We start from the raw sequence: 54,651 nt of genomic DNA, 5'->3' as shown, positions 1-54,651 counted from the left end.
GATCTAACTAAAAGGTGTCTACAAAATCGGGGGCTATTCAGTATTCAGCTCAATTTTTGAGTTTTGTTGGGTGCATTTTAATACGATAAAAGATATAAATACTGGAAGAATCATCTATACAGTCATGTTTACAAAGTGTGATCAGGGTCACTTTGAAACTGTAAATAAGATGCGAAAATGATTAAAAATGTGAAATATACCCTATAATTAAATCTTATTAATATAAATTTACGATTATTTAAAATAGTATGAACTGTGTCAAATAATTAATGCTTAATATGAATAGGGATCCAGAAATAGGCATATATATGAATAAATTAATGGTTTCGGTGTTCATATAAGATATTGAAAGTAAATATAAAAAATATTTTTTGGCAGGTGGTTTTTATTCCGATGAATGACTTTGATTTTTAACTTTGAATTATCTTTAATGTATTTAATTCGATTGTTATTAATAGCCAAAGGTGATTTATGAAAAATGTTAATTTTTTTGCGATGACATTAGGCTGCCTATTATTTACTGGCTGTATGAGCACAACGAATATGGGGACAGCTGCAGCTGAGCGTAAACAGTTTATGATGATTCCTGAAAAAATGTGGAATGCTCAATCTGAACGTTCTTATAAGCGTTTTGTAAATCAGGCGAAGGATAAACAGGTTTTAGTGATTGATAACAAATTGAATAATGTTTTAGAAAATTTGCGTTCTGAAGCAGATGTTTTTCGTACTGGCTCTAAAAACTGGAATTGGGAAATCAAGGGAAATTTGAATGGTGAGCTGAATGCCCATGCTTTGCCTGGCGGAAAAATTATTGTCAATACAGGTTTATATTGGGGGTTAAAGCTTAATCCCGATGAGCTGGCATTTGTGATAGCACATGAAATGGCACACTCTTTGCGTGATCATAATCGCGAAAAGGCTTCTATTTTGCTGGCCAGTAATGTTGCATTGCTGACTGCTACAGCTGGTGTTGGCGGTTTAGCATCTGCAGCTGCAAGTGCTGCCAGTCAAACTGCCATGCTGCCTCAAGGCTGGAATATTGAAGTTGAAGCGGATTTGATTGGTTTGGATATTATGGCTCGAGCAGGCTATAACCCCGAAGCCGCGATTGTTTTCTGGAATAAATTTCAAGCTGAAAGCAACCGCCGTAAAGCATTTGATGTTAAGCCTCTTATGAGTGACGATGTATTTGCCAAACGTATGGCAAATATTGAAAAGCATTTGCCAATGATGCAGCAGAAATATGAGCAGGCTTTAGCAAATAAAGTAACAGCAGACCTTTATACGACACAAAATATTGTGAAAAACTGATTGTTTTTATTACATCAAATTCACCAGTTTAGGATGCTTTGAAAGGTATCCTTTTTTTATTTGACGATGGATAACTTATTTATCAGTTGTGAGGTTTTGTATAAATTATAATCAAGCATGAGCTGGTTAATTCATGGTAAAATGCTCGGCTTTCGTATTTGATCTATTTTCTGATCTTCCACTTGCCAGCCGAGAATTGCTAGCCATGTCTACTGCTTATACTATGCAAACAGCGCCTACAGCGTTGTTTGATTACGACAAATATTGGGCGTCATGCTTTGAGCCTGCGCCATTTTTGCCGATGTCACGTGCAGAAATGGATCAGCTCGGCTGGGACAGCTGTGACTTTATTTTAGTTTGCGGCGATGCATATATCGATCATCCTTCTTTCTGTTCAGGCATTATTGGCCGTACGCTTGAAGCGCAAGGTTTCCGTGTCGGTATTATCGCCCAGCCAGATTGGACAAATGTTGAAGCATTCCGTGCATTGGGCAAGCCAAATATTGCATGGGGTGTAACAGCCGGCAATATGGATTCGATGATCAACCGTTATACTGCTGACCGTAAAATCCGTTCAGATGATGCTTATTCTCCAGATAACCAGCCGAATAAGCGTCCAGACCGTGCTGCGACTGTATACTGTCAGCGTGTTCGTGAGGCTTATCCAGATGTGCCCGTATTGTTAGGCGGGATTGAAGCATCACTGCGTCGTATTGCGCATTATGACTATTGGTCAGATAAAGTCCGCCGTTCGGTATTGATGGATTCAAAAGCGGATTTATTGATGTATGGTAACGGCGAGCGCTCAATCACTGAAATTATGCATCGCTTGGCCCGCGGTGAGAAAATTCAAGATATTACTGATGTCCGCGGTACAGCGTTTATTGTGAATAAACATAACCGCCCATCAAAGGCAAAATTCGTTGAGATTGCTTCGAATGATGTCGATGCAATTGGCCGTGTTGATCCGATCATTAACCCTTATGTCATGACTGAAGATATTGAAGGTTGTGAGATTGAACAAGGCAAGGACACCAGCCAGTATCAAGGTTTTCAAAAAGAGCACGTTGCAAATCCGATTGTCCGTGAAGGCGATAATTTAGACAACGATACACAGATTGTGCAGCTGCAGCCTGCATCAAAAGCCATTAAGCATAAATTGCCGCCGCGTGAACTAGCGGTGATTCGTTTACCTGCCTACGAAGACGTTGTGAATGATCCTGTGCTGTATGCACATGCCAACCGTATTTTGCATTTGGAAACCAATCCGGGCAATGCGCGCGCAATGGTGCAAAAACACGGTGAACGGGATGTCTGGCTGAATCCGCCGCCAATTCCGCTTACTACGGAAGAAATGGACTATGTGTTTGATTTGCCTTATGCGCGTTTGCCGCATCCAGCATATGGTGAAGCGCGTTTCCCTGCATTTGACATGATTAAGTTCTCTGTAAACATTATGCGCGGCTGTTTTGGCGGCTGTACATTCTGTTCAATTACTGAACATGAAGGCCGTATTATTCAAAACCGTTCGGAAGAGTCTATTTTACGTGAAGTAGAAAAAATTCGTGATACAGCGCCGGGCTTTACAGGCATTATTTCTGATCTAGGCGGTCCAACGGCGAATATGTACCGTCTGGCATGTAAAGATCCAGAGATTGAGAAAAACTGCCGTAAACCTTCTTGCGTATTCCCAGGCGTATGCCAAAACTTGCATACAGACCATGCGCCTTTGACACAGCTTTACCGTAAAGCGCGTGCGATTAAAGGCATTAAAAAGATTCTGATCGGTTCTGGGCTGCGCTATGACTTAGCTGTTTTGAACCCTGAATATGTAAAAGAACTGGTGACGCATCATGTGGGCGGTTATTTGAAAATTGCGCCTGAACATACCGAAAAAGGCCCATTGAATAAAATGATGAAGCCGGGTATAGGCACCTATGACCGCTTTAAGCAAATGTTCGACCGCTACAGTAAAGAAGCTGGAAAAGAGCAGTATCTGATTCCTTACTTTATTGCTGCGCATCCGGGTACAACCGATTATGACATGATGAACCTTGCAATTTGGCTGAAGAAGAATGGTTTCCGTGCTGATCAGGTGCAAACGTTCTATCCGTCACCAATGGCAACAGCGACGACGATGTACTACACAGGTAAAAACCCGCTGGCAAAAGTAGCGCGTTATACTGAAAATGTTGATATCGTGAAAGGCGAAAAGCGCCGCCGCTTGCATAAAGCCTTTTTGCGTTATCATGATCCAAATAACTGGCCATTGCTTCGTGATGCCTTGAAGGAAATGGGCCGTCAGGACTTGATTGGCAATTCGAAACAGCATTTGATCCCAACCTATCAGCCTGCTGGAACGGAAGGTCAATATCAGTCTGCCCGTAAGAAGAATTCAAGTGTTGCCGGTGATTCACAAAAACGTACAGGCAGCAGCGGAAATCGAAGCCAAACGCAAAACCAGCGTCCGAAAAAAGGTCAGATTTTGACGCAGCATACAGGCTTGCCTCCGCGTGAAACAGGTGACAGTAAAAAACCGTTTGGCGGACCAAAGCCAAAAGCTAAAGTGAAATCTAAATCAAAAGCTTAATTGAGCTTAAATCCAAAGGACGCTTAGGCGTCCTTTTTATTTTGCTGCATTTCATCGGAATTGTTAGACACTTTAAGCGCAAGGCCTTGCAGTGTTTTTCAATAATGGTCTAGAGTGATAGACAGTGCAAATGATTTGCCTTTGCTGTTCTAGCCCAGTGCATTTGCCGATTTGGCTTAAACCAAACGCGATGCAAGAGGATTGGAAGCAAATTTTATATTGGAAAATCTAACAATAAGACAGACCGTACGGCCGCATAGTCAGTGATACGCAGTATATGCGGGTGCAGTCCGAAAGATTATAAGAAATGTAAAGGATTATGAAACATGGCAATTTATATTGTAATGGGGAGCTTAATGCTCCTATGCATGTTGATGATTGCTTGGAAAAGTTTAGAGACTGGAGGCAAGCAGCAAGATAGCGCGCTGAAACAGCGGGCGATTTTTAACATCAATGAGCAGTTGACCTACACGCGGCTGAAGGAAATTTTGCCGGCCCATATCATTTTGGCACATGTGTCTTTTGATGCACTGCTGACGACTAAATACTACCGTACACGTAATAAATATCGAAATATGGTGGCAGACTTTGTAGTTTTAGACCGAAACCATCAAGTAACGGCTATTGTTGCTTTGGATGATCCAATGGTGCTGAAACGGCAGCAAGTATCACAGTATCAGGATGCGCTGCTGGAAATGGCAGGTTACCGTGTAGTCCGTTATGAAGATGTGCCTGAATACTTACAATTGAGGGAGGATTTTTTAAATTTTCCTGTACAGCAAAAGGTATTGCATAAGCCGAATGGCTTAAAGAAGTATCATTTATATTCTGATTTGGAACGGAAAAAGGTCAAGCTGTTAGGGCAATTCCAGTCCTAAAGAGAGCTTAATCCGCTGATGTTCATTATGTTGCAGATTAAAAGCAGGCAAGTGTCTGCTTTTTCTCGTTTTTAAGGTTTTACCGCAACAACGGTCATTTCAACAAGTACGTCAGGTGCATACATTTTTGCTTCAACGCAAGTACGGGGCAGCGCCTGTATATTGGAAACCCACGCATCCCAAACCGCATTAAATGCCGCATAGTCTTTTTCAATATCTTTAAGATAAATGGTCACAGACATAATATGGCTTTTGTCTGTACCTGCATCTGCCAGAAAATCATCAATGATTTTTAAGGTTTGCAGGGTTTGACCTGTGATGTCCAAACTTGTATCTGAAGCCAGCTGTCCAGCTAAATGAATTAAATGCCCTGCAATTGCAATTTCAGAAAATCGTTTTGAGATATGTAAACGCTGCACAGTCATGATCCTGTTTTCCTAATGATTGGGTATTTTGAATTTTAGGCATTACTGCACAAGGAAGTGTGAGGATGATTTTGAGGAATATCATATTGAAGGGGGTGAAGAGCAGAAGAGGCATTCCATGTGTAGCAGCAGAGATGTCCTGCAATATTCGGATTGATCGTCACGCCAACCGCAGGACATTATGCTGAAAGTAAAGGTGATTTTCAGCATCTCAGCGTATACATGGATAATGTACCGCGCAGATAGATTACTCTAAAATTGAACAATGTGAAGAGCAAATTGTTTTAATTTTATTCTTTTGTGTAAAAGTTAATCAAGAGGCCGATTAAAGCAGAGAAAGCTGAGCTTCACTTTGCATGTCCGAGAGTTGATAAACACCGATGCCAATGAGCCGAAATTGCAAGTGATCGGAGATATGCATGTCATCTAAAAGCTGCACAAGCGCCTGATTCAGTTCAAATCTATTGTGCAGCGGATGTTTGAAGCTTTTGCTATGCTGCAAAATTTGAAAGTTTTTCAGCTTAAGTTTGACGGTTACACCGCGCGCCTGCAGCTTTTTTTTGTCTAAGCTGTTCCATATCTGATCCATTAATTTTGGCCAATAGGATTCACACTGCGTTAAGGTCAGATCATCATCAAATGTCGTTTCTTTGGAAATTTGCTGCCGTTCGCGGCTGGCATGCACGGGACGTTCATCAATGCCTTGGGCATAGAGATAGAGCTGTTTGCCGTATTTGCCAAAATGCTGCACAAGTACGGCTTCATCCATTTGCTGTAGATCGCCCAATGTCTGCAGCTGCAGCGCTTGTAATTTTTCATAGGTGACTTTGCCTACACCGGGAATTTTTTTGAGCGGTAAATGCTGAATAAACGTCTGCACCTGAGAAGGTTTAATAATGCAAATGCCATTCGGTTTATGCCAGTCTGACGCCACTTTGGCTAAAAATTTATTAGGTGCAACGCCCGCAGATGCAGTTAAGCCTGTGATTTGCAGAATGTCTGCACGGATGTGCTCAGCAACGTCGGTAGCGCTGGGAAGATTCAGCAAATTTTCTGTCACATCAAGATATGCCTCATCTAAGGAAAGCGGTTCTATAATGGAGGTGTATTTTTGAAATATTTGATGAATTTGTGCTGAAACTGCACGGTATTTTTCAAAATTTGGTTCTATGACATAGACATGCGGACAATGTTTACGCGCTTGGCTCATCGACATGGCTGAGCGCAGTCCAAATTCCCGCGCAGGATAGGAGGCCGCACAAATGACTGCCCGCGGGTGGTGTGAGGATACGACCACCGGCAAGTGCTGCAGTTCAGGACGCTCCCGCAATTCAACAGAGGCGTAAAAGGCGTCCATATCGATGTGAATGATTTTGCGCATGTCTTCATCTTAATGCGCTTTTCGTGCCTTGTGAAGTCAGTGTGGAGGGCTGCGGATGTGTCAATAAAATGGGCTGGATCTGCTGTTTTTCGCAGCCTGCAGAAGAGTATTCAGACTGTGCCGCGCGTTCATTGGCAATGCGCATTAAAAATGCTAAGGAATGCCCTAAAGGCTGAAAAAATCATTCTTTACTATGGTTAGCGGTGCATGCCGCGAGGATATGGTGATGATGTTCCAGAGACGAAACTGGATTGGCTGCCAAGCTTGGAGCTTATTCAGCTGAGCCGGCAGCAATCGCCAAGTCGATTTTCAATAGGGGGCATACGGAAATACATCTTGCGGCATGGTTTTTATTTGCTTTATAGCATTTGATCTGGTTTATTTTTGTGCAGATTTATTAAGAGGCTTGTGCGGATAGAGGCCATTTTTCAGTAAAAATGCTTGCCAATCTTGAGCGCTGCCATTAAAAACATTCAGGTCTACTGCGGTGGAAATACCTGATATTTGCCCCTGACTGGTATGTTGCCAAAAATGCCATTCTGGCTGATTTTTAAGGTCTGGCTTGCCTTTATACTCTCGTACCCAAAGCGGTGTATCTTTAAACTCACCAGCCAGAACAATGTTGTAAAAAGTTTTAGAGACATAAAAGATCGGCTGTTTGCCATAGTGGCGATATAAGCGGTCATGCATATATTGAATTTCCTGCAGCATTTGCTCTTTGCTGTAGGTGTTGATGCATTTGCTGTCATATTCCAAGTCAATGGCAGGTGGCAGGGCATCGGTTTTATTGGGTACGCTGTCTATAAAATTTTGTGCCTGAATTTTACCGTCACGGCACAGCCGGTAAAAATGATATGCGCCAACCAAAAAACCTTGTTCTCGAGCATTCAGCCAGTTTTCTTGAAATTTAGTGTCTTTGAAATCACCGCCTTCTGTGGCTTTGAGATAAACAAACTGAAATTTTTCAGGCGATATTTTGCGCCACTGAATGTCTTTTTGATGATGTGAAACATCAAAGCCTTTTACTGGATATTCTTTGGCGCTGGCTGGACGGTGAGGCATGATCAGCAGATAAGCCAGCACAGCAATCATTGCAAGGCCCGCTGCACCCAAAGCAGGGGCATAAGCAGGAAGAGCAGATGATTTTTTCATTGTGTCAGCTTTTCAGTATCGGGGTGCAGCTATGATAGCGCGAACCCCATGCTGGAACTATACGCTTTCTGCAAATGTGCTTATACCGCGGCATTTTTAGGAATCTGCCAGAAAATCACGGCGGTGACCAGATTGATGCAGCCGAGGCAAATCAGGGTGATATGAAATGCGCTGAGGATATTTGCATTGCCGAAATAAGCGCCGAAGATGTTAACCAGCGTGCCTGCCAAAGCCACCCCAATACTCATAGAGACCATCATGATCATGGACAGGAAACTGTTGCCGCTGCTGGCATCTTGCTGCGGCAAGTCCTTGAGCGTCAGGGTATTCATGGAAACAAATTGCAAAGAGTTCAGTATGCCGAAGATAAAGAAATGCACAGTCAGCAGCCAGGTCGGTGTCAGCGGTGAGCTAAGTGAGAAACTGGCAATGCAAGCGCCAACCAGTAAGGTGTTGACCAGCAGAACATTGCGGTAACCGAAGTGCTGAATCAGCTGGCGGATGATCGGTTTTGACGCCAATGAACCCAATACAGCCGGGATCATCAGCAGGCCAGTGGCGAATGGCTCTAAATTAAAGGCTACTTGCAGCATCAGCGGCAGCAAAAAGGGCATGGCATTGCCGCCTAAGCGGGCAAAGAAGTTGCCGATGATGCCAATTGCATAAATACGGTTTTGAAACAGCGTGCTGCGGAACAGTGCATTTTGGTGAGTATGGGCGTGGTAGGCATAAATCAGCGCTGCCAAAATACCTAAAAAAATCAGGCCAATGCTTAAGCTGAGGCGGTTATGCGGGCTGGCAAACTGTTCAATGCCGAGAGACAAGCCAGCCATAGCAATGACCAGCAGAATAAACCCCCATAAATCAAACTTGGGTACGCTGGGTTCAGTGACATTTGGCATCGCTTTGAACGTAATGATGCAGCCCAAAATGCCCATCGGGATATTAATTAAAAAAATCCAATGCCAGCTGACATGTTCAACCAGCCAGCCGCCTAAAGTTGGACCAATCAGCGGGCCGATTAAGCCCGCAAGGCTCATCAGGCTCATGGCAGATAAAAATTGGGTGCGCGGAATGACTTTCAGCATCGCCAGCCGCCCAACGGGCAGCAGCAAGGCGCCGCCAATGCCTTGGATGACACGGTAAAACAGCAGTTCATTTAAAGAGCTGGCTAAGCCGCAGCCAAGTGAAGCCAGCGTGAAAATAATAATGGCGCTGAAATAGGTATTTCGAACGCCAAAACGGTCTGCCAGCCAGCCGCTCAGCGGAATACAGGCAGCTACAGACAGTACATAGGCCACAACGACACTGTGCAGCTGCAGCGGGTCTTCCTGAAGATTGCGGGCCATCGCAGGAATTGCGGTATTTACAATTGTGGTGTCCAAACCTTGCATAAAAAAGCCGATGGACACCAATAAGACCAAAAGTCGAAATTCAGGCTGTAAGGCTTGATGTGATGGCGTGGCATTCATAGGCAGCTAAAGCAGTTGGTTTTATATAGTTTAATGTAATGCTCCAATGAATTTGCAGTAATTCGAGCCTCAGTTACAAATAGAGAGCGCTATGTCATGGCGGTGCAAGAAAATTGCAGCCTTGCTGTCATGGCAGTTAAATTTAGTGCCAATACATTAAATGTCATTTTAATAAGCAGTTATGCATAAAATGAACATTAAATATTCAGTTTTATTGCTGTCTATACTGACAGCGGGATTAACAGGCTGCGGTGGCAGCGATCATGGTTCGGAAAATACAGCTCAGCCGCCGGTAACGGAAGAGGTGACACCCAATACGATTGAATTACAGAAAATAGGCGCATATGAGTCGGGTATTTTTGGGGCAAGCGCGGCAGAAATTCCAGCGTATGACCCGAAGAGCAAACGGTTATTCGTGGTCAATGCGCAAGCGGGCGTAGTCGATGTTTTAGATTTTCAGCAGCCTGAGCAGCCGAAATATATTCGTTCTTTAGATGCGAAAACATATCTCGCCAACTCTGAGGTCAATAGTGTTGCAGTTAACAACGGGATTGTGGCTTTAGCTGTACAGGCCGAAGACAAAACTCAACATGGCATAGTCGCTTTTTTTAAAGCCAGCGATTTGAGTTATATCAGCCAAGTTTCTGTAGGCGCTTTACCAGATATGCTGACTTTTACCCCAGACGGTAAAAAAGTTTTGGCGGCAAATGAGGGTGAGCCGAATGAAGGCTATGCCATTGATCCAGAAGGATCTGTGAGCATTATTGATATTTCAGATATTGCGAAACCGTCAGCTAAAATTGTGAACTTCAAGGCATGGGACAGCCGCAAAACAGAGCTGGAAAATTTAGGTGTCCGTATATTTGGGCCGGATACAGGTCAATATGCTGATGTTTATGCTCAAGGCATACAAACCGCTGCAGTTTCAAAAGACTTAGAGCCTGAATATATTGCGGTCAGTGCAGACGGCAAGACCGCATGGGTGAGCTTGCAGGAAAATAACGCAATTGCGGTTTTAGATATAGCCAAGGCAGAGTTTAGCGATATTTTCCCAATGGGCTACAAAGATCATAGCTTGCCTGAAAATGCTTTAGATGCAGGGGATAGAGATTGTGTGACCGGACTCAACTCTTTAGGCCAAGCGGTTGAGCAATGTGATAAAGATGCAGGCATGATTAATATCAAGGCTTGGCCTGGTTTATATGGCATGTATATGCCTGATGCCATTGCGCATTATCAAGCGGATGGTAAAAGCTATTTAGTCACGGCGAATGAAGGCGATGCGCGTGAATGGCTTAAAGATGAAAAGGCCTATTTTGAAGGTGCTGATTTAAACGCAGGCTATGCCGAAGAAATTCGTGTAAAGCATTTGTTTAAAAAAGCAGGTTTTGATTTAAAAGGTGACTATGCTGCACATTTACGTCAAATTTTCCCAGGAGTTAAGGGGGCGAAATTAGACAGTACCGTATTTGGCGCATGTAAAACAGCTGAGGCCAGTGAAATTTGCGCAGATAACCTGATTAAAGACTCACAAATAGGGCGCTTAACAATCAGCTGGACTCAAGGATTTAAGAAAGATGCGCAAGGCCGCCCAATATTAGATGCAGATGGAAAATTGACGTATGACAAACTGTATGCCTATGGGGGACGTTCTTTCAGTATCGTTGATCCTGTTGCAAAACGTATTGTCTGGGATTCAGGCAGCGAGTTTGAACGCAAAATAGCAGAATTATTTCCACAGCAATTTAACAGCAATCATGAAAGCTTTAAATTTGATGACCGCAGCGATAACAAAGGCCCAGAGCCTGAGGGCTTGGCTATAGGCGCAATCGGGAAGAAGACATATGCCTTTATAGGCTTGGAGCGCGCCAGCGGCATTATGGTCTATGACATCAGCAATCCAGCTCAAGCGCAGTTTGTGCAATATTTTAACCATCGGGATATTACGCAAACTGAAATTACCAAGCAGGGAGATTTGGGGCCAGAGGGGCTGATTTTCATTGCTGCACAAGATTCTCCAAATGGGAAACCGCTGCTGGCAGTCGGAAATGAGGTCAGCGGAACCACGGCAGTGTATCAAATTGCTGTCAAATAATAGACGCTGAATACTGATAGGAACGGGTTACAATATAACCCGTTTTTTATCGGTAAAAGAGATTGCGTGTCACTAAAATGTCATAATGATGCCATAGTATTGTCACGAATTTATGGTGGGCGAGCAGTGTCTCAATTTGCCCCGAAAGTGATATAGGCTTTTTTTATGACTATTGAAATTTTAATGGTAATTGGCTTCTGTTTAGCCGCCTATTCAATTGTCGGAAATGATGTGCCGCAAACGCTCGGTACGTTTATTTCGTCTAACTCCCATCGCCCTTGGTGGGTGCTTTGGATCTTCATCAGTACGATCTTGGCTGTGGTGCTCACTTATGGCTGGTACGCTTCAGGTGTAGGCGATGCCTCGTATGGACGTCTGGAAACAATTCCATTCCCTGAAGGCGGTATCACGTGGCTCTACATTGTGCCGCCGGTTTTACTGCTCTTGCTGACGAAATACGGTATTCCTGTCAGTACGACTTTCCTTGTCCTGACAATCTTCTCTCCGGCGAGTTTAGGCTCAATGATGGTGAAATCAATGATGGGCTATGCGGTTGCATTTATTGCGGCGCTCATTATTTACCGTTTTGTCGCCAACAAAATGACGGTGTATTTCAATCAGACAAAAGATCAGGAACACTCGGCTAAATGGGTGCTGCTGCAGTGGATTTCGACGGGCTTTTTGTGGAGCCAATGGCTGATCCAAGACTTAGCGAACATCTTCGTTTATGTTCCTCGTCAGGTGCCGTTTGAATTCCTCATGTTTGCGATTACTGTTTTTGTGGTATTGCTGGGCATTATTTTGTATCAGCGCGGCGGCGCGATTCAAAAGATTGTGGATACAAAAACAGATGTGACCGATGTCCGCGCAGCGACGATTGTTGACTTTATGTATGCGCTGATTCTTTTGGTTTTCAAAGAGTGGAGCAATATTCCAATGAGTACCACTTGGGTGTTCTTGGGCTTGCTCGCAGGCCGAGAATTTGCAATTTCGATGATTGTTAATCATGTCAGCAAGCACCGTACCTCACGCAATGTCAGTAAAGATGCGATGAAACTGATGTTCGGTTTAGCTTTATCGGTAATTTTGGCGACAACATTGCCATGGTTCTATGCCTTTGTGACTTCATTTGGCGCATAAAATATGGCAAAGCAGCAGATGTAAAAAAGCGGGCCTCAGCCCGCTTTTTGCTGTTTGAGGCTTATACTACAAATTGTTTTGGGCAGCTTAAGTTTTTCAGGACGCTGAAAATCTGCTGTGATGCGTTGCAGACAATGAGCTTGGCGCGGTGCTGCGGCGGCAGAAAACCTTCTTGCACCGCATGATCCAGCTGCGCAATCAGCGCATTATAAAAACCGTTTACGTTATATAGAATCATGGGTTTCTGGTGCTGATTAAGCTGCCCCCATGTGGCAATTTCCAATATTTCTTCAAATGTGCCTAAGCCGCCCGGTAAAGCAACAAATGCGCTGGCGCGTTCCGCCATCATGGCTTTGCGTTCATGCATGCTGCGCACCACATGCAGCTCGGTTAAGTTGTGATGCGCGATTTCATAGTCCAGCATAAATTCTGGAATGACTCCGACAGCTTCGCCGCCCTGCTGAACTGCAGCGTCTGCAACTTGTCCCATCAGGCCAATACTGGCGCCGCCGTATACGATGCCAAAGCCGTGCGCTGCGATGCCTTGGGCCAAAGCAATGGCCTTTTCTTTATAAATTGGATTGTTGCCTGAGCGTGAACCGCAGTATAAGGCCACCAGCGGCTGAGTTGTTTTAGGAGATGGATTATTCAATTTTTCTGTCATTTGCAAAATACTGTTCATCATTATTTTTATTACCTTATCACTTTATTTTTTATGCCTCTAGTTTAAGTTTGCAATATGACAAGAGAATGTCAACGCGCCGTTTTACAGGACCTGCAGGCTGGTGAGGCATCTGATAAAAGGGGTGAAATTTTACGGTGAATTGCTATACTGAAAGCTTAATTCACAACACATGCATGACTATGGGCAGTGATAGTTGTCACTCGGCACGTAAAAAATACTTAGAACGAAATATCCAATTGGCCAGCGCAGGCCTGTTATCTACTCAGAACATTTTGAATGCTATACCCAAACAGCATGATATTCAGGAGAAGAATAGATGATCTTTGAATGGATGTCAGATCCTTCCGCTTGGGTGGGACTGCTGACTTTAGTTATTTTAGAAATTGTTCTCGGCATTGATAACCTTGTTTTCATTGCTATTTTGGCGGAAAAACTGCCGCCTGAACAGCGGAACAAAGCACGGATATTAGGGCTGATGCTGGCGCTGTGCATGCGCTTGGTGCTGCTGGCATCTATTGCGTGGGTGGTTACGCTGACTGCGCCATTGTTCCATATTTTTGAACACCCATTTTCTGGGCGTGATCTCATCTTATTATTTGGCGGCGTTTTCCTGTTATTTAAAGGCACCATGGAGTTGCGTGAGCGCCTTGAAAATAAGCCAATGTTAAAAGAAGAGAATCCAGTTCATGCGACATTCTGGATTGTTATTGCGCAGATTGTGGTGCTGGACGCCGTATTCTCACTGGATAGCGTGATTACCGCTGTAGGCATGGTGAAGCACTTATCCGTCATGATGATTGCCGTCATCATTGCGGTCGGCATTATGCTGTGGGCATCTAAGCCTTTAATGAACTTTGTAAACCGTCATCCGACAGTAGTCATTTTATGTCTATGCTTCCTGATGATGATCGGTTTCTCTTTATTGGTAGAAGGCTTTGGTTTCCATATTCCAAAAGGCTACCTATATGCGGCAATCGGCTTCTCAGTACTGATTGAATTCCTGAACCAGACAATGCGTCACAATCAGGAAAAAACAGTGACAACGACAGACCTGCGCTACCGTACGGCATCTGCTGTTATGCGTATGCTGGGCGGTAAGAGCAGTTCAGAAACACAAAATGCCGACCATGAGGATGTGCTTGCGACCCGCGCATTTGCGGATGAAGTCTTTGATGAAGACAATGGTGTTTACCACAGTGTTATGGTGCAGGGCGTATTAGGCCTATCTGAACGTCCGGTCAAGTCGGTTATGACGCCGCGTCCTGAACTGGAGTGGCTGGATTTGGATGAAGATGAGCAGTCGATACGCGAACAGCTGCTGAGCACAACGCATTCACGGCTGATTGTTGCGCATGGCGAACTGGATAATATTGCCGGTGTGGTGCTGACACATAAAATTATGAATGAGTACATTGAAACGGGTGTGCTGGATTTCAAAAAACATCTGCGCGAACCAGTCATTGTGCATGAAAATGCGCAAGTGCTGATGGTGATGGAACAGCTGCGTCAAGCGCCGCTGCAGATGGCGATAGTACTGAATGAATATGGCTCGATTGAAGGCGTGGCGACTCCAATTGATGTCTTAGAGGCGATTGCTGGCGAGTTTCCAGATGAAGATGCGCTGGAAACTGCGGCAGAAAGCCTTGAAGATGGCACTTTGATGCTGGATGGCTCGACTGATATCCGTCACGTATCGCTGTTGTTAGACTGCGATTTAGTCGATGAATCTGAGCAGTATTCAACGCTTTCTGGCTATATTTTGTTCCATTTAGGCCGTTTGCCTGAAAGCGGCGCAAAGCTGACTGCAGATGGCCACATTTTTGAAGTCGTGACAATGGATGGCCACAAGATTGAAAAAGTCCATGTTGTTCCTTTGGAAAATAAACCTTCAGCAGAGCCATAATGGACTCAACCTGATTCAGAACTTCCGTTAAAATAGCCTGCTACATAGCAGGCTATTTTTTTGAGAGCATTATGTCTGAAAGTTTATGTCCATGCGGCCAAGGTGAATATGTACTGTGCTGTCAGCCTTTGCATAGCGGTAAAGCTCTTGCGCAAAGCGCTGCGCAGCTGATGCGTTCACGCTATAGCGCTTTTGCTAAACAGGAAATTGAATACATTGTGCAGACCACAGCGGCAGGCCAGCAAAAGGCTTTAGATGTGCCAGCCATTGCGGCGTGGAGCAAGGGAAATCAGTGGCTGCAGCTGGAAGTCGTACAGGCCAATGAAAAGCTGGATAAAACACATGCGCAGGTAGAGTTTAAAGCGCATTATCACGACGGCAAGCAGACACATGTGCATCATGAAATTTCACATTTTGTGAAACAAAATGGCCGATGGTATTTTCTTGATCCGACCACAGATATGCAAATTACCATGAAACAGCCCTGTATTTGCGGATCTATGAAAAAATTTAAGCAATGCTGTGCGCAATTTTTATAACGTTGCGGCGCAATTTAACTTAGAATAGCGCGCATCTTTTACCCGTCAGTGGATGAAGGGCAATGCTGCTTACCGTTATTTATATCATCGCAATTACGGCTGAAGCCATGACTGGCGCATTATCTGCAGGTCGGCGAAGCATGGACTGGTTTGGCGTGATCTTAATTGCCTGCGTGACTGCGCTTGGCGGAGGTTCTGTGCGTGATGTGCTGCTGGGGCATTATCCGCTGACTTGGGTCAAGCACCCTGAATATTTGATTCTGACCTGCTGCGCTGCTTTTGTAACGATTCTCATTGCAAAATGGATGCGCCATTTACGCAATATCTTTTTGGTGCTGGATGCGCTGGGCTTAATTGGCTTTACTATTATCGGCTGTCAAATTGCCTTGGAAATGGGACACGGCTTTGTTGTCTCTGCTGTCGCTGGTGTATTGACAGGAGTTTCTGGCGGGATCCTGCGCGATATTTTATGTAATGATGTGCCGCTGGTGTTCCGCCGTGAACTGTATGCATCGATCTCTTTTGTCGCCGTGATTTGTTATTGGGTCTGTTTGGAAATTGGCTTGTCACTTGAACTGACGGTCATTGCGACGCTTATTTTCGGTTTCAGCCTGCGTTTAATTGCAATTTATTTTGGTTTGGAAATGCCTAAATTTATTTATAAAGAAGATGACGATCAGTCTGTATCCTCCAAGGACCTGTCTTAAAAATCTGCGGCTTTGCTGATGTGCAGCGCTGCCGCGCCGTATTTTTTATCATATAAAAATAGCAAAATCATAAGTACTGTTGTGAAGGCAGCATTCCATCTTTCACCTTATCAGAGATCTTGTTATGGATTTAGTCTCAAGGATACAGCGCTTGCCGATCGGCCGCTTTCACTACACTTTGCTGGTTGTGATTGGTTTGGGCTGGATGTTCGATGCGATGGATACAGGATTGATTTCCTTTATCTTGGCGAAAATGGCAGAAGACTGGGCAATGACGCCAGCGGAAAAGGGCTGGGTTGTCTCCATTGGTTTTGTGGGCATGGCCATTGGCGCGGTGTGTTCGGGCGCTTTGGCAGACCGCATTGGGCGTAAGACTGTTTTTGCGGCGACATTAGTCATTTACAGCTTAGCAACTGCAGCTTGCGCTTTTGCGCCAAATTTAACTTGGCTGCTGGTATTCCGCTTTATTGTCGGCCTAGGCTTAGGCGGTCAGCTGCCTGTAGCAGTTACATTGGTCAGTGAATATATTCCAGCGCATGTGCGCGGGCGTTTCATTGTGCTGCTGGAAAGCTTCTGGGGCTTGGGCTGGCTGGCAGCGGCGCTGGTCTCTTATTTTGTGATTCCTAAATTTGATTGGCATATGGCATTCTTGGTTGGCGGCTTGCCGGCTCTGTACGCGATTGTGATTTGGAAAATGGTGCCTGAATCGATTCCGTATTTGATTAACCGCGGCAAACATGCAGAGGCGCATGCGCTGGTGAAAAAAATCGAAGCGCAGTGCGGTGTTGAAGTTGTAGAAATCTTTGCAGTAAAGCCTGTTGCAGAAAAACAGGATATTTCTTTTGGCCAGCTGTGGTCGGGTGTATTTGCGCGACGTACTTTAATGCTTTGGCTGATTTGGTTCGGTATCGTGTATTCGTACTACGGTATTTTTACATGGCTGCCAAGTCTGCTGGTGAAGCAGGGCTATACCATTGTGCAGTCTTTTGAATATGTGCTGGTGATGATACTTGCACAGCTGCCGGGCTATATCGTGGCAGCATGGCTAGTCGAAAAACTTGGCCGCAAAGCAACGCTTGCAGGCTTTATTGGCATGTGCGCAGTTTCAGCTTATTGTTTTGGCCAAGCAGAAACCGTGACCATGATTGTGGTTTGGGGCTGTTTAATGTCATTCTTTAATTTGGGCGCATGGGGGGTGCTGTATACCTATACGCCAGAACAGTATCCTGCCAATATCCGCGCTTTTGGCTCAGGCTGGGCTGCGGCTATTGGCCGTGTCGGCGGTATAGCTGCCCCGCTGGCGGTAACGCATATGATGGTGATGCAAAACGGTTTCAGCTACGTCTTTACAATGTTTACAGCAGTATTGCTGACGGTTGCCTTGGTCATTTTAGTTTTGGGTGAGGAAACAAAGGGCAAAACGCTGGAGTCGCTTGGGCTTTAAGTTCTGATCACTCGGTATTTTGTCATTCATTGGCTTTGAAGCCTGCGCTTGATTCGCGCTGGCAGCAGTATGTATAGCAATTGGCAGGCGCTTGAATTATATTTCAGGCGGCCTGCTTATTTTTGCCTGTTTAAAAATAAAAAATTAGAAGTTGATCATTTTCTTGAAAGTGGATAATTTTACGGCAATAGATCAGTTTGAATCGCTGATTTGCTGCTGTGCGCAAGCTTCGACTCTTGTGTCCAGCACAGCAGAGACATAGCATAAGAACCCAGACACAATAACGAATGAATTAGGATGACAGGTTGTTATGACAAACCTTGCGCATCAAGCGACAGAAAACCGTTCCGTAGCAGAATTTACTGAACAAGCTTATCTCAATTACGCCATGTACGTGATCATGGACCGCGCGCTGCCGCATATCAGCGATGGCCTGAAGCCTGTACAGCGCCGTATTGTCTATGCCATGAGTGAGCTGGGTTTAAAGCCGACAGGCAAACCGAAAAAATCTGCGCGTACCGTGGGTGATGTATTGGGTAAATACCATCCGCACGGTGACTCTGCCTGCTATGAAGCAATGGTGCTCATGGCGCAGCCGTTCAGCTACCGTTATCCATTTATTGAAGGCCAAGGCAACTGGGGTTCACCGGATGACCCGAAATCCTTTGCCGCAATGCGTTATACCGAAGCAAAACTTTCGGCATACAGTGATTTGCTGCTGTCTGAATTAGGACAGGGCACTTGTGACTGGCAGGACAACTTTGACGGTTCAATGAAAGAGCCTGTGAACTTGCCTGCACGAGTTCCAAACATTTTATTGAACGGCACAACGGGTATTGCCGTCGGTATGGCGACCGATATTCCGCCGCATAACCTGCGTGAAGTTGTAAAGGGCACGATTGCGCTGATCCGCAATCCAAATTTAACGGACAATAAAGTTGCCGAATATATTCCAGCGCCTGATCTGCCGACCAAAGCTGAAATTATCAGTTCGCCAGAAGAGCTGCTGAAAATTCAAATTACAGGCCGAGGCAGTTACCGTACCCGCGCTGTATACACCATTGAAAAGAACGAAATCATTATTACGGATTTGCCGTACCAAGTGTCTGGCTCAAAAATTATTAGCCAAATTGCAGATCAGATGCAGGCCAAAAAGCTGCCTTTGGTCAGTGATTTGCGTGATGAATCGGATCATCAGAATCCGACCCGCTTGGTGATTGTGCTGCGTTCAAGCCGTATCGATGCAGAATCGGTGATGAGTCATTTATTTGCGACGACTGATCTTGAGTCCAGCTACCGCGTCAACATGAATATGATTGGCGCAGATGGCCGCCCGCAAGTGAAATCAATCCGCCGCCTTTTACTGGAATGGATTGAAATCCGTAAAAATACCGTTACGCGCCGTTTACAGCATCATTTACATAAAATTGAAAAACGTCTGCATATATTGGGCGGCCTGATCGTTGCCTATTTAAATATTGACGAAGTGATTCAGATTATTCGTGAAGAAGATCAGCCTAAACCTGTTTTGATGGAGCGTTTTGGCATTGATGAAATTCAAGCTGAAGCTATTTTAGAGCTGAAATTACGCCATTTGGCAAAACTTGAAGAAATGGAAATGCGCCGTGAGCAGGAAGAGCTAGAAGCGCGCGCTGCCATTATTCGTGAGCAATTGGCAAATCCAGAGTCTTTAAAAGCGCTGATTATTGAAGAGCTGAAAGATGATGCGAAGAAGTTTGGCGATGACCGCCGTTCACCTATTGTACAGCGCGAAGAATCGCAAGCGATTAATGAGCAGGACATGCTTCCGGCTGACCCAGTTACTGTGGTGCTGTCAGAGGCAGGCTGGATCCGCTCGGCCAAAGGCCATGATGTCGATGCGCAAAACTTGAATTTCCGTGCCGGTGACCAGTATTTGAGCCATGCGCAAGGCAAGTCCAATCAGCGTGTTTATGTGCTGGATGAAACAGGCCGCAGCTATGCGCTGGCCATTAATGCCTTGCCATCTGCGCGCGGTCTGGGTGAACCCTTAAGTTCTAAGCTTGCGCCCGCGAGCGGCGTCGGGTTCAAGCAAGTGTTCATTGCAGACGATGAAACTGAAATTTTGGCATTAAGCAGCAAAGGCTATGGCTTTAAGACACAGGCGAAGCAGCTGGATACCAATGCCAAAGCAGGCAAAGCATTTTTAAGCCTATCTGATGATGCACAGCCTTTAGCGCTGCAGTCTATTGAAAATGCCACACATCTTGCACTGCTCAGTTCAGCGGGGCGTTTGCTGATTATTGAGCTGGCCGATTTGCCAAGTTTGAATAAAGGTAAAGGTAATAAATTGATACAGCTTGAAGCGAAAGATCAAATTGTGTCTATGACTGCGCTGAATTTAGATGAAGTAGTTCAAGTGCTTGCAGGAAACCAACAATTAAAGCTGAAAGCTGATGATCTGCAGAAATATATCGGCAAGCGGGCATCGAAAGGTGTACTTTTACCGCGCGGATATCAAAAAGCAAATAAACTGGATATTCAAAGATAACACTAGCATCCATCAATCAAAATACGTTATATATGCAACGTACTAGAGAAATGGATGCAATATTGAGCAGCAAGAAGTTAAATAATCAAAGCTCAGTATTGAAAAACTTGAAATATTAAGGATTACCGATAGGAGAATTGGGCATTATGGAAAAGATTTGGTTCGCTGAATACGCAAAAACAGGGATTCCAGAAACTGTAGAATTGCCGCCAGAAAATACTTCTTTGATTGATGTTTTTGAACGCAACTTCCAAAAGTTTGGTTCGCGTGAAGCCTTTATCTTTATGGATAAAGTATTGACCTTTGAACAGCTGGATGAAGCAAGCCGTAAATTCGCCGCTTACTTGCAAAGCCTAGGCCTTCCTAAAGGTTCTCGCGTTGCAGTCATGATGCCGAACGTACTTCAATATCCTATCGTTGCTTTGGGGGTCTTCCGTGCCGGTTTAGTACTGGTTAACGTGAACCCGCTTTATACAGCGCGTGAGCTTGAGCACCAGTTAAATGACTCTGGTTCTGAAGTGCTGGTGATTGTTGAAAACTTTGCTTCGGTTTATCAGGCAATCATTGGTAAAACACCAGTGAAGCATGTGGTTGTGGCTTCAGTCGGCGACATGCTGGGCGCTTTAAAAGGTACATTGGTGAACTTTGTATTGCGTTCTGTACGCAAGCAAATTCCAGCTTGGAACATTCCGGGCCATATCCGCTTCAATGCGGCAATGTCTAAAGCCAACATTAACAGTTACAAACGTCCAAGCGTATCTTTAAGTGATACCGCTGTGCTTCAGTATACTGGCGGTACAACTGGCGTATCAAAGGGTGCGGAGCTGACTCACCGCAACCTTGTGGCGAATATGTTCCAGTGTGACGGCATTTTCCAAAGTAAATTTGGCCAGCAAGACGGCGCTGCAGATGACCGTATTTTCTGTGCGCTGCCGCTGTATCATATTTTTGCATTTATGGTGTGCGCGCTTTACGGTATGTACAAAGGCCAAGCCAACGTACTTATTCCAAACCCGCGTGACCTTCCAGCAGTGATCAAAGAGCTGCGTAAATACCAGCCGACATTCTTCCCGGCAGTTAATACTTTGTTTAATGCTTTAGTCAACAACGAGGAATTCAAACAGCTTGATCACAGCAAAATGAAGATGGCAATGGGCGGCGGTATGGCTGTGCTTCCATCTACAGCTGAAGCGTGGAAAAAAGTGACTGGCACGAACATTATCGAAGGTTACGGTTTGTCAGAAACTTCACCGGTTGCAACGGCGAACCCGCCAGCATCGATGGAGTTCAGCGGCACAATCGGTATTCCATTGCCGTTAACTGAAGTTGCAATTTTAGATGATGCAGGCAATGAAGTTGCTTTGGGTGAGCAGGGTGAAATTTCAATCCGCGGCCCGCAGGTGATGAAAGGCTATTGGAACCGTCCAGACGAAACTGAAAAAGTGATGTGCAATGGTTTCTTCCGTACAGGCGATATCGGTGTGATGGATGCCCGCGGTTATGTGAAAATTGTTGACCGTAAGAAAGACATGATTTTGGTTTCTGGCTTCAACGTTTATCCTGCAGAAATTGAAGAAGTGATTGCAAAGCACCCGAAAGTGCTTGAAGTGGCTGCAATTGGCGTACCTGATGAAAAATCAGGTGAAGTGCCTAAGTTATTTGTTGTGAAAAAAGATCAATCTTTAACAACAGAAGAAATTTTGGCATATGCTAAAGAAAATCTGACTGGCTATAAACGTCCGCGTTATGTTGAGTTTATGGATGATTTGCCAAAATCTAACGTCGGTAAAATTCTGCGTAAAGATTTACGTAAAACTGCGTAATTCAGCTGAAACTAAAAAAGCGCCTAAATGGGCGCTTTTTTTATGCTGCAGAAAAACTAAATGGTTTTTTTCATCATCCAGCGGTCGAAATAACGGCGGCCTACACCAAAAATACCTAAGAAAATAAACATGGTGCCGAACTGGCGGCTAAAGCCTGAACTATTGAATGCGCCGTAACTTAAAATATTGTCAATTAAGCAGTAGACGAAAATAACAATAGCCCAATGCCACAGCGGCCAGCGTTTAATGGCTGTGGCATAAAAAGAAACCCACATCACGGCAAAGGTTAATATCGTCGACCAAACATTCAGATTGGCGCAGATGACACAGAGCAAGAATGCGCAAATAGGTAAAACAACCTTTAGAATGCGGTCAACTTGCTTCTGATGGCCGCGCTGCTGCTCGAGAGCATCAAAAATTTCCTTTTGTTCAGGACTGACCATGACAGAACCTACTTACATGAATTAATAAAACACTCAATTTAACAAAATTTATTCATGAATTGCCATGTTATGATGGCTTTAATAAAGTATTCCTCATGAGAAAAAACACATGCAAAGCATAAGTGGGATCATTTATCTCATTTTAGGCGCTTGTTTGCTGCCTTATGTTTTTACAATTATTGCAAAAAAAGCAGGCGGCTTCCGAGCGCAGGATAATCAAAACCCGCGGGCTTTTCTTGCGCGGACTGAAGGTTTAGCTGCCCGGGCACATGCTGTACAGCAGAACAGTTTTGAGAGCTTGCCGTTATTTATTGCTGCTGTCCTCATGGCAGAGTATATGGTGGTGCCGCAGAGGCTGGTGATGACTTTTGGCATTGCTTATTTAGTATGCCGTGTCATTTATGGTATTTGCTATCTTAAAAATTGGGCTGCCTTGCGTTCGGTGGTTTGGCTGCTGTCTATTTTGTGCCCAGTGAGTTTGCTGCTGCTGATTATTAAACTGACTTCATAAGCTTTTAAGATGAAATTTTTGAGCGAAGCTGCAAAATCATAAAAAGTGATGTAAAAACCGTTATAATTGTCGCGGTTTAAAAAATTAACTTGTTTAAAGAGTGATGCTATGAGCTACAGCAATATTCCTGCAGGCAAAGATGCGCCAAACGACATCTATGTCATTATTGAAATTCCTGCAAACGCAGCGCCAATCAAATATGAAATTGATAAAGATTCTGATGCATTATTTGTAGACCGTTTCATGGGTACAGCAATGTTCTACCCAGCGAACTACGGTTATGTGCCAAATACATTATCACTTGATGGTGACCCGCTTGACGTATTGGTTGTAACTCCGCACCCAGTAGAGCCAGGTTCTGTAATCCGCTGCCGTCCAGTGGGCAAACTGAACATGGAAGATGATGGCGGTGTTGACGCTAAACTTGTTGCTGTTCCGCATGACAAATTAACGCCAATTTACAAAGACGTTCAGGAATATACAGATCTTCCTCCTTTATTGATCAGCCAAATTGAACACTTCTTCCAGCACTACAAAGACTTAGAGCCAGGAAAATGGGTTAAGTTAAGCGGCTGGGAAGGTGCGGACGTGGCTAAGCAAGAAGTGCTGAGCTCAATCGCTGCATACCAAGAAGCGAACAAATAATTCCATTTGGAATCATGCTTGGTCTAGCTTGCCAGATCGAGTCATAAAAAAACCTGCATCAAATGATGCAGGTTTTTTTATTTATCTTAAATCAACTGCGGCATTAGAATAATTTCACAGGAATATCTAAGAATAAACGCCATTCGTTAGTATCACCGATATAGTTGCCAGCTTGGTAGTTATCACTTGCACGGTAGTAAGAGTGACGTACACGCAAGCTTGCATCTTTAGCGAAACCAGACTGAGCTGTATATTTCACTTGGTTAAAGAATTCTCGCTCTTGACCATCTTTTGCTGAGTTGTTGACTTTGATGTCCCAGCCATAAACAAATGCAGACGTCCAGTTCAAACCAGGTACGCCGTAATCAGCAAAGTTCAAATTGTATTGAACTTGCGCTGATTTTTCATGGTTGCCAATAAAATCTGACATGTATGAGTTTGGCAGATAAATACTTTGGAATCCGTCTGCATTTTGACCGTAGTCATAACCCGTATTGCCTGTATTTTGTTGGTAAGCCAACATTACAGTGTGTGCATCTTGGTTATAAGTGCCTGATAATGCCCAAATATTATTGCTGCGGCCGTCTACATTTTTATTGCCGATTGTTGAAGAAGACGTTTCTGCTTGTTTATCCCATTCAGTGTGATAGCCGCTGAAATCAACAGTGAAAGCGCTGTCGTTAGCTAACGGCAATTTATAGTTGGCATTGATATAATGGCGTTCTAAAGCATTTTTAGAATCTAGACCATAGTAAGAAGCATTCAATTGGTCATTAAATTTGTATTGCGCGCCCCAAACAATAGCACTGTTAAGCCCATTGCCATTCACATCCGCATCGCTATTGATTTGATCTGACATTTGGTTTTTAGTGAATTTACCTGCAACCAATTCAAGGTTTTGAATTTCACGGCTTGTTGCAAGCACGCCTTCAAAGTATTCAGGAACCATACGGCCAGTGTTGCTTGCAAGTACAGGTAAATCTAAAACTTGAGTACCGTAACGAACTTCGGTATTTGAAATACGCGCTTTGACACTTGCACCGCCGCGTGCCCAATGGTCGTATGCATCAACATGGCCATTTGCATTTTTTGCACCGCCATTATGTAAAGGAATCATTTGGTTGCCAGCATGATTGTTGTCCCCAATTTTGAAAGAACCATCAACCACAGCACCTACACCAAAGCCAACAAGACCTTGAGTATAGCCAGACTCTAAACTGAAAATTGCAGACTGAGCTGTAGAGCGAGTATCTTCGATGCCATTTTTCTTATCGCGGTCAATAAAGCCTGTGCGGAATAGCACAGTGCCTTCGGCATCTTCCACAAAGCCTTTAGATTCGCTTTGTTCGCTTGCAAAAGCTGTTGAAATTAGAGCTGCGTTAATGAATAACGCCAATGTTAGTTTTGATGTCTTAAGCATTGGGAGAGAGCCTCATGCATAGATATATAGTTAAAGAGTGTATAGATTGTATTAGTATTCTTAAAAAAAACATTACTTTTATTGACTCTATTACACTAAAGTCATGCAGTTTTTCGATAAGCAGTCATCCAAATGTTATTGGATGAGAGTAGTTGCAGACTCATATATTTTTTAATAATGAGTAAAAACATGCAGATAAAAACTTGACCTTGCATGAGGCATACAGGGATTGAAAATTGCGCTAAAAAAATGACCATCTAAGGCATAAATATATATTGACCTAATAAAAACAAAACTTTGACGGTATGTCTTGTTTTTACATGGGATATAGAATGAGATTTAGAAATTCAGTCAGCAATCCAGAGCTTTAACTGAACCGGATAAAAAAGGCAGAAAAAATTGATTGAGCGGTAAATAAATATATTGAATATCAAACGGTTTTTTTAAAATTTTCTTGTTATTTTATTCGTGTGAATTATGTATTAAAAAAAAGATATTTGCATGCAGACGATTTTAAATTTGAGCGATGAGGAGAAGCCGATACAGATACAGGCGATGGAGAATTGAATTCATCTTCTGAATAAATGTATTGCGGTATAAAAGAAGTTTTTATTAAAAAACGCATAACGTTATACCTGTTTTAAATTCTGCGCGTGTGCATACATTGAATGTCTAATCGTTTTATTTATGGGGGAAAGTATTTTGTGCACTTTTTTTGAGCAGTCTTTATGGCGGCGTTTAAAAAACACACTCAAAAAGATGCACGATATATATCAAGTTACATATGGCCGTTTTGCCGTAGTTTCATGTCATTTCTTAAACTGAATTACTGCAGTGAGATAAATTGATAAAATTAATAAATATAAATATTAAACAAAAACAATCATTTGTGTTTCTGATACATGCCTGTTTTTTGTAAAATAATACAATGCTGTCCAACTTGGCACAGCGCTTGCTAAATACCCCTTGAGTTAAATGAAATAACCAAAACAACGTCGTCAAGCGATGTGGGGGGAATCCAACAATGAAATTGACTTTAAAAGCTTTATCTATCGCTGTCCTAGGCGCGGCATCAGCTTTCACATTTGCAGAAGAGGCGCCAGCTTCTGAACATTCGTTTTCTGGCAATATCGGTATTTTATCTAGCTATAATTTACGCGGTATGACCAATACGCCAGAAAATAAAGATGCAACGATCCAAGGCGGCTTAGATTATAGCCATGCATCAGGATTTTATGCTGGCTGGTGGGGTTCGACACTGAATTATGGCGATGATTTGCCAAATGGTTTTGAAAATGATTTTTATGCAGGTTATAACGGCTCAATTAATAATGATTGGGGTTATACGGCTGGCCTAACTTACTATTATTACTATGATATTGATACAAATGATGCCAATGGCTTTGAAACGATGCTTGGCTTAAGCTACAAAGATTTTGGCATAACAGCTCAAACATTGCTTGAAGATGTTGCTTGGGGCAATGCAGGCGATACCTATATTAAAGGCACATATAGCTATGCGCTGCCAAAAGATTTCAGTTTGGATACTGCGCTCGGTCTTTATCTTTATGAAAAATCTGGCGACTTTATTGAGGACTCAACAGAAAGCTTCGGCTTCCGTCATTTTGACATAGGTCTCAGCAAACCGCTGGCAGATACAGGCGTTACAGCGAATGTAAATTATACGGTTGGCGGTTATGACCGTAATGATGTGAAACAAAAGAATAAAGTGGTATTAGGCCTGAAATACGAATTCTAAGGGTTCAAGGACACAAAAAGGCAATCTTTTCTAGATTGCCTTTTTGTGTTTAGTCAACAGCGGCATTAAATTTGCTGGCTGCGGTAGGACAGCGCTTCACTTAAATGTGCGCTTTGAATCTGTTCGCTTTGCGCTAAGTCTGCAATGGTGCGCGCAACACGTAAAACACGATGATACGCCCGGGCAGATAAATTCAAACGCTGCTGCGCCATCTCCATCATTTGCTGTGCTGCTGCATCAAGCGGCGCAAACTGCTCAAGCTGTTTAGGGCTGAGGGACATATTTGCAGTTTGCTGGCGTTTGATCTGGATGTCATAAGCCAGCATTACGCGTGCGCGCACATCAGCTGAATTTTCCATTTGCTGTGTGCTTTGCAGTTCGTTGGCTTTTAAAGGAGGCACATCAATATGCAGATCAATACGGTCCAGCAAAGGTCCTGAAATTCTGTTCTGATAGCGTTTAATGGCTTCTGCAGAACATTGGCAGCGGGCATCCTGATTAAATGCATAACCGCAAGGACAAGGGTTCATTGCTGCAATCAGCTGGAAATTGGCAGGAAAGGTGATTTGCCGTGCCGCGCGTGAAATCACAATTTCTTTAGCCTCTAAAGGCTGGCGCAATACTTCCAGCACTTTACGGTCAAATTCAGGCAATTCATCTAGAAAAAGTACGCCCAAATGCGCCAAAGTAATTTCACCAGGTTTTGGATTGGAGCCTCCGCCGACCAGCGCAATTGCAGAAGCAGTATGATGCGGAGCACGGAAGGGGCGCTGTCCAAATTGATGCGAAGCGCTGGCAATAGAATAAATACTGGCGACTTCTAGATTTTCCTGCATATTTAATGGCGGCAAAATACTGGCAAGACGTGAGGCCAGCAATGTTTTACCTGTGCCGGGCGGGCCTTTAAACAGCAAGGAGTGGCCGCCTGCAGCGGCAATTTCCAAGGCACGCCTTGGGCGGAGCTGACCTTTGACATCTGCCAAATCAAATCTGTATTTTCCGATTTCCTGAGTTTGCGCAGCAGAAAAAGCAGTAATAGGCGTCATTTTTGAAAGATGTGCGCATACATCCGTCAGATGATTTGCGCCAAAAACTTCAAAATTTGGCAATTGTGCTGCTTCAGCTGCATTGTGTTCAGGCAGCACCAATGCATGCTTTGACTGCTGACTGGCAATGGCTATGCTTAAAACGCCGCTGACTGGGCGTAAGTGGCCATCCAGTGCAAGTTCACCAATAAATTCAAGTCCTTGAGCGGACTGTTCAGGCAGCTGGCCTGATGCAATTAAGATACCTAAGGCAATCGGCAGGTCAAGCCGGGAGCCGTCTTTGGGCAGATCTGCAGGCGCTAAATTAATGGTCAGGCGCTTAGAGGGAAACTGAAATCCGCTGTTAATAATGGCAGAGCGGACACGGTCTTTGCTCTCCCTTACAGCGGCTTCAGGCAGCCCGACAATGGTTAAAGAAGGAAGTCCTTGGCTTAGGTGTACTTCAACTTCAATCAGCGGGGCATGAAGCCCCAATAGACCCCGTGTATAAATTTTGGCAAAAGACATTTTATTGTTCCGTTATGGTGCATTATTTTTAATCATTATGCGTCTAGTGCTGCACTGAAATAGTGCTTATTTTTTGTTCTTTAATTCGCTTTCAAGCATGTCAACTTGTGCAAGCAGCTGTTCCAAGCGCTGATTAGCATGAGTTAAAGCAGTGCGCTGACGGTCAATCTCTTCTTTAGAGACTAAATCCATTTTACTGACTGCCTCATTCAGCAAGGCGCGAAGGTTGTGCTCAAGGTCTTTTTTAGGCTGATCTAATTGCTCAAGAATACTTTGCAATAGGGTTTCAATCATTTTCTATCCAAATTCGTCAGAAAACAGCGAGTGTAGCATTGGCGCAGTTTAGACCATAGTGCTTTGAAGGAATTAATCCTTGATCAACTGCGGGGTAAATTACTTTTCTTATCGTAAAAATGTTTAATTTTCAGTTTCAAAACCGCATTGAATATATAAAATAGGTTATAAATAAGGCTCATGTCCTCAGTCTCTATTTTCCCCCGACCTTAGAGCTTTGGCATGAAAATTGAACATAAAACCTTACTGGTGAAATAAGCCGAAGGAAACAAACATGAAACTCGTAACTGCAATTGTAAAACCCTTTAAATTAGATGATGTGCGTGAAGCGCTTTCTGAAATTGGTGTTCAAGGGATCACTGTAACTGAGGTAAAAGGTTTTGGCCGTCAGAAAGGTCATACAGAACTTTACCGCGGTGCTGAATATGTTGTTGATTTTTTACCTAAAGTAAAAATTGAAATTGCAATCAGCGATGAAATGGTGGACTCAGTAATTGAATCGATTACCCGTGTTGCAAGCACCGGTAAAATTGGCGACGGTAAAATTTTCGTGACTAACTTGGAACAAGTTATCCGTATTCGTACCGGTGAAACAGGTGCTGATGCCGTTTAAGTAATTGGCACGAAGTTTGCTGAGTACCTAATAACTCACAAAAACTAGGTTGGGGGATACGAATGAAAAAGATGTTGCTAGCGCTCAGTTTATCTGGCGCGCTTTTAGGCGGTTCTGTTGCGTGGGCTGAAGAAGCCGTAACAGCGCCTGCTGCTTCTGAGGAAGCAGCTGTAGTAATCAGTTCTGAAACTTCAGCAGCGCCAGCTCCTGAAGCTGCACCAGCCGAAGCTCCAGCAGCACCTGCTGAAGAAGAAGCGAAGCTTGATACAGGCGATACGGCTTGGATTTTGGTCTCCACAGCTTTGGTTCTGTTAATGACCATTCCAGGTTTAGCCTTGTTCTACGGCGGCATGGTCCGTAAGAAAAACGTTTTAAGCACAATGGCGCATAGTTTTGTTGCTGCGGGTGTGGTCAGCATTACATGGGTTGCAGTCGGTTATACCTTAGCATTTGGCGAAGGCAATGCCTTTATCGGCAGCTTAGATAAATTTATGCTTGCAGGCATCACAACAGATGCGCTGACTGGCACAATTCCAGAAATTCTTTTTGTTATTTTCCAAATGACTTTTGCCATTATTACCGTGGCGATTATCAGCGGCTCTATTGCTGAGCGTATGAAATTCGGCGCTTTCGTTGCATTCATCGCGCTTTGGAGCATTATTGTTTACGCGCCAATTACGCACTGGGTATGGGGCGGCGGCTGGTTAGGCAGCGATGGCGCGCTTGATTTTGCCGGCGGGACAGTGGTTCATATCAACTCTGGTGTTGCAGGTTTAGTGGCTGCGTATATGCTGGGCAAGCGTATGGGGCTAGGCCGTGAATCTATGGCGCCGCATAACTTAACGCTTACTGTTATTGGCGCAAGCTTAGTTTGGGTGGGCTGGTTCGGTTTCAACGGCGGTTCTGCGCTCGGCGCGAACGGTTCTGCTGGTTATGCATTGGTTGTAACTCAAGTTGCTGCTGCCGCTGCTGCTCTGGCTTGGCTAATGACTGAAAAAGCGGTACGCGGCAAAGCATCTGTGCTTGGCGCTGCATCTGGCGCAGTAGCAGGTTTGGTGGTCATTACGCCAGCGGCTGGCTTTGTCACTGTAGGCGGCGCATTAGCTATGGGTCTGATTGGCGGTGTGGTGTGCTTCTGGGGGATTACAGCACTGAAACGCGCACTGAAAGCGGATGACTCTTTGGATGCATTTGGTTTGCACGGTGTAGGCGGTATTGTCGGCGCGATCTTAACCGCATTTTTTGCCAGCCCATTCATCATGGGCGATAATGCGCCAACGAATGTCATGCACCAGCTTTGGGTTCAAGTGGAGGGTGTATTGGCGACGATCGCTTACTCTGCAGTATTAACATTTATTATCTTAAAAGTGATTGATCTGGCGATTGGCATCCGTGTAGAAGCTGATGACGAACGCATGGGGCTGGATTTAAGCCAGCATGGCGAGCGTGTAGAATAATAATTCAACGTTTTTATAAAAATCACATATCAATATATTGTGTAAAACAGCCCGAAAGGGCTGTTTTTTTTCCATATCTAGCGTTAAGCTCTACAAAGTCTATTATTTTTGATACACTCTGATTCCAACCGAAATTGTTCAATTAACCCGCTATGCATTGTCCATTTTGCAACGCCGCAGACAGTAAAGTGATTGATTCACGTTTAGCTGCTGAAGGCTGTCAAATCCGCCGGCGCCGCGAATGTATTTGCTGCGGTGAGCGTTTTACGACTTTTGAAACCTATGAAGTTGTGATGCCGCGTGTCACCAAGTCTGACGGTAAAAACGAACCGTTTGATGAGGCTAAATTGCGCCGTTCTCTGATGCATGCGTTGCAGAAGCGCCCAGTTACGCAAGAGCAAATTGAAACAGTGCTCAGCGATATTCAGCTGCAGATCCGCCGTTTAGGTGAGCGTGATGTAAAATCCCGCACCATTGGCGAAATTGTTATGCAGTCGCTGTTTTCACTGGATCATGTTGCTTATGTGCGTTTTGCTTCTGTTTATCAGGATTTTCAGGATGTAGAAGCATTCCGCCGTCAGATTGAACAGATGCAGCAGCGTGAACATTAATTCTAATTTTTGCAAAGAGCAGGGCATGTCAGAGTTAAGTCAAGATCAGATCTGGATGCAGCGCGCCATTGAGCTGGCCAAGCTCGGACAGTATTCGACTAAGCCGAATCCGAATGTCGGCTGTGTTATTGTCAAAGACGGTCAAGTCGTGGGTGAGGGTTTTCATCCTAAAGCCGGTCAGCCGCATGCTGAAGTTTTTGCGATGCGCCAAGCTGGCGAACAGGCACGCGGCGCAACAGCTTATGTGACCTTAGAGCCATGCGCGCATTATGGCCGTACGCCGCCCTGTGCGGAGGGCTTGGTTGAAGCGGGTGTAGCAAAAGCAGTTGTGGCTTGTCCAGATCCGAATCCGCTGGTGGCGGGTAAAGGTGTGCAAATTTTAAAAGATGCAGGCATTGCTGTTGAAGTCGGCGTCTGTCAGGAAGAAGCGCATCAGCTGAATTTGGGTTTTTTAAAGGCCATGGCAACCGGCAAGCCTTATGTGCGCTTAAAGGTCGCTTCAAGCTTGGATGGCCGTACCGCTATGGCATCTGGTGAATCTAAATGGATTACGGGTCCAGAAGCGCGATTAGATGTACAGCATTGGCGGGCTATTTCAGGTGTTGTGATTACAGGTATTGAAACGGTACTGGCTGATGACTGTCAGCTTAATGTCCGTCAATTGCCAGAAAATGCTGATCTTTCTGCCGCAGTTCAGCCAAAACGCTTAGTTTTAGACCGTCAGGGGCGCTTACCTTTAACGGCTAAAATACTTGAACAGCCTGAGAGTGTTATGGTGATGGGACCATATCGTGCAGAATTGGCGGCATTAGGCGTAGAGCAGATAGAAATACAGCCTTTGACAGATTTACTGCCGTTTTTAGTTCAAAAATATCAAATTTATGATGTGATGGTTGAAGCAGGCGCGACATTATCGACTGCTTTTTTACAGGAAAAACTGGCAGATGAAATCATTAGCTATGTCGCGCCAACCTTTCTAGGTTCATCAGCACGTGCCATGTTTAATGCTGAATTCAGTGTGATGGCAGAACAACTTCGCTTTAAGCTTCATCGTGTTGCCTTAGTCGGCAATGATGTGCGCTTAAACCTTATTCCAGAGTCAGTATGAGCACAGAGTCTACGGTTTATCATAAACGCCGTCATGCGGCCCGCACCACAGACGAATATCTGTTCCATCAATTGGTTCCTTATTTAGGAAACAAGCGCCGTTTATTGCACTTAATTTTAGAAGCGCTGGAAAGCACTGGAACATTAAACCGCGATGATGGCCGCGCGCCTATTTTTGCGGATTTTTTTGCAGGATCTGGCGTGGTATCACGTCTTGCGCGTCAAAATGGCTACAGAGTCATTGCGAATGACTGGGAACCGTACAGTCATGCTTTAAATAGCGCGATTTTGTCTTGTACAGAAGCGCCTGCATTTAAAGAGCTGGGCGGCTATCAAAAAGCCATTGATTATTTAAACCGTTTGCCTGAAGTGAAAGGCTGGGTGACGCATAATCTTTGTCCGCGCAATGATGAAATTTATGATCCGGCACGTGACCGTTTATTCTTTAAACGCCGTAATGGCATGCGCATCGATGCGATTCGTCAGCAAATTGCGACTTGGCAAGCTCAAGGCGCGATTGACGATGTCGAAATGTCCGCGCTGCTTGCGCCATTATTGTATTCAGCCAGTTTTGTCAGCAATACCAGCGGCGTATTTAAAAGCTTCCATCATGGCTGGGGCGGTAAAACACAGACTGCGCTGGAGCGTATTGAATCTTTACTGTGGCTGACGCCTAGCCGTTTTTGTGAAATTGGTGAACCGAAAAAGCCCGCTGCTGAAATGTGGTGTGTGGATGCACAGCATTTGGCCAATCAAATGAGCGGTTTTGAAGTGGATGTGGCGTATTTAGATCCGCCGTATAACCAGCATGCTTACAGCTCGAATTATCATGTGCTGAATGCGCTGACATTGTGGGATCAGGTGGATTTGCCGACACCGGATACGAAAGGCTTTAAGAGCGGTATTGACCGCGCATGGCGTAAAGAGCGCCCAAGTCCATACAACTCTTCTAAGCATGCGCAGGAAGCGTATGAAAAGCTGGTTGCAACGATCAATGCGCGTTATATTTTGACCAGCTATTCAACGGACGGCAATATTAGCGCAGCAGATTTGCTGCAAGCCAATTTAAAACGCGGCAAAGTGACTTTATTGACACAGGATGTGCCGCGCTACCGCGTGAGCAAACAGCGTCAGTCAGAACGCGCACGTGTGCTGGAATTTATTGTCATTACCGATACACATGCAAAATCAGGACCGTCAATCCGCCAGCTTTTAGGCCAGCTGCACCATTTTGCAGAGCTGGGCGGTGTCGATACCACGGATGTGACGACGCAATTGGCTTTGTGGTAAAAACAATTTGAAGAGATAAAAAGATGTTTACAGGCATAATTGAAAGTTTAGGCACGGTTGAAAGTGTACAGAATGTCGGCGGCGATGTCCGCCTGCGCATCCATACAGATTTAGATATGTCTGATGTGCATTTAGGTGATTCGATTGCAACCAACGGTATTTGCCTGACGGTGATTGACTGGGGCAAGAACTGGTATGCAGCGGATGTTTCGCGGGAAAGTTTACACCGCACGACTTTGTCCAGCTGGCAAACAGGGCAGCGTGTAAATGTGGAAAAAGCCATGCTGCCGACGACTCGCTTTGGCGGTCATATTGTCAGCGGCCATGTTGATGCTGTCGGTGAAATTACTGCTGTGCGTTCAGATGCGCGCTCTATTTATTTTGAAGTCACAGCGCCTGCGGAAATTGCAAAATATCTAGCAGAAAAAGGTTCGGTGACAGTTGATGGCATCAGCCTGACAATCAATCATCTACGCGGCAATGTGCTCAGTTTGAATTTAATTCCGCATACCGCTGAACGTACCAATATTGGGACATGGCAAGCAGGCTGTAAAGTCAACTTAGAGGTTGATGTCTTGGCGCGTTATATTGAACGTCTTTTATTAGGTGATAAAGCGGCAGAGTCTGCGCCGCAGTCTAAAATCAGCATGGATTTTTTAGCTGAAAATGGCTTCTTAAGATAAATATTTTATACTTTTAAATGAACAGTTTAATTTAAAAATTAGACTGTTTTTTTATTTTTAGGTCATAATACAGCCCGAAAAGCGTACACGCATGTAATTTGGAACGGTGTTGATGATCGATTTTTTACTGAATCTTGAGCAGTGGCTGCCGATGCTTTTGGAGCAATACGGCATCTGGATCTATGCCATTTTATTTTTGGTAATTTTTGCAGAAACGGGTTCAGTGTTTATGTTTTTCTTGCCGGGAGACAGCCTGCTGCTCGCCATTGGCGCATTATGCTCGACCACAGAAGTGATTCATCTGCATTATATGATCAGTATGCTGTTCGTTGCTTCTGTACTGGGGTATAGCGTGAATTACTATACAGGCAGCATATTGGGGCTGAAGTATTTTAATAAGCATAGCCGTTATTTTAAGCCTGAATATTTAGTAAAAACAAATCAATACTTTATGAAGCATGGCGGCAAAACAATTTTAGTTGCGCGCTTTGTGCCTTTTGTCCGCTCTTTTGCGCCTTTTGCCGCGGGTTCTGCACGCATGAATTTTGCAATGTTCACTTTTTATAATGTGGCAGGCGGTATGCTGTGGATTGGCTTGCTGCTGGGCGCGGGTTATGGCTTAGGTCATACTGTATGGGCGGTTGCTGACCTTGTCCCTTAGGCATTGTATGTGATGAGAGTGTAAAAAGGCCCGCATTTGCAGGCTTTTTTTATTTGGGTTGAGGTGATAGAGAATAATTAAGTTAGGGGCTTTTCATCTGAAAATTTTGAGTTTTTCAGAATATAGTCAATTTCTTCTGCCGCCGCCGCTTGCAATTTTGCGCGGAAAGCGCTGATGGCTTGCTCAATGGCGCTGTCCGCTTCCAGTTCTAGGCGCACACGGACACTTTCAAGCTCGGAAAGTATTTCGTGATCTGGGATGGCTGAATGTTTAGAAAAGTTGATGGCCACCGTTTCTGGATTTTTCATATAACGTGAAGTATAAGTCTGCACTTCATGATCAATCGATTGGCGGATTAAAGCCAGTGTTTGAGTTTGCGCTGCATATTGGCGGATTTCATCTTGTCTCAGCTGTTCTGCTGCGGCTTGTTCCGCTGCGCGTTTTTGTTCAAGTTTTTGTTCCAGAGCCAGCTGCTTGCGGAGGCGGGCTGCTTCGATCAGTTCAGCTTTACGGGATGCGTAAGCATCTTCAATCAGCTCAAATGACATCTGCTGCTGCTTCTGATCATAGGCAAGCCATTCGCTGGTATTGCTGTTCGGCTTCAGTACATCACAGATGCGACTGAGGTCATCAATAAAGGTCTGACGTACAGCTTCAGGCACATTCAGCCAGCGCTGTTTAAAATCGGGACCAACATTTAATGCCACTGCAGCATCTCCTTAATATCTGTAGTTACACTGCTTAGAGCTTATGGGTTTGCGGTGCTATGCCTAAGCGTCTATATTGTTTAAATTTTTCACGTCCAATAATTTTGGCCGCTTCATTGTTTTCTATAATTTCAATAATGTGACTAAATTGCGCGCATTGTTCAAGTGCTTGATGGTTAAAGTTAAACACAATCCAGTCATTTTGTTTCGGCAGCTGGGCAGAAATGCAGACCTGCGCATTAGGCTGATCAATGCCGTGCGGTATGAAACTGGCTTCGTCAAAGCTCCATAGACGTTCATCCAGCTGCTGCCGCAAAGCTGCATCATCACACCAAAACCAAAGGCGTTCGGGCTGACGCAGAATTTTGCGGCTTAAACGGCAAGCGCTTTCGACTTGCCGTTCAGGACTTTTTTCAAACAGATAAAAGCTGACTTTAGCCATTCTGCTGCGCGCGGTTGGCAAGGAATTGCATTAATAGCGGCACTGGACGGCCAGTTGCGCCTTTATTTGCACCTGAATTCCAAGCTGTGCCTGCAATGTCTAAATGCACCCAGCGGTATTCACGGGTAAAACGCTGCAGGAAGCAAGCTGCCGTGACAGCGCCTGCTTTTGGACCGCCAATGTTGCCAATGTCGGCAAATGGAGAGTCCAGCTGTTCTTGGTAGTCATCAATGACTGGCATGCGCCATACGCGGTCAAATGAGGTTTGGCCTGCAGCATGCAGCTCGGCTGCCAGCTCATCATCCGGAGTGAACATGCCTGTCAGTACAGAACCTAAAGCAACTACGCATGCGCCTGTCAATGTTGCAATATCAATGACAAGGGCAGGGTTGAAGCGTGAGACATAAGTTAAGGTATCGCAAAGCACCAAACGGCCTTCAGCATCGGTATTTAAAATTTCGACGGTTTGACCGCTCATGGTGGTGACAATATCGCCTGGGCGGGTTGCTTTACCTGAAGGCATGTTTTCTGCTGCTGCAATTGCGCCAACAACATGAATCGGCAATTTAGCTTCACATAATGCGCGGATCGTACCAAGTACGGATGCAGAACCGCACATATCGTATTTCATTTCATCCATGCCTGCGCCCGGTTTCAGTGAAATACCGCCTGTATCGAAGGTTACGCCTTTGCCGACCAGCACAATAGGCGCTTCACTGCGCTGCGCTTGATATTCTAGGGTAATGATGCGGCCAGGGCGGTCTGAACCTTTGCTGACGGCAAGGAATGCGCCCATGCCTAGATCAGCCATTTGCTGCTCATCCAGCACGGTCACTTTTAGCAGGTCTGGGAATTCTGCAGCTAAAGCCAAAGCCTGATCTGCTAAGTATTCAGGGAAGCAGATATTGCCTGGGCGGTTGCCAAGGTTACGTGCAAGGCTTTGGCCTGACTGCATTGCAGAAATTAGTGCAAGCTGCGCATCGTTTAAACTGCTGTTTGCAGCAATGAGATCAATTTGCTCAAGCTGGCTTTCATTCTTTTTAGATTTATATTCATCAAAAGTATACAGTGCCTGCGTTAAGCTCAAAGCAAATAAATAATGTTGCTCAGCAGTTAAAGCAGAAATATCGATGCTGATTTTTTTGAATTTTTTTTGTGATGCCTTGATAATGGTCTGTGCAATTTTTGCTAATTTCGCAGGCTGAATTTCGGCAGATTTACCAATGCCGACCAATGCGCTGTTGCGGCTATTTTCTACTGCGCCATTCAGCGCTAAAATTTCATTTAAACTGGCCTTGAATTGCGCAGCTTCGATGGTTTCTTCTAAATTATTGATTTTATATAATGAATTAGCATTTTTTAGCTGTTCAGAATCGACTAAGATCAACAGATATTGGCTAGAGGCACTCTCTTGGAATGACGTATTAATCGTAAGTTTCATATGCTGTGTACACGCCTTTTAAAATTTGCAAACCATTAAACCATTGAAACATTTTCATGAATAGGGTTTCAATGTGCAACATGGGTATAGGTTTTATATTTTCAACATTCGGGTAAACTAGCGCTAGTTTTTATTACCCAATTTTCTGGAAGAATTAATTTGATTATTCGGCGTTATTTGGTCAAGCAAGTCGTGTCGACGTCCTTGGTGGTCATTGCCTTACTGACCTTAATCATGATGGGCGGCCGGCTGATCAAGTATTTTGGCGTAGCGGCGCAAGGCCGTTTGGATGCGGGTATTTTGTTCAGCATTATCGGCTACCGCTTGCCGGAGTTTTTAACCTTAATTCTTCCTTTGGGTTTCTTTATTGGCTTAATGCTGGTTTTTGGCCGCATGTATGTCGACCATGAAATGGCGGTCATGAACAGCAGCGGGGTCAGCCGCAATCAGCTGGCGCGTCTGCTGGTGCCCATGACAGCCGTGTTTCTTGCAGTACAGTCATTTTTGATGATCTGGGCTTCGCCTTGGGGCTTGCGTCAGTTTGAAGCGCTGACCACAACACAAGCTGTCCGTGCAGGTTTTGACTTGGTCAGACCGAAAGAATTTATTCCCTCTGGCCCTTATACGATTTATGCAGGTGATCTGTCAGAAGACCGTAAAAACTTAAAAGATATTTTCTTCTATCAGCGCGCAGAAAAAGAAGGCAAACCAGATGTTATTATTTTAGCCAAAGAAGCGACACGTGTAGACGTTGAAAATGGTGACGGCGCCAATGTCGTAGACTTGCTTGAAGGCCGCCGCTATGAAATCTATCCAGGTCAGCCGCGCTATTCGCAAGTTGAATTCCAGACTTACCGTTTGCGTTTAGAAAATAATAAAGAAGCAAAATTTGAAAGTGCTGAAGTGAAAGCTTTGCCAATCGGCCAGCTTTGGCAAAGCCGAGAAGATCCTGTGATTGCCAGTGAATTAGGCTGGCGGCTTTTTGTGCCGTTTTCAATTGTTGTTGCGTTATTGCTGGCAACTGCGCTTTCAGAGGTGAGTCCGCGGCAGGGGCGTTATTTAAAGCTTTTCCCTGCGCTGCTGATTTTTGCCAGTTTAATTGTGGCTTTAATGGCAGTGAAAACCCGCATATCAAAAGATGAGATGGGCATTTGGGCTTATCCTGCGATTTTGCTGGCCTATGCTATTGCGGCGGCCTTATTTTCGCGTAAACAAAAATTAGCGCCAAAAATTAAGAAACAAATTCAGCGAGTGAGGTCTTAAAATGTTAGCACGCCGTATTGTTGCCAAGCATGTGACCAAAACCACTGCGCTCGCGATGCTGGGCGCCACAGCTGTTTTGTCGGGCTTACAGGTGCTGTTCACCTATTTAGGCGAGCTGGGTTCATTGTCCGATACCTATAGCGCTTGGGACGCTCTGAAGTTTGTGCTGTGGGGCGCACCGAATTACCTCAATGAAATTTTACCCATTTCAGCTTTAATTGGCGCTGTTCTCGGTTTGGGGACTTTAGCATCCAGCAGTGAATTAATTGTAATGCGCTCTGTTGGTGTGAGCCTATGGCGCATTGTGGGCTGGGTCATCCGTTCTGCTCTCATTTTAGTGGTGCTGTCATTTGCGTTAAGTGAGTGGGTTATTCCGTACACGAATGAACAGGCCAAAGGGGTGAAAAGCCACCGCACTGCTGCAGAGCTGGGAGAAGTTAAAGGCTATTGGACACGTGAAGGGCAGCGTTTCATTTTTGTGGACTATGCCAACTCACAGGGACAGCTGAAAAATATTCAGGTTATTGATTTTGACGATGAGTATCGTCTGCGCGGCACAATTGATGCAGAGCAGGGGCAATTTGTTTCAAATGGCGCTTGGCAGCTGCAGAATTCTATGCAAATGGATATTCTAAAAGATGGTGATGCCGTGCTGGAAAAACACACGCGGCAGCCGCTGCCTTTGGCGCTGCAGCCTAAATATGTGCATATGGTGACTTTAGATCCAGAAGATCTATCGCCAAGTCAATTGGTCAGCTTCATGAGCTATATGCATGAATACAGTCAAGTGCCGAAAACCTATCAGCTGGCATTTTGGCAGAAGGTCGGATCGCCGTTTGCTTTAATTGCGCTGGTGGTCATTGCCTGTTCCTTTATTTTTGGTCCGCTGCGCCAGCAGTCTATGGGCTTCCGTTTGGTTATCGCGCTATTTACAGGTCTAGGTTTCTTCTATTTGCAGGACTTCCTCGGTTATGCCAGCTTGGTCTATTCACCATCCCCGGCGTGGTTTGTATTTGTGCCAATTGTATTGATTTTTGCTGTTGGCGGCTATTTGCTGCAGCGTGCGCGCTAAGACAGTAAAAATCGGGTAAATCTATGTTCATGAGCTGTATTAACCATGCCCTGAACATAGTGTCTTCGCCGAAAATTCGGTAAGATATGTTGATTAATTTATAGACGAAAAGAGTGTTCAATTATGACGGATGCAAGTGCTCGCAAAATCCCTCACGTTTTAGTCATTATGGATGGTGTGGGTCATCGTGAAGCGATTGAGGACAATGCTTTCTTGGCGGCGAAACGTCCAAATTTAACAGCTATGGAAGCAAAGCATCCGCATGGATTGATTTCTGGTTCTGGTGAAGATGTCGGCTTGCCGGACGGTCAGATGGGCAACTCTGAAGTTGGCCACATGAACCTCGGTGCTGGCCGTGTGCTGTATCAGGATTTTACCCGTATCACGAAAGACATCCGTACTGGCGCGTTCTTTGAAAATGAAGTGCTGGTTGATGCGGTCGAGAAGGCTAAAGCAGCGAGTGGCGCGGTGCACATCATGGGTCTTCTATCTGAAGGCGGCGTGCACTCGCATGAAGACCACATTGTAGCCATGGCTGAGCTGGCGTTAAAGCGCGGCGCAAAAGTTTATTTACATGCATTTTTAGACGGCCGTGATACACCGCCAATCAGCGCGCAGCCGTCTTTAGAAAAATTAGATGCATTGTTCGCGCAGTACCCAGGCCAAGGCCGCATTGCAACATTGATCGGCCGTTATTTTGCAATGGACCGCGACAACCGCTGGGACCGTGTTGAACAAGCTTACCGCTTGTTGACAGAGGGTGTCGCTGAGCGTACCGCGCCAACAGCTGTTGCAGGTTTAGAACTGGCGTATGCAGCTGAAGAAAAAGATGAATTTGTGAAAGCAACGCGTATTGGCGATGCTGCGCCAGTTCAAGATGGCGACAGTATTGTTTTCATGAATTTCCGTGCTGACCGCGCGCGTGAAATTACCAAAGCTTTTGTAGAAAAAGATTTTGCCGGTTTTGAACGTAAAGTTGTACCTGCGCTGTCTAAGTATGTGATGCTGACCCGTTACCAAGCAACCATTGATGCGCCTGTTGCATACATGCCAGAAGCTTTGGTGAATTCTTTAGGCGAATACTTGTCTAATTTAGGCAAAACGCAGCTGCGTATTGCGGAAACTGAAAAGTATGCACATGTGACATTCTTCTTCAGCGGCGGCCGTGAAGATGAGTACCCAGGTGAAAAGCGCATTTTGATTCCATCGCCAAACGTTGCAACATATGATTTGAAGCCAGAAATGAGCGCTTATGAAGTGACTGATGAGCTGGTGGCTGCAATTAATTCAGGCGAGTATGACTTGCTGGTTGTGAACTATGCCAATGGCGACATGGTTGGTCATACAGGTGTATTTGATGCGGCAGTGAAAGCAGTTGAAGCGGTCGATTTATGCTTAGGCCGCGTATATGAAGCGGTCATGGCGAACCAAGGCCACATGATTGTGACTGCAGACCACGGCAACGTAGAGCAGATGCAGGACTATCAAAGCGGTCAAGTGCATACACAGCATACAACTGAGCTAGTGCCGTTCATTTATGCAGGCCTGGCTTCAGCAACAATTGAAACAGGCGGTGTATTGGCAGATGTTGCGCCTACAATACTTCACTTGATGAATATTCCAGTTCCTGCTGAAATGCAGGGCCGTAATCTAATTCATTTAGATGCTTAATATTCAAGTATAAAAGGTGAAAGCATGGCGCAAGCGCATTGGAAATCTGCGGTACTGTTCAGCGCATTGCTGATGTGCGCAAGCCATGCAGCTTGGGCAGCAGGCAAACCGTCTGCTGCCTCAGATTTTGATTCAGACTATGAGCAAAGTTATGCTGAAGTTCCCGTTGAGTCGATTCAGCAATTTGTACAGATTTATGGCATTGTCAAAGAAAATTATGCCAAAGAAAAAACCGATGAAGATTTATTTCAGCAAGCAATTAAAGGCTTGCTCAGCGGCCTAGACCGTTATTCCCGATATCTTTCCCCCGACGATTATAAACAGCTGCTCCAATATACTGAGGGTGATTTAGCGACAGTCGATTTTGGCTTGAATTTTGATGCTGGTCTGCAGCAATGGGTGATTCAAGGCCTCAAAAAAGATGCAGATTCTGCCAAGCAAGGGCTGCGCAATGGTGTGACCGTTTTTAAAATTGATGATCAAGAGGTGAAAAAACTCAGTCATGCACAGGTGAAGCACTTGCTGGATGGCGCAATTGGCTCTACTTTAAATTTGCAGCTGTCTGCAAACAGTCAAGCCATGAATATTGTGCGCAATACCAAAATAGAAACGGATATTGAGTCTAGACTATTGAATAATCAGGTGCTGGTGCTGAGTGTAAAAGTATTTCAGCAAGATACCGCAAATGAAGTAAAGCGTTTAATTGAAAGCCATTCGGCTTCTAAAATTAAAGCGGTACTGTTTGATTTGCGCAATAATCCCGGCGGCTTACTGTCTGCTGCTGTAGAAACGGCGGATCTTTTTCTAAATCAGGGCGTGATTGTTTCTACGCGCAGCCGTTCGGAAGGCGATCAGCAATTTCAGGCTTTACCAAGTTTTGAATTCCAAAATTTAAAGGTCGGTATTTTAATTAATGGCCGTTCAGCTTCCGCTGCAGAAGTTTTTACCGCTGCGATGAAAGAGCATGGGCGGGCTTGGGTAACTGGCGAAAAAAGTTATGGCAAAGGGGTTGTGCAAAAGCTTTTCCCGCTGAGTAATGGCGCTGCTTTACAAATGACTGTTTCTGAGTATTACACGCCAAATGGCCGCATGATTGAAGGAACAGGCGTGCAGCCGGATTTGGCCTACCCGCAGCATGATGCAAACGAGCAGAGTTATATAGAGCATGTGGCCGAGCTGCTGGCAGCCCGCTAGACTTTACTCTTCTTCGTCAGTATCTAAACCGAATTTTTTCAGGCGGTAGCGCAGAGAACGGAAGGACATGCCCAGTTTTTTCGCGGCCAATGTTCTGTTCCAATGCGTCATATTCAGCGCATTCAGCAAAATTTCTTTTTCTAAGTTTTCCAAAAATGGCTCTAAGCCTTCTTCAGGCAGTTTTTTCGGAGCACATGCCGCTGCTGATAAGCCGGCTGCTGGCGCAGGCGCAGCCAGTTCACTTTGCTCAACAAGAGCCGCACTGCGGCGCAGCGGCGCACTTTGCAAGTGCTGAATATCGATAGTGCTGCCGTCGCTGAGTGTAATGGCGCGTTCAATAATATTGCGCAGCTCGCGGACGTTGCCCGGATAATATTGATTCAGTAAAAACTCTTTTGAGCGTTCCGTTAAGGATTTACTTTCAATATCCCACTCATTGCAGATACGTTGAATAAAATGCTGCGCCAGCAATAAAATGTCGTTGCCGCGTTCACGCAGCGGCGGGAGGACGAGGTCCATGACATGAATGCGGAAGAACAAGTCTTGACGGAAACGGCCTTGCTGGACCAAAGCATCTAAGTCTTGATGGCTGGCGCTGATAATGCGGAAATCAACATCAATTTCTTGATCTGAGCCGACAGGGCGGATACGTTTTTCCTGCACCGCACGCAGCAGTTTTACTTGCATGCTGAGCGGGAGTTCAGCAATTTCATCTAAAAATAAACTGCCGCCATGCGCAGATTGAATCAAGCCTTGTTTGTCTTGCGTTGCGCCAGTAAAGCTGCCTTTTTTATGGCCAAATAATTCACTTTCCATTAAGTCGCTTGGAATCGCGCCGCAGTTAATGGCAATAAATGGACCTTCGTTACGGTTGCTGAGACGGTGCACTAAATTTGCGACGACTTCTTTACCTGTGCCAGATTCACCTGTAATGAAAACGGGCGCTTGTGAGCGTGCAATTTTCTTGAGTGTGATCCGCAGCTGCTGTATTGGCAGAGACTGGCCAATCAGCATTTTATATTCAAGGGTGTTTTCCGTTTGAACTGAAGCTGCTGTAGGCTTGTTCAGCGCTTTTTCCAGCAGCTGTTCTAAATGTTTAGGGTTAATCGGTTTGCTGACAAAATCAAAAGCGCCAGCTTTCAGGGCTGCAATCGCAATTTCCATGTTGCCATAAGCAGTCAGAACAGCAACAGGCAAGCCAGCACAATGCTCATTGATCCAGTCCAGCAGCTGCAAGCCATTGCCGTCAGGCAGATTTAAGTCAGTCAGGCAGGCATCATATTGATTTTCGCTGAGGCATTTACGCGCCTCACTTAAACGATGCGCGACATGTGTTTTGATCCCCATGCGCGATAAGGACATTTGCATCAGCATGCAAAGGTCTTCTTCATCATCAACCAATAATACCAGTGGCTGTTGTTCTGCCATTGTGTTCCCCAAATTAATTAAAGCAATCAAATAACTGCGCGGAAGCAAATAATCCTGAAACAAGCACCTTGATCATTTTGTTCTACATAAGAAAGCTGTGCTTGGTTTGCTTCGCAAAAACTGTGCGCTAAGTATAATCCTAAACCAGTTCCAGTGATTTCGGTACTGAAAAATGGCTGAAATAGTGACGCTTGATCTTGTTTTGCAACACCGCTGCCAAAATCACGCACATCAATTACTGCTTTTTGCTCTGTAGCATAAATATTCAGCTCGATATACGGTGAGTTCGGGTCGTTGTGACGGATCGCATTGCGGATTAAGTTGATCAAAATTTGAGTCAGCTGGCCTTCGTCAAAATAGATTTTAAGTTCTTCAGTGCTGTTCAGCCGAACTTGCTTTTGAATATCAGGCAAATCATCTTGGATCATTTGCTGCAAAAAAGAATGTAAATGAATCAGAACAGGGCGGGTTTCTTTATTTTTCACCATATTTAACGTGTCTTGTACAATACGGTCAATGCGCATAGATTGTTTTGCAATCATTTTATGCAGAAGCTGCTGCTGTTCAGGGTCGCTATCTTGGTATAAATCATTCGCTTGAACAATAGCCGCCAAGGGGTTTCGGATTTCATGCGCAATACTGGCCGACAGCTGCCCTAAAGCCGCCAGCTTCAGCTGCTGTACGTGCTGATTCAGCTTTTGAGCATCCTGCAGTACCAGCAGCGTCAGCGTTTGATGCGGCACATTCAGTTTTTGTACTCGGACATGAATATGAAAGCGGCTTTGCTGTGACTCAAACTGAAAGGCGTCGCCATCCGGTAAGTCTTCAAATTTCATCACCTCAAACAGATCAGGCTGTACTTTATAGAGCGGGTAGGCGGCCTCAATTTGATACAGCGGTTCGATACCCAGCAGTACACAGGCTTCAGGATTGGTCAGTACAATATGGCAGTTTTGATCCAGTACTAAATAGCCCGTTTTAATCTGTTCTAAAATATAGCGGTTAATATTTTGCAGCTGGTTGATTTGCAGTGATTGTGAAAAATTAAGGTTTTCCAAAATCTGGAAGCGGCGGATGGCAATTTGACCGCTGCCGTAAACGACAAAAAATAAAAAAGCCAATAACGCGCTATTGCCAATATTTTTTAGCGAGGTAATGTCGAACAGCGTGCCGATAAACAGCTGATAAATCACGCTGATTACAGCAACTAAAGTAATCAGCAGGGCTTTTTGCGCGCTAAGCAATAAAGAGGCGGCAAAGATACAAATGACAAATAAAAGGCTGATATGCAGGTTTGGGCCATCCAGCGCCAGCGTGAGCAGGCTGAGAGCTGAAACATCGACAATAAACAGCATGACCAGCTGTATTTGAATATGAGTTTTGAGTCCGCGGAAAACAAAAAACTGCAGACTGGAAGTTAAGACATAGGCGCTTAATACATATAAATATAAACGCGGATATTGATACTCTAAAGCCAGCTGCTGATAGGTCAGTAAATAGATCAGCAGCAAACCTGTGGTGATGATAAAGCGGTAAACGCTGTACCACAGTCCAAGATGGTAGGTATTTAATGCGGCATGCGGTGTACGCTGGCTCATGAGTCGGGTTTAAGGCTTGATTAAGCCGTAACGCATAGCTAAATGCGTGAGTTTCACATCGCTGTCTAAATTTAATTTTTCAAAAATGCGGTAACGGTAGGTATTGACCGTTTTTACGCTGACAAACAGTTTATCTGCAATTTCCTGCGCGCTGATGCAATTCACTACCATCATCGCGACCTGCATCTCACGTTCGGAGAGCGCATCAAACGGGGACTGCTGTGTATCTGACAAATAAGAGCTTGCAAGCTGTTCTGCAATATCTGCGCTGAAGTATTTGCCGCCTTGCATGACTTTATTAATGGCGCGGACCATTTCTGTAACAGGAGCGCCTTTCGTGATATAGCCTTTAGCGCCAGCTTTAAGCAATAATGAAGGATAAGGCTCTTCAGCTAGGCCGCTTACAGCAAGCACTTTGGTTTCAGGCGCTGTCTGCAGCAGGCGGCGGGTGGTTTCAACACCGCCAATACCAGGCATGTTAACGTCTAAAAGTACGACATTCGGGTGATGCTGCCGGACCAGAGCGATTGCTTCTTCACCAGATTCAGCTTGACCAATAACTTGTACATCCGCATGGTCTTCGAGCATTCTGCAAATGCCTGTACGGACTAACTCATGGTCATCTACCACCAAAACTGTGATCACCGGCTCTCTCCCTCTTTTATATCTGCGTCTTTTTTGTTACATAAAGCAAAATAAGCTTGCAATGAAACTACAAAATTAGCAATCCTATTCTTATCATTGATGAAAATAATTGATACACAATGCTGGCAACAAAAAAGTTCCATATTGTGTCTAAATGTAAGGCATATTAGAGGTGATACGCAAATATTTACCTCTAATTTCGCTAGAAGAGTTGAGTAAGCAAACGTGAAAAAATCAAATAAATTTATAATGAAAGCCTTAGGCATTTCATTTCTCTTTGGATTGAGCACTTTCAGTACTGCTGAAATTGTGATGAATCCTGCTGAAAACCACGCTGCTATCAGCTGGTCTTCAGATGATGTCAGCCAATTGCTGAATGCTGATGTTGAAGCGAATTCGGCAGAGCTTTCTCCGCAAGGCTCGACTAAAGTCACCACATCTATCCGCAGTTCAAATGGTGCGGCAGTGCAATCAGCGCCTTCGCAGTCTATTCGTATTGTAGATACAGGCAATTATGCCAGCCAGCCGTCAGTGAATGCCCGTGCAGCCATTGTGATGGACGGTCAAACAGGCGAAGTGCTGTACAGTAAAAACAGCAATACTGCGCGTTCAATTGCATCTATTACCAAGCTGATGACCGCAGTGGTGATTTCTGATGCGCGTTTAAATATGTCGGAAGATATTACGCTGCAGCAGTCAGACTTTTCGTGTTCAGGCTGTAAAAGTTCAAGTTCAACGTTACGCGCCGGCGATACCATGAACCGTGCTGAAGCGCTTCTTTTTGCTTTAATGAAATCGGAAAATCCAGCAGCGGCAGCATTAGCGCGTACTTATCCAGGCGGGCGCAGCGCATTTATTTCTGCAATGAATACAAAGGCGCGCAGCTTGGGGATGAATAGCACATACTTTATGGAATCAACCGGCCTGCATCCTGGCAATGTTGCATCGGCTCGTGATCTGGCTATTCTTGTCAATACAGCTTCTCAATATGGTTTAATCCGTCAGTTTTCTACCACGCCAAGCTATGATTTCAACTTGGGTTACCGTGTGCTGAAGTCAAATAATACCAATGCTTTAGTACGTAATGGCGGCTGGAATATTAATATTTCTAAGACTGGCTATATTAATGAAGCAGGGCGCTGTGTGGTGATGCATACGACATTGAATAACCGTCCAGCAGTTGTGGTGCTCCTTGGCGCAGACACTTCGCAAGCGCGTACCGATGACGCAACTCGTTTGATGGGCTGGGTGTCTCAGCTGCCAAAACGTATTTAATGCCTGAGCTGCTTACTCAACTTATGCGCTTGCAGCGCAGAGTGAAGGCATAAAAAACCCTGCGGATGCAGGGTTTTTTATTCTTTAAAATATCTTACATATTAGAAAGAATTGAGTCGCGTACTTGATCCATTGTTGCGTCGATTGACAGCATGACAGCATCAGAACATTGTTTGATTGCTGTGTCAGGATCTTTCAAGCCGTTGCCCGTTACTGTACATACAATTACTGAACCTTCAGGAATCTTGCCAGCTTTCAAGTCACGGATTGCGCCGCCGATAGATGCTGCAGAAGCAGGTTCTACAAATACGCCTTCGTACATAGAAAGCAGACGCTGTGCTTCTAAGATTTCAGCATCTGTTAATTCGTCAAACCAGCCATTTGAGTCACGTACAACTGCTTTAGCATGGTTCCAGCTTTGCGGGTTGCCGATACGGATTGCTGTTGCAATCGTTTCAGGGTTTTCAACCGGTGCACCGCGAAGGAATGGCGCAGCGCCAGAAGCTTGGTAACCGACCATTGTTGGCAGGCCTTCTGGTTTAGGACCAGTGAAAGCATCAGTTGCAGCATCGTAAACAACTTGTTCAAACTCGCCAGCAGGCTGGTTTGCAACTGCTTCTGTATAACCCATCCAGTGCGCAGTGATGTTGCCTGCGTTGCCTACTGGCAAGCAGTGGTAGTCAGGCGCACGGCCAAGCTCATCTACGATTTCGTATGCAATCGTTTTTTGACCTTGAAGGCGGTAAGGGTTGATTGAGTTTACAATCGTTACAGGCGCTTGATCAGCCACTTCTTTAACTAGGCGCATGCCGTCATCGAAGTTGCCGCGGATTTGCATGGTGATTGCGCCGTACATCATTGCTTGCGCCATTTTACCCATGGCAATTTTGCCTTCAGGGATTAAAACGAACGCTTTGATGCCAGCACGTGCAGCATAGGCAGCCGCCGCAGCAGAAGTATTGCCTGTAGATGCACAGATAATGGCTTTAGAGCCTTCTTCAACTGCCTTAGTCACGGCCATAGTCATGCCGCGGTCTTTAAATGAACCAGTCGGGTTTAAGCCTTCGTACTTCACATAAATTTCAACATTTTTGCCAATTAAGCGCGGAATATTCGCAAGTTTAATCAGTGGCGTATTACCTTCACCTAAAGAAATTGCTTTAGTCGTGGCAGACACTGGTAAACGGTCACGATAGCGGTCAACTAAACCAGTATAACGGTTGGCATTAGACATGATGATGTTCCAATTGTGGGTAGAGCTTGGTGAGGACACGATTTATTTCACGTCCTCAACCCGATTAATTATCAAGCGATTCTAAACGAATTCGCACGATTTCGCCATGAATGACAGGTAAAGCTTGGATTTGCTTCAGCGCTTCATCCATTTTCGATTCTTTCACCGGATCTGTCAAAATCACGATAGGGATAAGGTCTTTTAAGCGTGACTGCTGCATGATTGCGTCAATGCTGATGCCGGTACGGCTTAAAATAGTTGTGACGTCTGCAAGTACGCCAGTTTGGTCTTCGGCATTAATGCGGATGTAGTAGCCTGTGGTCATTTCTTCACGCGGCAGAATAGGCAGGTCGCTTAAGCTTTCAAAAGCCAGCTGCGGAATTGTACCTGCGCCATCTTCGGTATACGAAATGTCACGGACGATGTCGACAATGTCAGCAACCACAGCAGAAGCCGTAGGGCCTGCGCCTGCGCCTGCGCCATAGTAAAGTGTAGGGCCAACAGCATTGGCTTGAACCAGTACCGCATTTTTCACGCCGTTTACATTGGCAATCAGCTGCTCTTCAGGAATCAGCGTTGGATGTACACGAAGTTCAATACCGTGTTCAGCGCGGCGGGCAATGCCGAGGTGCTTAATGCGGAAACCAAGGTCTTCTGCATATTTGACATCTTGAGCAGTGATTTTGCTGATGCCTTCGGTAAATACTTTTTCAAACTGCAAAGGAATACCGAAAGCAATAGATGCAAGCAGTGTCAGTTTGTGGGCAGCATCAATACCTTCAACGTCAAATGTTGGGTCTGCTTCTGCATAACCCAACTCTTGCGCTTCTTTGAGTACATCTGCAAATGCACGGCCTTTTTCACGCATTTCAGTCAAAATAAAGTTGCCTGTGCCGTTGATGATGCCAGCCAGCCAATCAATCTTGTTGGCCGCTAAGCCTTCACGCATGACTTTAATAATTGGAATGCCGCCAGCAACAGCTGCTTCATAGGCAATTTGCACATGATGTTCATCTGCAAGTTTGAATAATTCGTTGCCGTGTTCGGCTAACAGCGCTTTGTTTGCAGTCACGACTTGTTTGCCATGAATAATAGCTTCTTTAATGATTTCATAAGCAGGGTGGATGCCGCCCATGACTTCAATAACGACATCAACATCAGGCTGACGGACAATTTCAAGCAGGTCAGCGCTTTGCTTAACAGAAGCGGGAAGGTCCAAATCTGGACGCTCACGGCGTGTGCCTACATGGGTAATTTCAATTTCACGACCGGTGCGACGTTTAATCTCAGCAGCATTTTCTTTTAGTAGTTTAAGGGCACCACCACCCACAGTACCAAGACCGAGGATTGCCAGACGAACTGGTTTCACGTCACACTCCATTATTTCATCAGATTTTTAAGTGAGCCTAGATCATAGCTAAAAAAATGCCATGACTCTAGGAGATTCACAACTTTATCTCTATCTATAAAAAACAGTAATTTATTCGATAAATTTTATTTATTTAAGCGGGAGATTAATTCGCTTGGCTCCATATATCCGCCTAAATACACACCGTCAGTGCTATAAATTGCAGGTGTGCCATTTACGCCAATATTCAGACCCAGCTGGTACATCTCACGTACAGGGGATTTACATGCTGCAGGAGGAAGCTGTGCGCCAGTAATCGCTTGGTTAAAGGCTTCTTGGCGGTTCTCGCTGCACCAGATGCTTTCCATCGTCGGCATGAACTGTTCACCGCGAGGCCATGCGATATAGCGCACTTCAATACCTTTGCCGGTAATTTCGTCTAGGTGTTCGTGCAGTTTATGGCAGTAAGGACAGCTGGAATCAGTAAAAACATAAACTACATGTTTGGTTTTACCTTTGGCTTTGTAGACAATCAGGTCTTCAACTTCCAGCTTAGCCAGCTCTTTTTGGGTGACTTCTGACTGCAGGCTTTCGCTGACATTGTGCAGGGTTTTGTCGCCTAAGCGGATCACATCGCCCTGAATAATGTATTTACCGTCAGCTGTTGCATATACTGAAGACATGCCTTCAAAGCTGACCCAGTATAAATTAGGAACTTCAGTTGCTTTGATTTCGCTGATTTTTGCGGTGATATTGGCTTTTTTTAGTCCGCTTTCCAATACTTGCTGCAAACGCTGCTGCTGATTGCGTTCGGAAAGGGTTGAGGCTTCACCCGTTGCTGGCGCGCTTGCAGTCAGAGGCCCTTGTTTTTCTGCATCATTAGATTTGCTGCATGCACTTAGGCCGAATGCGCTGATCAGTGCTGTGGCGATAACAATTTTTGAACGGGTAAATCGCATATATAAAGAACCCTTTTGTTTTAGCTTTGGAAAAAACAGGTGAATTAGCATAGCAAAAAAATACCGCAGCCATGTAACTTCTTGGTCGCCGCGATGACAGGGCTAGGCGCGCGGATGGTGCTGCGCATGCAGCAATTGCATGCGAACCTGCGCGACATGGGTATAAATTTGTGTCGTTGAAAGGTCGCTGTGGCCCAGCAGCATTTGCACGACACGCAGGTCTGCGCCGTGATTGAGCAAATGTGTTGCAAAAGCATGCCTTAAAGTGTGCGGTGACAGTTCAGCCTGTATACCAGCCTGCAGGGCATAGCGTTTGATGGCATACCAAAAATTCTGCCTGCTCATAATACCGCCCAGCTGTGTTAAAAATAAATAATCTGTTGCGCTTTTATATAAGGCGGGCCGGGCATCGTTCAGATATTTTTCGATCCAATCGCGGGCGGTCTGACCCATAGGAACAAGGCGTTCTTTATTGCCTTTGCCGACAATACGCAAATAACCTTGTTTTAAGTTAATCAGTTCCAGCCTTAAGTTTAACAATTCAGTTACCCGCAAACCGCAGGCATACAGCACTTCAAGCATAGCGCGGTCACGCAGTCCAAGCGCAGTCTGTATATCTGGAGCGTGAATCAGCGCTTCAACATCCGCCTCAGATAAGTCTTTGGGCAGTGCGCGGCCAATCTTAGGTGTTTTATGTGTGCTGACAGGGTTGTCGCTGCGCAATTTTTGTTCCCGTAAAAACTTAAAGAATGAACGCAGAGCCGAGAGGCTGCGCGCAATTGAACGCGGGCTTTTTCCTTGCTGTGTAAGTTTTAATAAAACATCAGAAATATCGTCGCTGCTCCAATTTGGCAAAGGAGCATCTATGCATTCATTACATTGAATTAAATCAGAAATATAAGCATTTCTTGTATGCGGGCTAACGGTTTGTGCAATCAAATGATCCCTGAATCCGTGTAAAAAACTTAAGTTTTCTGGAATTTGCACAGGTGCTGGTATACGCGGTTTTTTATTCAACATGAGGGCTTTAGCAATTGGCTGGGATGATTGTTTTGATTGGGATTATCCAATGTAGTGTAATTTTATAGGTATGTCGATGTGTTCTAAAAAAGCAGGAATCATTCTTGTTAACAATTGGGAAATAATTCTCATTTGTATGTATACTATTCAAAATTTTTAGGGTTGGGTCCGGTGCGTTTATCTGATTTGAAAGTCAAACAATCTGCCATCATTACGCAAGTGCACCGCACAGCTGATGGTACTTCCGATATGGTTGCCAGCCGTTTAGAAACGCTTGGCTTTGTAACGGGTACAAAAGTACAGGTAATTACCAAAGGGCTCTTTGGCGGCGATCCTATTTTAATTCAGGTTGGTTTTACACGCTTTGCTTTAAGAAAAGCGGAAGCTGAAAAAGTGGAAATTCAAGGAGTATCTGCATGAGTGATACCTTACGTGTTGCCCTTGTAGGTAATCCAAACTGCGGTAAGACTTCATTATTCAACCATTTAACGGGTACGCGGCAAAAAGTAGGCAATTATGCAGGTGTAACGGTTGAGCGCAAAGTGGGCCACTTTAGCTTGCCTTCAGGCAAAGCTGTGCGTGTGCTGGATTTGCCCGGTACGTACAGTTTGGATGCCACGAGTCCAGATGAAGAAATCACCCGTGATGTTGTGCAGGGCAAAATTGCAGAAGAAGGTCAGCAGGATGCATTTTTATGCGTAGTTGATGCAACCAACTTAAAATTGCATCTTGGCTTGGTGCTTGAAATGGTTGAGCTGGGCAGACCTATGCTGCTTGTGCTGAATATGATGGACGAAGCGCGCCGCCGCGGTATGCAAATTAACACGCAAAAGCTGTCTGAGCGTCTAGGCATTCCTGTGGTTGAAACGGTTGCAGTGCGTCAATCCGGCATTGAAAATTTGATGAATGCTTTGGATCAAGGCAAATATGCTGCTCCAAATACAGAGCTGACCGGTTTAAAAGGCAGTGACCACGAAAAAATTGAAGCAATTGTCAAAGATACTGTGCATTTCATTGAGCAAGATGATAAGCGCTCGGTATTTCTAGACAAAATATTTTTACATCCTGTGCTTGGCTTAGTCAGCCTTGCAGTGATGATGTTTGTCGTTTTCCAAGCCGTATTTGCTTGGGCTGCGCCATTTATGGACGGTATTGAAGCGCTGTTTGGCTGGCTGGGTGAACAGGTTGACGGCAGTATTGCCAGTCCGCTGCTTAACAGTTTAGTTGTTGACGGTATTATTGCCGGCGCTGGCGGTGTGATTGTCTTCTTGCCGCAAATTTTAATTTTATTCTTCTTTATTCTAGTGCTGGAAGAGTCCGGCTATTTGCCGCGAGCAGCTTTCTTGCTGGATAAGCTGATGTTTAAAGCCGGTCTTTCTGGCCGTGCTTTTATTCCCCTGCTGTCAAGTTTTGCGTGCGCTATTCCGGGCATCATGGCTTCTCGTACTATCAGTGATCCGCGTGACCGCTTGACGACAATTTTTGTTGCGCCGCTGATGACCTGTTCTGCGCGCTTGCCTGTGTATGCGCTGCTGATTGCTGCATTCATTCCAGAACAGACGATTGCTGGAATTTTTAACCTGCAAGGTCTTGTACTGTTCGGCTTATATATGGCGGGCATTGTAAGTGCGCTATGTGTTTCATTTGTGATTAAGTTTTTCAGTAAAGATAAAGCGCAGCATATGCTGCTGATGGAATTGCCCAGCTACCGTTTTCCAGATTTAAAGAACGTTTGGATTGGTTTGCTGGACCGCGCCAAAATCTTTTTAAAGCGTGTCGGCGGCATTATCTTTGCTTTGTCTATTTTACTTTGGTTCTTATGTGCCTTCCCGCAAGCCCCTGAAGGCGCGGCTTTACCTGAAATTGATTATTCATTTGCCGGTATGCTGGGGCATTTGCTGCAGCCGATTTTTGCACCGCTAGGTTTCAACTGGCAGATTTGTATTGCTTTAATTCCTGCAATGGCTGCGCGAGAAGTGGTCGTTGCTGCTTTAGGCACAGTCTATGCGCTGTCTGCAGTAGATGACGATGCAATGTCAGAAGGCCTTGCTGCGCTGATCAGCAGCAGCGGCGATCTTGGCTGGTCAGTTGCTACTGGTTTATCACTATTGGTTTGGTTTATTTACGCGCCGCATTGTTTGGCGACGCTGGCGACTGTAAAGCGTGAAACAGGCTCATGGAAAACTGTGGGCTTTATGACTTTATATCTATTTGGTTTGGCATACTTTATGT

General features: G+C 44.9%; 48 protein-coding genes (1 of these 48 cut by a window edge). 28 read left to right on the top strand and 20 right to left on the bottom strand.

Annotated features, from left to right (window positions below; all coding sequences use genetic code 11):
- Positions 1-471: 471 nt before the first annotated feature.
- The 3 genes from D7V32_RS03545 to D7V32_RS03535 all read left to right on the top strand — a co-directional run bounded on the left by D7V32_RS03545 (position 472) and on the right by D7V32_RS03535 (position 4,779).
- Positions 472-1,311, top strand: coding sequence for a M48 family metallopeptidase (locus D7V32_RS03545; protein WP_228200166.1), 840 nt, complete (start codon positions 472-474; stop codon positions 1,309-1,311).
- Between the two features lie 205 nt (positions 1,312-1,516).
- Positions 1,517-3,901, top strand: coding sequence for a YgiQ family radical SAM protein (locus tag D7V32_RS03540; RefSeq protein ID WP_120401542.1), 2,385 nt, complete (start codon positions 1,517-1,519; stop codon positions 3,899-3,901).
- 326 nt (positions 3,902-4,227) lie between these two features.
- The gene (locus D7V32_RS03535) at positions 4,228-4,779 is read left to right on the top strand and encodes a DUF2726 domain-containing protein (RefSeq protein WP_120401536.1); all 552 of its coding nucleotides are present in this window, start codon (positions 4,228-4,230) and stop codon (positions 4,777-4,779) included.
- Positions 4,780-4,850: 71 nt separating this feature from the next.
- Here the strand turns inward: D7V32_RS03535 and D7V32_RS03530 are convergent, their stop codons facing one another.
- From D7V32_RS03530 to mdtD, 5 genes are all read right to left on the bottom strand, one after another.
- Positions 4,851-5,204 (bottom strand): RidA family protein, encoded by a 354-nt coding sequence (locus D7V32_RS03530; RefSeq protein WP_120401535.1) that lies wholly within the window; start codon positions 5,202-5,204, stop codon positions 4,851-4,853.
- Positions 5,205-5,529: 325 nt separating this feature from the next.
- On the bottom strand, positions 5,530-6,585 hold the full coding sequence (gene dinB, locus D7V32_RS03525; RefSeq protein WP_120401534.1) for a DNA polymerase IV: 1,056 nt from the start codon (positions 6,583-6,585) through the stop codon (positions 5,530-5,532).
- Positions 6,586-6,589: 4 nt separating this feature from the next.
- The gene (locus D7V32_RS17195) at positions 6,590-6,730 is read right to left on the bottom strand and encodes a hypothetical protein (protein WP_171407565.1); all 141 of its coding nucleotides are present in this window, start codon (positions 6,728-6,730) and stop codon (positions 6,590-6,592) included.
- A 233-nt stretch (positions 6,731-6,963) separates the two neighbouring features.
- Complete coding sequence (locus D7V32_RS03520; RefSeq protein WP_228200167.1) at positions 6,964-7,677, bottom strand: glycoside hydrolase family 25 protein; 714 nt, start codon at positions 7,675-7,677, stop codon at positions 6,964-6,966.
- A 140-nt stretch (positions 7,678-7,817) separates the two neighbouring features.
- Positions 7,818-9,209: a multidrug transporter subunit MdtD gene (gene mdtD / locus D7V32_RS03515; protein ID WP_120401532.1), complete on the bottom strand. Its 1,392-nt coding sequence runs from the start codon at positions 9,207-9,209 to the stop codon at positions 7,818-7,820.
- Positions 9,210-9,399: 190 nt separating this feature from the next.
- Between mdtD and D7V32_RS03510 the strand changes: the two genes are divergently transcribed.
- Positions 9,400-11,304 (top strand): choice-of-anchor I family protein, encoded by a 1,905-nt coding sequence (locus D7V32_RS03510; protein WP_120401531.1) that lies wholly within the window; start codon positions 9,400-9,402, stop codon positions 11,302-11,304.
- A gap of 165 nt (positions 11,305-11,469) precedes the next feature.
- On the top strand, positions 11,470-12,444 hold the full coding sequence (locus tag D7V32_RS03505; RefSeq protein ID WP_120401530.1) for a hypothetical protein: 975 nt from the start codon (positions 11,470-11,472) through the stop codon (positions 12,442-12,444).
- Between the two features lie 61 nt (positions 12,445-12,505).
- Here the strand turns inward: D7V32_RS03505 and D7V32_RS03500 are convergent, their stop codons facing one another.
- Complete coding sequence (locus tag D7V32_RS03500; RefSeq protein WP_120401541.1) at positions 12,506-13,126, bottom strand: LOG family protein; 621 nt, start codon at positions 13,124-13,126, stop codon at positions 12,506-12,508.
- A gap of 319 nt (positions 13,127-13,445) precedes the next feature.
- Here D7V32_RS03500 and D7V32_RS03495 point away from each other — a divergent pair, with 319 nt between their 5' ends.
- The 6 genes from D7V32_RS03495 (at position 13,446) to D7V32_RS03470 (ending at position 22,075) form a co-directional block, all read left to right on the top strand.
- Positions 13,446-15,032, top strand: coding sequence for a TerC family protein (locus tag D7V32_RS03495; RefSeq protein ID WP_120401529.1), 1,587 nt, complete (start codon positions 13,446-13,448; stop codon positions 15,030-15,032).
- A 71-nt stretch (positions 15,033-15,103) separates the two neighbouring features.
- Positions 15,104-15,571, top strand: coding sequence for a YchJ family protein (locus tag D7V32_RS03490; protein ID WP_120401528.1), 468 nt, complete (start codon positions 15,104-15,106; stop codon positions 15,569-15,571).
- A 62-nt stretch (positions 15,572-15,633) separates the two neighbouring features.
- Positions 15,634-16,278 (top strand): trimeric intracellular cation channel family protein, encoded by a 645-nt coding sequence (locus tag D7V32_RS03485; protein ID WP_120401527.1) that lies wholly within the window; start codon positions 15,634-15,636, stop codon positions 16,276-16,278.
- A gap of 124 nt (positions 16,279-16,402) precedes the next feature.
- Positions 16,403-17,722 (top strand): niacin transporter NiaP, encoded by a 1,320-nt coding sequence (niaP, locus tag D7V32_RS03480; protein ID WP_120401526.1) that lies wholly within the window; start codon positions 16,403-16,405, stop codon positions 17,720-17,722.
- Positions 17,723-18,032: 310 nt separating this feature from the next.
- A complete protein-coding gene (parC, locus tag D7V32_RS03475) occupies positions 18,033-20,252 on the top strand; it encodes a DNA topoisomerase IV subunit A (protein ID WP_120401525.1) in 2,220 nt (739 codons plus the stop codon).
- Positions 20,253-20,398: 146 nt separating this feature from the next.
- A complete protein-coding gene (locus D7V32_RS03470) occupies positions 20,399-22,075 on the top strand; it encodes an AMP-binding protein (RefSeq protein WP_120401524.1) in 1,677 nt (558 codons plus the stop codon).
- A 56-nt stretch (positions 22,076-22,131) separates the two neighbouring features.
- Here D7V32_RS03470 and D7V32_RS03465 read toward each other — a convergent pair whose 3' ends face one another.
- Positions 22,132-22,518 (bottom strand): hypothetical protein, encoded by a 387-nt coding sequence (locus D7V32_RS03465; protein WP_120401523.1) that lies wholly within the window; start codon positions 22,516-22,518, stop codon positions 22,132-22,134.
- 109 nt (positions 22,519-22,627) lie between these two features.
- On the opposite strand from D7V32_RS03465, the gene D7V32_RS03460 reads away from it, so the two are divergent.
- Both D7V32_RS03460 and ppa read left to right on the top strand, forming a co-directional pair.
- Positions 22,628-23,029 (top strand): MAPEG family protein, encoded by a 402-nt coding sequence (locus D7V32_RS03460; protein ID WP_120401522.1) that lies wholly within the window; start codon positions 22,628-22,630, stop codon positions 23,027-23,029.
- A 108-nt stretch (positions 23,030-23,137) separates the two neighbouring features.
- The gene (gene ppa, locus D7V32_RS03455; RefSeq protein ID WP_120401521.1) at positions 23,138-23,674 is read left to right on the top strand and encodes an inorganic diphosphatase; all 537 of its coding nucleotides are present in this window, start codon (positions 23,138-23,140) and stop codon (positions 23,672-23,674) included.
- Positions 23,675-23,777: 103 nt separating this feature from the next.
- On the opposite strand, the gene D7V32_RS03450 is transcribed toward ppa, so the two are convergent.
- Positions 23,778-25,094: an OprD family outer membrane porin gene (locus D7V32_RS03450; protein WP_120401520.1), complete on the bottom strand. Its 1,317-nt coding sequence runs from the start codon at positions 25,092-25,094 to the stop codon at positions 23,778-23,780.
- A 1,024-nt stretch (positions 25,095-26,118) separates the two neighbouring features.
- On the opposite strand from D7V32_RS03450, the gene D7V32_RS03445 reads away from it, so the two are divergent.
- Positions 26,119-26,853 carry a TorF family putative porin gene (locus D7V32_RS03445; RefSeq protein WP_120401519.1) on the top strand — a complete coding sequence of 245 codons (735 nt, stop codon included), beginning with the start codon at positions 26,119-26,121 and terminating at the stop codon, positions 26,851-26,853.
- Positions 26,854-26,918: 65 nt separating this feature from the next.
- On the opposite strand, the gene D7V32_RS03440 is transcribed toward D7V32_RS03445, so the two are convergent.
- Together D7V32_RS03440 and D7V32_RS03435 are read right to left on the bottom strand one after the other, a co-directional pair.
- Positions 26,919-28,406: a YifB family Mg chelatase-like AAA ATPase gene (locus D7V32_RS03440; protein ID WP_120401518.1), complete on the bottom strand. Its 1,488-nt coding sequence runs from the start codon at positions 28,404-28,406 to the stop codon at positions 26,919-26,921.
- A 66-nt stretch (positions 28,407-28,472) separates the two neighbouring features.
- Positions 28,473-28,700, bottom strand: a complete 228-nt coding sequence (locus tag D7V32_RS03435) for an accessory factor UbiK family protein (RefSeq protein WP_120401517.1) — start codon at positions 28,698-28,700, stop codon at positions 28,473-28,475.
- 274 nt (positions 28,701-28,974) lie between these two features.
- On the opposite strand from D7V32_RS03435, the gene glnK reads away from it, so the two are divergent.
- From glnK to D7V32_RS03400, 7 genes are all read left to right on the top strand, one after another.
- Positions 28,975-29,313: a P-II family nitrogen regulator gene (gene glnK, locus D7V32_RS03430; protein WP_004650081.1), complete on the top strand. Its 339-nt coding sequence runs from the start codon at positions 28,975-28,977 to the stop codon at positions 29,311-29,313.
- A 62-nt stretch (positions 29,314-29,375) separates the two neighbouring features.
- Positions 29,376-30,770, top strand: coding sequence for an ammonium transporter (locus D7V32_RS03425; protein WP_120401516.1), 1,395 nt, complete (start codon positions 29,376-29,378; stop codon positions 30,768-30,770).
- Between the two features lie 152 nt (positions 30,771-30,922).
- The gene (gene nrdR, locus D7V32_RS03420; protein ID WP_120401515.1) at positions 30,923-31,381 is read left to right on the top strand and encodes a transcriptional regulator NrdR; all 459 of its coding nucleotides are present in this window, start codon (positions 30,923-30,925) and stop codon (positions 31,379-31,381) included.
- Positions 31,382-31,406: 25 nt separating this feature from the next.
- Entirely contained in the window at positions 31,407-32,489 is a 1,083-nt protein-coding gene (gene ribD, locus D7V32_RS03415) for a bifunctional diaminohydroxyphosphoribosylaminopyrimidine deaminase/5-amino-6-(5-phosphoribosylamino)uracil reductase RibD (protein ID WP_120401540.1), read from the top strand.
- The gene (locus D7V32_RS03410; RefSeq protein WP_120401514.1) at positions 32,486-33,778 is read left to right on the top strand and encodes a DNA adenine methylase; all 1,293 of its coding nucleotides are present in this window, start codon (positions 32,486-32,488) and stop codon (positions 33,776-33,778) included. Before ribD ends, D7V32_RS03410 begins: the two co-directional genes overlap by 4 nt.
- A gap of 23 nt (positions 33,779-33,801) precedes the next feature.
- Positions 33,802-34,461, top strand: a complete 660-nt coding sequence (locus D7V32_RS03405) for a riboflavin synthase (RefSeq protein WP_120401513.1) — start codon at positions 33,802-33,804, stop codon at positions 34,459-34,461.
- A 112-nt stretch (positions 34,462-34,573) separates the two neighbouring features.
- Complete coding sequence (locus D7V32_RS03400; protein ID WP_120401512.1) at positions 34,574-35,122, top strand: VTT domain-containing protein; 549 nt, start codon at positions 34,574-34,576, stop codon at positions 35,120-35,122.
- 77 nt (positions 35,123-35,199) lie between these two features.
- Here the strand turns inward: D7V32_RS03400 and blhA are convergent, their stop codons facing one another.
- The 3 genes from blhA to D7V32_RS03385 are packed head-to-tail and all read right to left on the bottom strand — an operon-like array spanning position 35,200 to position 37,712.
- Entirely contained in the window at positions 35,200-35,829 is a 630-nt protein-coding gene (blhA, locus tag D7V32_RS03395) for a cell division protein BlhA (protein ID WP_120401511.1), read from the bottom strand.
- Positions 35,830-35,863: 34 nt separating this feature from the next.
- Complete coding sequence (locus D7V32_RS03390) at positions 35,864-36,271, bottom strand: DNA polymerase III subunit chi (RefSeq protein ID WP_120401510.1); 408 nt, start codon at positions 36,269-36,271, stop codon at positions 35,864-35,866.
- Positions 36,264-37,712: a leucyl aminopeptidase gene (locus D7V32_RS03385; RefSeq protein ID WP_120401509.1), complete on the bottom strand. Its 1,449-nt coding sequence runs from the start codon at positions 37,710-37,712 to the stop codon at positions 36,264-36,266. The genes D7V32_RS03390 and D7V32_RS03385 overlap by 8 nt, the downstream gene beginning before the upstream one ends.
- Before the next feature lie 159 nt (positions 37,713-37,871).
- Here D7V32_RS03385 and lptF point away from each other — a divergent pair, with 159 nt between their 5' ends.
- From lptF to D7V32_RS03365, 4 genes are all read left to right on the top strand, one after another.
- On the top strand, positions 37,872-38,975 hold the full coding sequence (lptF, locus tag D7V32_RS03380) for an LPS export ABC transporter permease LptF (protein ID WP_120401508.1): 1,104 nt from the start codon (positions 37,872-37,874) through the stop codon (positions 38,973-38,975).
- A 1-nt stretch (position 38,976) separates the two neighbouring features.
- The gene (gene lptG, locus D7V32_RS03375; protein WP_120401507.1) at positions 38,977-40,047 is read left to right on the top strand and encodes an LPS export ABC transporter permease LptG; all 1,071 of its coding nucleotides are present in this window, start codon (positions 38,977-38,979) and stop codon (positions 40,045-40,047) included.
- 123 nt (positions 40,048-40,170) lie between these two features.
- Entirely contained in the window at positions 40,171-41,718 is a 1,548-nt protein-coding gene (gene gpmI, locus D7V32_RS03370; protein ID WP_120401506.1) for a 2,3-bisphosphoglycerate-independent phosphoglycerate mutase, read from the top strand.
- Positions 41,719-41,742: 24 nt separating this feature from the next.
- Positions 41,743-42,912 carry a S41 family peptidase gene (locus D7V32_RS03365; RefSeq protein WP_120401505.1) on the top strand — a complete coding sequence of 390 codons (1,170 nt, stop codon included), beginning with the start codon at positions 41,743-41,745 and terminating at the stop codon, positions 42,910-42,912.
- Positions 42,913-42,915: 3 nt separating this feature from the next.
- Here the strand turns inward: D7V32_RS03365 and D7V32_RS03360 are convergent, their stop codons facing one another.
- The 3 genes from D7V32_RS03360 to gacA are packed head-to-tail and all read right to left on the bottom strand — an operon-like array spanning position 42,916 to position 46,583.
- The gene (locus tag D7V32_RS03360; RefSeq protein ID WP_120401504.1) at positions 42,916-44,340 is read right to left on the bottom strand and encodes a sigma-54-dependent transcriptional regulator; all 1,425 of its coding nucleotides are present in this window, start codon (positions 44,338-44,340) and stop codon (positions 42,916-42,918) included.
- A 26-nt stretch (positions 44,341-44,366) separates the two neighbouring features.
- Positions 44,367-45,938, bottom strand: a complete 1,572-nt coding sequence (locus D7V32_RS03355; protein ID WP_120401503.1) for a sensor histidine kinase — start codon at positions 45,936-45,938, stop codon at positions 44,367-44,369.
- A 9-nt stretch (positions 45,939-45,947) separates the two neighbouring features.
- Complete coding sequence (gene gacA / locus D7V32_RS03350) at positions 45,948-46,583, bottom strand: response regulator transcription factor GacA (protein ID WP_120401502.1); 636 nt, start codon at positions 46,581-46,583, stop codon at positions 45,948-45,950.
- A 225-nt stretch (positions 46,584-46,808) separates the two neighbouring features.
- On the opposite strand from gacA, the gene D7V32_RS03340 reads away from it, so the two are divergent.
- Positions 46,809-47,858, top strand: a complete 1,050-nt coding sequence (locus D7V32_RS03340; protein ID WP_322898855.1) for a serine hydrolase family protein — start codon at positions 46,809-46,811, stop codon at positions 47,856-47,858.
- Positions 47,859-47,952: 94 nt separating this feature from the next.
- On the opposite strand, the gene thrC is transcribed toward D7V32_RS03340, so the two are convergent.
- The 4 genes from thrC to xerD form a co-directional block, all read right to left on the bottom strand.
- Positions 47,953-49,092 (bottom strand): threonine synthase, encoded by a 1,140-nt coding sequence (thrC, locus tag D7V32_RS03335; RefSeq protein WP_120401499.1) that lies wholly within the window; start codon positions 49,090-49,092, stop codon positions 47,953-47,955.
- Positions 49,093-49,156: 64 nt separating this feature from the next.
- Positions 49,157-50,461, bottom strand: a complete 1,305-nt coding sequence (locus D7V32_RS03330; protein ID WP_120401498.1) for a homoserine dehydrogenase — start codon at positions 50,459-50,461, stop codon at positions 49,157-49,159.
- A 125-nt stretch (positions 50,462-50,586) separates the two neighbouring features.
- On the bottom strand, positions 50,587-51,399 hold the full coding sequence (locus tag D7V32_RS03325; RefSeq protein ID WP_120401497.1) for a DsbC family protein: 813 nt from the start codon (positions 51,397-51,399) through the stop codon (positions 50,587-50,589).
- A 102-nt stretch (positions 51,400-51,501) separates the two neighbouring features.
- Positions 51,502-52,419: a site-specific tyrosine recombinase XerD gene (gene xerD, locus D7V32_RS03320; RefSeq protein WP_120401496.1), complete on the bottom strand. Its 918-nt coding sequence runs from the start codon at positions 52,417-52,419 to the stop codon at positions 51,502-51,504.
- Positions 52,420-52,590: 171 nt separating this feature from the next.
- On the opposite strand from xerD, the gene D7V32_RS03315 reads away from it, so the two are divergent.
- A complete protein-coding gene (locus D7V32_RS03315) occupies positions 52,591-52,839 on the top strand; it encodes a FeoA family protein (protein ID WP_120401495.1) in 249 nt (82 codons plus the stop codon).
- On the top strand, positions 52,836-54,651 hold the 5' portion of the coding sequence (feoB, locus tag D7V32_RS03310) for a ferrous iron transporter B (protein WP_120401494.1). 41 nt of this gene lie beyond the right edge of the window; 1,816 of the gene's 1,857 nt are visible here — the first part of the coding sequence; the start codon lies at positions 52,836-52,838; the stop codon falls past the right edge of the window. The genes D7V32_RS03315 and feoB overlap by 4 nt, the downstream gene beginning before the upstream one ends.

The sequence above is a fragment of the Acinetobacter tianfuensis genome (assembly GCF_003611465.1).
Classification (GTDB): Bacteria; Pseudomonadota; Gammaproteobacteria; order Pseudomonadales; family Moraxellaceae; genus Acinetobacter; species Acinetobacter tianfuensis.
This window is presented reverse-complemented; position numbering and strand designations above follow the sequence as displayed.

Excerpts from the sequence above, each read along its gene's own strand:
- D7V32_RS03465 (WP_120401523.1), bottom strand. The coding sequence starts at position 22,518 with ATGGTCAGTCCTGAACAAAAGGAAATTTTTGATGCTCTCGAGCAGCAG.
- D7V32_RS03460 (WP_120401522.1), top strand. The coding sequence starts at position 22,628 with ATGCAAAGCATAAGTGGGATCATTTATCTCATTTTAGGCGCTTGTTTG.
- D7V32_RS03490 (WP_120401528.1), top strand. The coding sequence starts at position 15,104 with ATGTCTGAAAGTTTATGTCCATGCGGCCAAGGTGAATATGTACTGTGC.
- gpmI (WP_120401506.1), top strand. The coding sequence starts at position 40,171 with ATGACGGATGCAAGTGCTCGCAAAATCCCTCACGTTTTAGTCATTATG.
- D7V32_RS03520 (WP_228200167.1), bottom strand. The coding sequence starts at position 7,677 with ATGATTGCTGTGCTGGCTTATCTGCTGATCATGCCTCACCGTCCAGCC.
- glnK (WP_004650081.1), top strand. The coding sequence starts at position 28,975 with ATGAAACTCGTAACTGCAATTGTAAAACCCTTTAAATTAGATGATGTG.
- D7V32_RS03400 (WP_120401512.1), top strand. The coding sequence starts at position 34,574 with ATGATCGATTTTTTACTGAATCTTGAGCAGTGGCTGCCGATGCTTTTG.
- dinB (WP_120401534.1), bottom strand. The coding sequence starts at position 6,585 with ATGCGCAAAATCATTCACATCGATATGGACGCCTTTTACGCCTCTGTT.
- D7V32_RS17195 (WP_171407565.1), bottom strand. The coding sequence starts at position 6,730 with ATGCGCATTGCCAATGAACGCGCGGCACAGTCTGAATACTCTTCTGCA.
- nrdR (WP_120401515.1), top strand. The coding sequence starts at position 30,923 with ATGCATTGTCCATTTTGCAACGCCGCAGACAGTAAAGTGATTGATTCA.
- D7V32_RS03535 (WP_120401536.1), top strand. The coding sequence starts at position 4,228 with ATGGCAATTTATATTGTAATGGGGAGCTTAATGCTCCTATGCATGTTG.
- D7V32_RS03445 (WP_120401519.1), top strand. The coding sequence starts at position 26,119 with ATGAAATTGACTTTAAAAGCTTTATCTATCGCTGTCCTAGGCGCGGCA.
- D7V32_RS03360 (WP_120401504.1), bottom strand. The coding sequence starts at position 44,340 with ATGGCAGAACAACAGCCACTGGTATTATTGGTTGATGATGAAGAAGAC.
- D7V32_RS03425 (WP_120401516.1), top strand. The coding sequence starts at position 29,376 with ATGAAAAAGATGTTGCTAGCGCTCAGTTTATCTGGCGCGCTTTTAGGC.
- D7V32_RS03410 (WP_120401514.1), top strand. The coding sequence starts at position 32,486 with ATGAGCACAGAGTCTACGGTTTATCATAAACGCCGTCATGCGGCCCGC.
- D7V32_RS03540 (WP_120401542.1), top strand. The coding sequence starts at position 1,517 with ATGTCTACTGCTTATACTATGCAAACAGCGCCTACAGCGTTGTTTGAT.
- D7V32_RS03325 (WP_120401497.1), bottom strand. The coding sequence starts at position 51,399 with ATGCGATTTACCCGTTCAAAAATTGTTATCGCCACAGCACTGATCAGC.
- D7V32_RS03450 (WP_120401520.1), bottom strand. The coding sequence starts at position 25,094 with ATGCTTAAGACATCAAAACTAACATTGGCGTTATTCATTAACGCAGCT.
- D7V32_RS03405 (WP_120401513.1), top strand. The coding sequence starts at position 33,802 with ATGTTTACAGGCATAATTGAAAGTTTAGGCACGGTTGAAAGTGTACAG.
- D7V32_RS03545 (WP_228200166.1), top strand. The coding sequence starts at position 472 with ATGAAAAATGTTAATTTTTTTGCGATGACATTAGGCTGCCTATTATTT.
- ppa (WP_120401521.1), top strand. The coding sequence starts at position 23,138 with ATGAGCTACAGCAATATTCCTGCAGGCAAAGATGCGCCAAACGACATC.
- D7V32_RS03485 (WP_120401527.1), top strand. The coding sequence starts at position 15,634 with ATGCTGCTTACCGTTATTTATATCATCGCAATTACGGCTGAAGCCATG.
- D7V32_RS03355 (WP_120401503.1), bottom strand. The coding sequence starts at position 45,938 with ATGAGCCAGCGTACACCGCATGCCGCATTAAATACCTACCATCTTGGA.
- D7V32_RS03390 (WP_120401510.1), bottom strand. The coding sequence starts at position 36,271 with ATGGCTAAAGTCAGCTTTTATCTGTTTGAAAAAAGTCCTGAACGGCAA.
- D7V32_RS03510 (WP_120401531.1), top strand. The coding sequence starts at position 9,400 with ATGAACATTAAATATTCAGTTTTATTGCTGTCTATACTGACAGCGGGA.
- D7V32_RS03470 (WP_120401524.1), top strand. The coding sequence starts at position 20,399 with ATGGAAAAGATTTGGTTCGCTGAATACGCAAAAACAGGGATTCCAGAA.
- D7V32_RS03435 (WP_120401517.1), bottom strand. The coding sequence starts at position 28,700 with ATGATTGAAACCCTATTGCAAAGTATTCTTGAGCAATTAGATCAGCCT.
- D7V32_RS03505 (WP_120401530.1), top strand. The coding sequence starts at position 11,470 with ATGACTATTGAAATTTTAATGGTAATTGGCTTCTGTTTAGCCGCCTAT.
- parC (WP_120401525.1), top strand. The coding sequence starts at position 18,033 with ATGACAAACCTTGCGCATCAAGCGACAGAAAACCGTTCCGTAGCAGAA.
- D7V32_RS03500 (WP_120401541.1), bottom strand. The coding sequence starts at position 13,126 with ATGAACAGTATTTTGCAAATGACAGAAAAATTGAATAATCCATCTCCT.
- D7V32_RS03495 (WP_120401529.1), top strand. The coding sequence starts at position 13,446 with ATGATCTTTGAATGGATGTCAGATCCTTCCGCTTGGGTGGGACTGCTG.
- D7V32_RS03365 (WP_120401505.1), top strand. The coding sequence starts at position 41,743 with ATGGCGCAAGCGCATTGGAAATCTGCGGTACTGTTCAGCGCATTGCTG.
- D7V32_RS03440 (WP_120401518.1), bottom strand. The coding sequence starts at position 28,406 with ATGTCTTTTGCCAAAATTTATACACGGGGTCTATTGGGGCTTCATGCC.
- xerD (WP_120401496.1), bottom strand. The coding sequence starts at position 52,419 with ATGTTGAATAAAAAACCGCGTATACCAGCACCTGTGCAAATTCCAGAA.
- niaP (WP_120401526.1), top strand. The coding sequence starts at position 16,403 with ATGGATTTAGTCTCAAGGATACAGCGCTTGCCGATCGGCCGCTTTCAC.
- thrC (WP_120401499.1), bottom strand. The coding sequence starts at position 49,092 with ATGTCTAATGCCAACCGTTATACTGGTTTAGTTGACCGCTATCGTGAC.
- ribD (WP_120401540.1), top strand. The coding sequence starts at position 31,407 with ATGTCAGAGTTAAGTCAAGATCAGATCTGGATGCAGCGCGCCATTGAG.
- D7V32_RS03530 (WP_120401535.1), bottom strand. The coding sequence starts at position 5,204 with ATGACTGTGCAGCGTTTACATATCTCAAAACGATTTTCTGAAATTGCA.
- lptG (WP_120401507.1), top strand. The coding sequence starts at position 38,977 with ATGTTAGCACGCCGTATTGTTGCCAAGCATGTGACCAAAACCACTGCG.
- D7V32_RS03385 (WP_120401509.1), bottom strand. The coding sequence starts at position 37,712 with ATGAAACTTACGATTAATACGTCATTCCAAGAGAGTGCCTCTAGCCAA.
- mdtD (WP_120401532.1), bottom strand. The coding sequence starts at position 9,209 with ATGAATGCCACGCCATCACATCAAGCCTTACAGCCTGAATTTCGACTT.